Source organism: bacterium (assembly GCA_016708315.1).
In the GTDB taxonomy this organism is placed as follows: Bacteria; Zixibacteria; MSB-5A5; order CAIYYT01; family CAIYYT01; genus JADJGC01.
Genome location: JADJGC010000024.1, coordinates 1 through 57671 on the forward strand (window position 1 = coordinate 1; position 57671 = coordinate 57671).

Here is a 57671-nt window from a genome sequence, read left to right on the forward strand (position 1 = left end):
TCGTTGGCCTATGCTTGTTGATTTGGACGTGCGGAGATGACAAAGTAATCGCACCCCCGGAAGACACGACACAGCCTCTGAAATACCAAAGCGAATCGGAGTTGTTGGCAGTCTATACCTCCGGAACGCTGCGTCCACAGGAATGGCTCGTTCGCAAGATCGACCACGAACTTGACCTCATTCGCACCACTTGGTCCGACTCCGTTCCCGACGTGAATATAAAGTTCTTAAGTCCCTTCATGGGATCAGGTGTGACCATACGAGTGACTCCCCAGCTTCTCGAAGAACTGAAAGCCGGAACCAACCTGGAATGGAACGATCTAATTGCTGAGCTGGCATTGAATGTCCACTTCTACGATTGGAATTTCAATCCGCATTATATCGGACTAAGGCCGGCCAATATCATGCATCCAATCAGACTCGCCGAATACTTCGTTGATTTTCCCGGCGTTGAGTACATTCACGCTGGCGGAAATCTTCAGGGTTGGGAAGATTTCTATGCGCGCGTCCCTTCGGCTAGTGGAGCTAAGTATTACTTCAAAAACTGCACTTGCCCCGAACTGTGGCACGCTTACGCGTACATTGAAGTCGATAGTGACAGCGCGCACCTACTTGGTGTTCATTCCGAATGTTTCGAAAGCATGGTCAATTACCCGACTTGGGTTTCGTATGAGCGCTTCGAGGAGTTGATTGACAGTCTCGAGTCCGTCAAACCGGCTTGGGTTGACACTGCAAGAACTGCAGTATTCGGATTGGCCAACGGCGACTACTTTCAATGGTCGAAGAATTCGGGAAAGTAAACTAATACACTTTGCTCAATGTGCGTGCCTTCTTCCTCCGCCCGCCTCATCAATTACGCCTCCCCCTCACCGCCATCACAGCCAATGCAGCATTCAGAATAAAAATATACGCTGCGAACGTCGCATTCTCAAAGTTGAAGACCTGCACCGACAACAAACTTATCCCAAATCCGACCGCGCTAATACCATATCCAATCCAACTCTCGGATTGCGGATGTCGATACGACTTGATCAACGTCGGTATCGCCGCCAGCATATCAGCCAATAGCGAGAACAGCAGCGCCAAATTCGGATTGTCGGTAATCGCCCAGAGAATGATCCCGATGATCGCCGCCGCCATCAGGTAGTAATCGCGCGGATCACTTTTCCAATAAGCTTTCTTGTTGAAGAACGATGCCGCGACGATTAATAACGGCATGAAGCCCGCGACAAACGACGTCCACGAAATACTCGCAACGCCCTGCACCCTTTGCGCCACAAAGATGACCATCGGGAATATTCCCCACAACAGCCACGTGATGCGGTTGGGCTGGGCTTTGCCGACGATGGTATCGTACAAGTAGTACAATCCGCCAACCGAGCCGATGACAGCGCCGACAATCGCCCAATATTCCGGAAGCATGCGTCAATCACCGCAAACCACCAGCGACTGTCAAGACTTTAGTCCGTAGGTCGACTTCAGCTTTCTTGGTCCATATTTGACCTTGACAATTTTGACTAGGCTCTTAGCTTGAGGGTGGTACGGGCATCCCTGACATCTCAAGGTCGAGAATATTTTCGCCACCGATGCTATACTTAATTAGTACTTCGCTAACGTATTAGACCAAACCCTAACGCATACCGCTTAATTGGAGGTTGTATGTCTAAACGTGTCCCCAACCAAAGACACATCGGCGCGGGCGCTCTGGCAATACTTGCCGCCGCGTTTTTGTTTTGCACATATGCATCGGCGTCTCCACTCGACAGTCGCGGCGACCTCAATCTCAACGGACTTGCGAATGAGGTGTCCGATGCGATTCTCTTCTCCGACTTCTTCTTCGCTGGATTGGCGGCATTCACGACGGATGTCGACGCCCAGGTCGCCGCTTCCGACGTCAACGCCAATAACATGCCGCTTGAGTTTCGCGACCTCGTATATCTGGCCCGCATTGTCTATGGCGATGCAGTACCCTTTCCCAAGTTGCCCGCAGTCGACACATTGACAGCCCTTTTTACCCAGAATACTTTTTCCCAGTATGTGCGCGTCGAATCTCCGCACACGCTTGCCGGCGCAATTCTGGATTTCGACGGTGAGATCACCCCGGACTTCATGCCGGCCGCGCCTGATAACTTCTTCCACCTGACAATGAATCTCAGCGGCGGTACCCGGGTACTTGTGGCCAGCGGTCAGCCCGATCAAGCCTCGAACGGATATTGGTTCAGCTATACCGGCGAAGGCACCCTCGTTTCCGTGACAACGACGGATTTCGCGGACTCGCCGATCGATGCCCAGATTGCCTTTGAGACCGCACCCGCAAACTGCGGCGATTTCAACGCCGACGGCCATAGGAACATTAGCGACGCAGTGTCCTTGATTAATTACATTTTCGTCTTCGGACCGCCGCCTCTTGATGTCTACGCTGGCGACGTTGACTGCAACAGGATACTGACTGTAAGCGATGCAGTTTACTTGGTCCTCTATGTTTTTGCAGGCGGTCCTGCGCCCTGTACCAATTGCCCGTAGTCTATGATTAGTTCGTAGATCTTTGGTAGGACAGACATTCCTGTCTGTCATTGCGCCTCTTTCGCTCAGGTAGGACAGACATTCCTGTCTGTCATGCGCCACAATCAACCCTGTCCCAACGCAGCTCACTCCAGCGTCTTGTACACTTCGCAAATTTCAATTCCCCTCTTGAGAGGGGTGCCTTGAGCGCGCGATCCGCCGCGGCGGAGAGCGCGATCAAGGCGGGGGTGGCTGGGCGCGGGGGTGTCCCTCCCGCAACCTTCACCCCCTCATCGACTTTATTGTTGATTCTACTCCGCTTTGCGCTAACATATCTCTCAACAAGATTCTGCTCGATTCGAAACCGAGGACTAAATGAAAACCACTCCGCGACCAGTCATACTAATTCTCACCATAGCTTGCATCGCGACCATGTTTGCCGCCTGCGCCACAAAGAAGACGACTTCTACTCCTCTCGGTTCTGGTTCTGGCCAGAGTCTCAGACTCGGCACTGGCTCCGACTCCACCGGACAAAACTTCGGACTACTCGATCCGGATGCCACACGCAAGTCTGACTCGACAGGAGCTGTTGAGGTCGAAATGCGTCCAGTTCAACTTAAATCGCCTCTTCTAACCTATCCGGAAATTGCCCGCAAAGCTGGAATCGATGGTTCAGTCTGGGTCACGGTTCTGGTTGGAATTGATGGAGTAGCTCGAGCCACCCTAATCGAAAAGGATTCCGGAACACTTGTCGGTTTTGAAGATTCAGCGCGAGCCTGTGCCAAGGCATCACGATGGAAACCGGCGGAGAACCAAAGGTCGCCCCGTTGCGCTCTGGGTTACCTACGAGATAAAATTCCAGCTCGACGATCCTCAGTAGGACAGCGCTATCCGTTCCACTTCCTACTCACACCCGCTGCACGGCGCCGGTCCCGAAGCAAATATGAAACTCACCATGTACACAACATCTGAAATATCCATCTGCCCGCTGCAGTTGATATCGCCGCCCGCTGAATCCTGTGGTGCTGGTCCTGCCGCAAAAATGTAGTTCACCATATAGACCACATCCGAAATATCGACGCTCTGCGACCCGTTGCAGTCGCCGCAAACAGACCCGCCGATCTTTTCGAGAATCAGCAAGCCGTTGTAATTCGCGACATAAACATTATTCCCGGCAATCGCAACATCACGGGCTTGCGAGTTTGTTCCAAATGAGGCCGCCCAGACCGGCATCGCGGGATTGCTGATATCAACCACCCACAGACTATCCGTCTCACCGCCCAGATAAGCATAGTTGCCGTCAAGTTCCACTGTCCACAGCGGACCAACCATCGCAACTTGGCCAATGCGCGTCATCGCCCCCGGATTCTTGACATTGATAATCTCCAGCCCGCCATACCAGGTCGCAACGTATGCCAGCGTATCGCGCACAGCCACTGCCATCGCTTGTTTCGCCGTCGGGAAATTTCCTTCTTGGTGAATGCTTGCCGGACTACCAACATCATAAATCCGCAGTCCCCCGTTGTCGCAAGCCGCATAGACTATCGTATCAACTAAGTCAATTCCCCATGTCGTTCCCGGCGGGTCAAACATTCCCAAGTAGTTCGGCGCTTCTGGTAATGCCATGCTGTGAATGACAAAACCGGAATTCCCCATTGTCGCACATAGCAGCGTATCATCGATATCCAGTTTGTTCATATCTCCGCCGCCAAATATCTCGCCAACCGGCACAGGGGCTTCGGGATCCGATATATCGAACACATGGATCTTGTTCTGACGGTCATCTGCCGTGTAGGCATAATCTCCGCGCACTTCAACATCCGAAGCCGAGTATGATGTATGCTCACCTGCGAGAATCGGGTTGGTGGGATTCGAAATGTCAAGCACGTGCAGCCCCGTGTTCATGTTCGCAACGTAAGCATAGTTGCCCGAGACTGCGACATCCAGAACTACGTACCGTGATTGGTACTTGCCGACTACCGGCAGCGAAGGCAAATTATTGAGGTCGACTACCATCAACGAATCAGTATCGCAGAAGTACGCCGTATGATTTCTCACCAGCACATTGTAAATGTAAGGCGCATTCAATGTCGCGGTCAGCGTTAATGTCGGGGCCTGCGCAAGATTGATGACCTGCAGCGCACCCCAGTTTGCCATAACTGCAAAGCTATCGCAGAATGCAGCATCACAGATCACACCGTTTGCGTTCCAGCTTCCTGCCAATACCGGGTTCTGCAAATCGCTGATGTCGATGTAACGAAGCCCCTTCGACATCACAGCTTGTACCGCATAATCTCCGCGCAAATCGAAACAATATCCCTGATCCGTCGAGAGCAAACTGCCATACAACTGCGGGCTTGCAGGATTGCTGACATCAATAATCTGAAATCCGCCGTTCCAGGTCGCGACGTAAGCGTAACTGTCGCGTACTTTGACATCCATGCCAACGCGCGCGGAATCGCAGTGGCCAACTTCAAATATGTCGGCGGGATCGCTGACATCGAGTATTCGCAGCGCATGATCCCACTCATTGACATACGCCAAATCGTTCGACACTGCCGCAGCGTAAACTTGTCCGTCCGGATCAAAAAGACCGACCTGGTTCATGTGTGCTGGATCGGAAATGTCGACTATCCGAAGTCCTCCAGCACCGTCCGAGATATACGCCCGCCCACCGTCAACAACGATCTTTCTCCGATCCCCGCGCGGCAAATACACCTGCCCGACCGGCGTCGGCACCGTAGAATCGCTGATATCAAACGCCATCAATCCGAATGGACAGATAGCGTATCCATAGTTCCCTTGCAGATCCATATCGTTGAACTTTGTCCACAGCGTACTGCCCCGAAACTCAAGCGTTATCTCCTTTGAATTCTGCGCAGCAAGCGGATGCATTAGCGCCAAAACGCTCAGGATTACGGCAAGTCTGATAAGTGCTTTCACTGCCAACCTCGCGCCAAAATTGTTGTATTTGTGCTATTCTCTGCAGGAGTGCCCGTTCAATCGGATTCTTTCATCAAAAGACAAGAACCACAGTCACTTCGAAGACCATGCCCACCCCATTATTGACAAGTTACTACATATTCCATTTTTGTCAATAGTCGCCTTTTTTGCCAAAACCCCGACACCCAATCATTCCACCGTCAACTTCTACTCCCCTCTATCAAGAGGTGGGGGGTGGCGGAAGCGCAAACCCGATCCCCCTGGCAAGCCAAGAGGGGCCCGGTCGGAGGACGCGGGACGGGGGTGTGTCCGCCACGCCCGCGCAAGATTCCCCTCTCCCGTTTTGGGAGAGGGGTTAGGGGTGAGGGCAAAAATCTGTTGCTATCCACTCGACATTATTTTTCGCGCCAATAAGTGAAGGCACTGATGTTCGCTCAGAAGCGCCAGCTTTGCCGGCCCAACATGTGTTTGCAGTGAGTTCGCAACGGCCGTTGCGGTTTAACAATCTCGATCTCACTGCGAAAACTTGCAGGGGCGAGTCTGCAAAAGGTAGCCCCGGTTGCAGATGCAAATGGTCTCTAAAGTGAGCACCGGTTTCGGTGAATGGCCCTAGCTGTCCCGATTAACCCGGGTTATGCCGTAATTTTTGAAGAGAAAGAAGTCAATTTAGTAGACACTTAAACGAAACGAAATCTCGACCTGTTCAAACCCGTCACTCATTCTTCCGTACTAATTGGTAAACTGATACGATGTTTACAATTACATAGGAGGAATTAATGATTCGTAAAGCATCCGCCGTCTGGAAAGGCGATCTCAAAGCCGGCAAGGGCACAGTCTCGACCGAAACCGGCACCCTCAAAGACACGCAGTACTCGTTCACCTCGCGTTTTGAGTCCGGTATCGGCACCAATCCAGAAGAACTCGTCGGCGCCGCCCATGCCGGTTGTTTCTCAATGGCGCTTTCGGCTTGTCTTTCCGCCGCTGGATTTGTCCCCGATCAGATCTCAACAACCGCCAACGTCCACCTCGACAAAGTTGAAACCGGTTTCAAGATTACCCAGATCGAGCTTGTTACTGAAGCTCGCGTAGCAAACATTGACGAAGCCAAGTTTCAAGAAATCGCCGCCGGTACCAAAGTCGGCTGCCCGATTTCTCAGGCTCTCGCCTCAGTCGAAATCAAACTCACAGCAAAATTGATTAAGTAATTTCGCATCCGCCGTTCCCCTCTCCCGCCGCAGGCGGAAGAGGGGTCGGGGTGAGGGCAAAAAATTAACTTGACAAACTCGCACTCGAATGCCAACTTCGAATTGTCGATCTTAACCCGGTAACTTAAGTACATCTAAATTTAGTATAGGGCCTCATCATCGCCTCATTGTTAGCGTTTTAGACTTAATCCAATTCTCGAAGACACGGGAGGAATTGCTATGTCTAAGCGCGTTCTTACAAGAACATCGTCATTTCTAAACTCAGCCGCAGTATGCTCCGCTAAGGATCGCGTTACGTTACTGCTGCTATATCAGTCAGCAAAGCCGCTCAGTACCTTTAGTAGACTTACGGCGCTGGACTGGTGATTTTTTTGTTTCGGCTTTTCCGTCTAAGCTTTTTCGCCGGCGCAGACGCCGGCGCGAGCTGCGACTAGCCTCTTCGCAAATTGCCCGGTCCCGACTACACAACCGGGGCCGGGTGCTCGATATACCACAGTACGCTGTGGACCTATTTGGGAGACGACGCGACCAGGATTCGCGCAATTGGCAACTTGACAATCCACGATTTGAGGTTATCATTAGATACTGCTATCGAATGAACTAAGAGAAAACAGTACTTCAAAACATTCGATTGGAATCTTAGCCCGATCATATTGCTAACGTTTTAGACACTGCTTTAACCAAAACCCGTTGAGGAGGTTGTATGTCTAAACGTGTCCCAAATCCGAGACACACAGTCACTGCCGCGTTGGCGTTGCTAGCCTTCGCGCTCTTACTAAGCACTTTTGTGCCTTCTATCGCTCTTGCCGCGCGTCCGCTGGTTACCATCGAACGCACTAAAGATGTTATTCAGGGGCTGTACGAATATGTCGAGATCAATTTTGATCCGAGAGGCACGGGCACCGTATCTGCCGGATTTGACTTATTGATTGCATACGATGACGCTGCGCTCACACTCGAAAGCGTCTCGCAAGGGAGCCTGCTAACGAATTGCAGCTGGCAGTTCTTCGTCTATCGTTCGGGAGTGGAAGCTGGCTGCGAAGGCGATTGCCCTACCGGTCTTGTGCGAATCGTCGGACTCGGAGACTCGCCGACAGTCCCCGGAGAGCAGACCTGCAATCTCGGGGATAACGGAGCAGGGACGATTGCGGTTCTGAAATTTTACGTGAAGAACAATGCAGCATACGAGTGTATGCTCACACCTATCGAATTCTATTGGAATGATTGCGCCGACAACGGTTTTGCTTCTGAGACGGGCGCGACTTACCTCATTTCAGACACCGTATTCTCAGCCACCGATGACTTCAGCTATTATCCGATTCCGCCAACACTACATACTATCGAAGGTGCCCCGGCGAGTTGCATCACAGGTGGTTCGCCCAATCAGCCTACAAGAGAAATCAACTACCGTCATGGATACATCAACATCGTCTGTGCCGATAGCATCGACATGACCGGCGATCTTAACTTGAACGGAATTCAATACGAGATTGCTGATGCCGTTTTGTTCTCTGAGTACTTTCTTTACGGCCTTTCAGTATTCAATGAAGACCCCATATTTCGGCAGGCGCAGATCGGCGCAAGTGACGCTAATGATGATGGCAATGTCCTCGAGTTCCAGGACCTGACCTACCTCCTTCGAGTTATCGTCGGTGACGCGCTGCCATTTCCGAAGGAATCTCCCTCCGACACTGCTGTCGCTATCTTCACACAGAATACAGTCGCCAAGACTGTCCGCGCATCGTACCCGACCCAACTCGCCGGTGGTGCGTTCGCATTCATCGGAGAGATTGTGCCGACCTTCCTTCCTGGCGCACCCGGAAACTTCGTGCAGGACTATCATTACGAGAACGGCGTGACCCGCGTGTTGCTGTCAAGCTCCACTCCGCATAATTCACCCGACAGTCTCTGGTTCTCGTATACCGGCAATGGAACTCTAAGTTCGGTCCAAACCGCCGACTTTTTCGACACCAGAATCACGTCACAGATCGTCATTGAAGGCGCTCCCGCAATATGCGGTGATGTCAATGAGGATGGCTCTATCAACATCAGCGATATTGTCGCAATGATTGGCCACATCTTCGACATCTGGCCCGGACCATTTGACCCGGCACTCGCCGATGTCGACTGCTCCGGTCAGGTTACTATCTCCGACGCTGTCTATTTGTTGCAGTATGTCTTTTCCGGCGGCAGCGCGCCCTGCGCCAACTGCCCATAGTTTGAGTTGAAGTACTCATCCGCTCGGAGCATTACTCCGAGCGGATGAGATTCTCAGAGAGAGATTCTTACTCGATGTTACATACACAATTGGCGGAATAGCCGGTTGAGGAGGTTGTATGCTTGCTCCATTTGTCCGGTCGCGCACTCGCAGACATGACCGAACAATCGCATTGGCGTTGCTTGTTTTGCATTACTTTTCGTTTCAGCGTCATCGTTCGCCACGACCACCATTTCAATCCCGAAAACGCACAATACGCAACTTGGCGATACCGTCCTGATGCCCGTGCGGCTCGATCGCGATGAGGCTGGCCCTGAATTTGGTTCCTTCAAGTTGCAAATACATTACACGGCATTTCTCGTGGACTTAGTTTCCGTCGAACCAGGCGACATGGTCTCCGGTTGCGGTTGGGAGCAATTCGATTATCAGCTTAGCATGTTGAACGCTGATAGCTTAGGCATTATCACCATATCAGCAGTCGCCGATGTTGCAGGAATTCCCGGCACGCCCGGCTGTTACCTTGGCCCGGCACTTGGATCAATTGTCAATCTCAAGTTCCACGTCCCCAATGACGAATCGAATCAGTGTCAGGCCGCATTTGTCCGATTCTTTTGGCCTGACTGTGGTGACAACTCCTTCACAACTCGCGATGGTGATTCACTGTACGTCGCCGATGACGTTTATGGGTGGGACTATGTACTGCCCGTGCCGGCTACACTGTCAACATACGCCGGGTTACCAAACTCCTGTCTGTCCGGTCCCATCGAAGGAAAGACTCCATACCGTGCCATAACATACAAACCGGGATACATCGACATCACATGTGGTCCCGATCCTTTTGCTCGCGGCGATTTCAATTTGAATGGTATCCCATACGAAATTGCCGATGCTGTGCTTTACTGTGAGTATTTCATGCACGGACTCGCGGCTTTGGATCCAAATCCTCAAATACTCGAAATGCAAATCCAAGCCAGCGACGCCAACAACGACGGCACGACGCTCACCTTCCGAGACCTGACCTACCTTTTGCGCATAATAGTCGGAGATGCATTGCCATTTCCGGATCCGCATGTGGTCGATACTCTGTCCGCTACGTTTACCCAGGACTTCGACGCCAAAGTCATCAGTGTGGATTTCGCCGGCGACCTCTCTGGAGCATATCTCGAATTCACGGGCGACATCGTCCCGACATTTTTCCCGGCAGCTCCTGTCGACTTCTTCCAATGGTATTCATTCGATGGAGTAAAGACGCATGTGATGACCTTGTCCAGTACACCAAACCCGACTCCCGGCCCAATCTGGTTGACGTACACCGGTGAAGGCAACCTCGCCTTTGTCGGTACATCCGACTTCAACGACAACTACATCCAAGCCAATATTGCCTATCAAAACGCACCAACGCTTTGCGGCGATATCAACTTCGACAACACGACCAGTATCAGTGATGCAGTGTACTTGATTGGCTACATCTTCGCCGGAGGTCCTCCGCCTATTGACGAGGCTGATGCCGACGTCGACTGCAGTGGAATTGTCACCATTTCGGATGCCGTGTACTTAATCACATACGTCTTTGGCGGCGGCGCCGCGCCATGCCCAAAGCTGTCCCTTAGCAACCTCGGCTCCGTCAAATTCAACGGAGCCGTTGCCACAGATAAATCATAGCCCTGTAGACTCAAAGGAAAGTCCCTACAAGTGGACGAAATATGATGTCCATGCAACCTCTCAAACGGCGCACATCATGTAGTTAGAGCCCGCTTAACTTAGTCTTTGCCGGCGCTATCTGATCTTATCGTTCTCAACGCTAATCGCACGGCCAACGGTTTCGATCGGCCAAGGCTACTCATACTGGGAATACTCAATATCAAGTAGATATCAACTACAACCCGGACTTCTCCGGCCTTCGGTCAATGGCGTTTCAACTGACGATTGAGTACGATGAAACTTTGTTCAAACTCGACACGATTAAGGCGGGTCGCCTACTAACGGACTGCAATTGGGAAATATTCACATACCACCCAGGCGCAACGAATTGCGCTGGCGAATGTCCACCCGGGCTCGTCACTATAACTGCGATTCGGTCGTGGGTCTTCACACTCGATCCCGCATGCGATCTTGGATTGTCCGGCTCCGGCACCATTGCAATGCTGGTGTTTACTCCAATCAGCCCGAACGTATCGGCTTGCTCCTCTTACCCACTTCGTTTCTACTGGGAAAGTTGCGGCGACAATTTGTTTACAAATGTCTACGGAAACCTCTTCTACGCCGATACTGTGTTCAGAAGTACCGGTGCAAACGACTTCTATCCAGTACCCGCAACGTTGCACACGAATCAAGGTCGACCCGGACTCTGCGGCGCAGACAACAGTTTGAGTTGGCGGGCAGTTAACTACCGCGAAGGCGGGATCGAGACCATTTGCGGGGACCCGCCCCCTCCCGACTATGGAGACTTAAATCTCAACGGTTTGACATTCGAAGTCGCCGATGCAGATCTTTTTGCGAGCTACTTTCTTCACGGCCTCTCGGTTTTCAGCACAATTCCGTCTCAGCGCCAGCAACAAATGATCAACAGTAATGTCAACCACAATGGGCTCTACCTCGAGTATCGTGACCTGATCTACATTCTGCGAGCCATCGCAGGCGATGTCGTGCCGTTCAACGATATCTTCCCCGCCGACACGATGACGGCAGTGTTCACGCACAACACGAGTTCCAAATCTATCCGCGTTGATTCGCGCGCGCCGCTTGCAGGTGCTTACCTGACATTCGCAGGCGAAATCACTCCAACATTTCTTCCCACTGCACCGGGCAACGTCTATCAGAGCTGGTCGTTTGAGAACGGCGTAACCAAAATCTTGCTCGCGGGATCGGAAGCAGATCAAGCGCCCGGCGAGCCTTGGTTTACTTACAGCGGTGAGGGCACGCTTCTGACCGCAGAAACCACCGACCTCGACAACTCTCGCGTTTACACCCAACGCAGGACAGAGCTCGATCCGGTTGCATGCGGCGACGCAAATCGTGATCTCAATCTCAATATCTCAGATATCGTTGTGATGATTTGGGCGATATTCGCCGAGTGGCAAGGAACGATTGACTTGGAAGCCGCCGACGCAAACTGCGACGGCTTCTTGACAGTCGCGGATGCCGTTTATCTATTCAGTTATCTATACAGCGGCGGAACCGCGCCTTGCGCTGCTTGTCCGTAGTCTGACTTACAGCAGGTCTGTCCGATAAACCAATCGGACGGATCTACTTCTTGCTCGAATCTTTGGCTGTCATCAACCCCAGCCTTTTACCCTGCTCGCTATCAGAGATCAACTGCGCAAGTCGCCTCGCTCTTGTCTCTTCCTTCTTGGCACTCATCACCCAATAGCTTGAAGTCCGCTGATACCAAGGGGCTTGATCTGAATAATACTTCCAAGCCTTCTTGTTCTTTTTGAATTCCTCGATGTACATCTCCGACATGGTGCGCTGTTCCTGTTCATAAGAATAGTCGCGTCGCCGCAAGGAATTCGCCTCGAACATTTTCTTCCCCGCCGGTTGAATTAAACCCTCTTCAAGCAGTTCGCCGTATCGCTTGATATTCACCTTGCTCCAGTTGCTCGTCGATTTGCGCGGTGTGAAGCGGATCTTGTAGCTGTCGCCGTCGATACTCTTGCGTATGCCGTCGATCCAACCGAAGCAGAGCGCCTGATCGACCGATTCCTTCCAAGTGATACTTGGCTTGCCGGTGCCAACTTTATAGAACCCTACCCACAGTTCGGCGACCTTGGTGTGGTTGCTCTTAAGCCAGCGCCGAAACTCTGCTGGGTTCTTGAAGAATTTTGGACTGTCGGTCACTTACTGCTCCGCTCAACCTTCACCCAATTATTTCTTCGCCTTGAACCGCGCCAACACCGCGACATCGCTGTTGATTGTCAGCACTTCATCTTTGATAGTGTAGGTCAATGCCTGATCCAGCGCTTCGAAAAGCGCCATCTCAATATCGGTGCCGGAAGGACACGCCATTTTCGTAGCCGCCATGTGACCAAATATTAGCGTGTCGGCGTTGACTGCAAAACTTCCCGTCATACGATTGCAACCGCCGTAACCGGAGACCTTGCTTCCTTCGGCAGTCAACTGAATGTGAACCGGCTGTCGTGAAGAATCCGCGACAGTTTCCATACCGCGCAGTTCAGTCAAGATCCACATCGTACCGTAAAGAATGTCGCTTTCCGTTAGCGGCGCATAACTGGCGACATGCGTGAGGTCATAATTTAATTGCGAGTCGATTTCTTTCCCCGAGCGGTCAAGCAACCGCAACGAGTGCGCCGATGTGATCGCAAGAATCGGTCCTTCGCCCGAAGCCGGTCTCAAGGTGATCTTTCCCGCCGCCGCTGTCCAAGTACCGTTTTCGAGGAATACGTTCTTCCCTTCTGCCGCCTTGCCCAAGTATTCGCGACGCTCGACATAGCTGCTGTCGGCGCGAAGGTCCAATGTCAACGTGATTCCCTCGCAATCAGCACACGGGATCGTACCGCTGAATATCGCCGGAAGCGAAAGTTGTTCCGTTGCCGCCGACAGTCCTTGCGTCGCCGGCTCACTCTGTGGTTCACTCTTCTTGGCACAGCCGGCAAGCAAGGTCATTGCCGCAAGCATTGTCGATACGAATATTCTCAATGTCATTTGTAGCCTCCGTAATCTGTGAGAAATAGTTGACCTGATACTTTTTCATCCTTGATTGCCAATTTCTAATCAATCGGTATCATCATTACCGACGCCTCGAAACTTGCGACCAATTCCGCACCTGTCGACAACTCCAGCACGTTGCCGATGACGCGATAGTTGGTCACCCGCGACAGCGCCGCGATGATTTCACTTTCGATCTCCATCATTCCGGGACAGAACACCTTGGTAGCGCCGATTTGAGCGAAAACCAGAGTCCCGTCGTTGATACGATAGCTGCTCATGATCCGGTTACATCCGGTATAGCCGATGAGCCGGCTCCCTTCAGCAATTAACTCTATATAAATCGGACGCATTCCCGGTTCGACGAAAAGACTACGGCCATTTACGCCGGTGAGATACCAGGTTGTTTCTACCAACGCGGCGTTAGTTGGGATTCCTTGTCCCGCCTGGCCAATCTCCTGAGTTGTAATCTCATCGACCTCCGCTGAGTCTTCAACAACTTCCTCATAATAAGTCGATTCTTCCGGCACAGTGCGAGTGTATCCGAAGCATCCGCCGACGACCATTGTAAGTCCGGCGATGCCAAGTAGCTTGACGAGCGATTTCATTCATTGCCTCCAGTCTTCTGACATTGTAGAATAAGCTGTCGATTGCCGACCAACAAGGACATCCTTAGATTGGACACCGGTCCGATACTGAAACCTTCTGTGGCCGCAATCGTATCTGTAATCTGTTACCAATTTTTTGAAAGGACCCAATAGTGTATACAGCCTCCAATTCGAAACGATCTCTGCGTGATGTAGCCCTAATTCTGCCAGTGTTAATCGCGATCTTTGCAGCGGTAAGTCCCCTGCTGGCGCAGGAAGACACCACCATCACCGCAACCGAGCAGATGCGCAATGATGCAATCGCCATGATGCCGCTGGTGAAAAGCGATTTCGCCAAGGTGTTCCTTCAGTCAATGATGGAACTCCCCGCGATTGAAGGCAAGCGCATCATATATCGCAATCGCGAAACGCGCGGCGCCATGACCGAGGCTGAATTCATCGCATCGGGTCTCGACACAACCTCCGGTTTTGTCAGACGTGAATACGGCGAGGACTTCTACTATTTCACGGGATATGGAACACCGGTGGCCGTTGCGCGCGCATATGATCTGCTCGGGCAAGCCGGACTCAAATCCGCCGATGGTTTGAAACTGGTTGATTTTGGATTCGGATCTATCGGTCAACTGCGCGGGCTGGCTTCGCTTGGTGCTGATGCGACCGGCATTGAAGTCGAAGCCGTTTTCAAATCGCTCTACTCCCAGCCGACCGACACCGGTACGATTGCGCGCTGTAAAGTTGCCGGCAAAGGGAAACCCGGACACCTGCGCGCCTTCTACGGATTCTTCCCGACCGACTCACTGATTAATGCGCAACTCGGAAGTGGTTTCGATGTATTCTTCTCGAAGAACACGCTCAAGAACGGTTACGTCCATCCTGAACGCGAGGTCGACCCGAAGATGCTTGTCCATCTCGGCGTCGATGATTCCACCTATGTCAAGCGCGTCTACGACTTGCTCAAGCCGGGCGGATACTTTATGATCTACAACTTGCACCCGAAGTACACCGGCCCTGAGGCAGAAAAGTATATACCGTGGTCCGATGGCCGTTCGCCATTCAAGAAAGAGCTATTCGAACAAATCGGTTTTGAAGTGCTGGCATTTGACATCGTCGACACTCCGGCGGCGCATGAGATGGCGAAAGCTTTCGGTTGGGATAAGGACATGGATCTTGCCAATGATTTGTTCGCGATGTATACGCTGGCAAGAAAGAAGTAAACCGAATCTACGCCGGTTTGCGACAATGAAGACGCGCTGATGACCTACTGGACCGGGCCGAAGTAGCGATCGAGCCAAGCAAGGACTTCCTTGATATGCTCATTTCGCGGCACCGAATGACCGAGCGGATAACTGATGTATTTCTTGTATTCCGGCGGCGTGCCAAGCAGGTCGAACATTGGTTTCTGTGAGGTCTCTGCCGGAAAGAAGAAATCCAGCTCGCCGTTGAGCATCAAAGTCGGCTGAGTTACGCGCGAGACATAGTTGATCTGATCGGCTTCCGGCAGGCTGCGCTGAAACACCATGCCGGCAACATAGAGGATGACCAGGTTGATCCGCTTCTCGATAGCGGGCATGATCGCTCCCATCGCACCGCCCCAACTGATACCATAGTAGGCAAGCTTGCACAGGTCGATATCGTTGCGCGTTTCGAGATAGTCAATCGAGCGCGCGAGATCTTTACCCCACATTATCACATGATCGCGATAGAACGCAGTCGGTTCGGGATAGTCCGAATTGAGTTCATCGCCGCGTTGATAAGTCCCTTTGTAAATCGGCAGCAGTAATGCGCGACCGCTCTTGACAATAAACTCGGAGCGCCTCAGCTCGGACGGGCCGACAGTTGTGCTGTGAATAGCGAGCGACCCGGGAAAGAGAACCACTGTTTGCAGCGGGTTCGTGAGTTTCGGCGGGAGATAAAGATAGGCGATCATCTGCTCGCCGCCATAAGCGGCTGCAAAATGAATCGTCTGACGAATGCCAACGTTGGTTGGTTCTTCGGCGACAATTTCCGCATTCAACGGCGTCGGGTCGTAGTGGAATTGTCTCAGGAAGAAATTGAAAACCTCATCCGGAACCGGCTTCTCCACCCGGAAATCACGAAACGGTAACTCGATTTGTCGCTCAAGATTATGGCGATTCGTTTCCGTCTCAAGCGGTCGAATACAGCGGAATCCGTTGGTCGCATTTCTATTGAAAGCGCTGATTGCAAAGGCATCGGTAAACGCATACTCCGCATCGTTCCAACCGCCGCCGAGTATAAACCTGTCGCCACGGCGATTGCATTCATTGAGCGCCCATTCGGGCACATTACCGGCAAGATCGTGTACCCCAAAACGATTGATACTCGCGGTCGTGCCTACCGGAACCGGCCCTTTGTCCGAGAAGTTGGCAAGTGGAATCATATGCGAGCTGGCAACTGTGAACGCAACTCGATTCCAATGGAATATCGTCGGCAGTTCCTTGCCCGCCCAAGCAGCGTAGGCATTCGCTTCGAACCAGCTCACACCTGTCACTGGATAGTTGTCCTCGCCATGCGGATACTCGCCCATCTCCCACTTCGCAGGACCGGGTTGCCCGATGGTGTCGACAAAGCGCGCCATGGCTTCTTCCCAAGAAAGTGTCCGATCGCCGTCATTGAACGGATGCCGCCAAAAATCGCGATTTCGATATCCACCCGCATCCACGAATTCCTTGTACATGCGATTAGTCACTGGATGGCGGTCCATCAAGAACGCGACCGTCGGCTCGGAAGTCAGATGGTCGAGTCCCGGCATAAAGAGATTGAATTTGCCCGCCGGTACGCGTTCCATTTCATCAGGAATCTCTCCCGGCTTGGATAGTAGATAGTGCCACATCGGAATTGCTGAATCGGTTGCGCCGGCGGTGCCAAGTTCATAGATCCAGAGAACATCTTCGGAACAGCGGTAGTCTGCTAACTCGACACGGAGTTGAGTGATGCCGCGCGGAAATCTCAGGTCAACCAATGGCGTCGTGCCCAGCCGAACCCAATGAGTTGACGACTTGCCGTAGTATCGCGCAGAGACCAGCGCACCCGGCGGGTCGGAGGTAATCGAAATCTTGCGGGTGAAGTCTTGCCACAGTTGCTCAAGCTTGGGATTGTCCGGTTCGAACTTTCGGATTTCGCACGCGAGCAGGAATGCGTCCCACGCTTCGGGCCCTTCATCAAGTGTCTGAATCGTTTCAATGATGCGCATCAGCTGCGGCAGTGCTTCATCTCTTACCCAATTGCGGAGCTGCGACAATTCAGCAGCCAGGTCAGCAGCGCTTTGATGACGCAAGTCGGGATCCTTTTCGACACATCGACGAATGATCTGTTCGAGCGGCTTTGGAACGAACTCAGCAAGATCGGTGATCTGATTCGGATCAAACTTGAGAATCGAGCTGAGGACAGCGGAAGTGTTCGCGCCGTCAAATAGCCTTCTGCCGGTAGCCATCTCGAAGAGGACACAGCCAAGCGCGAAAATATCCGTTCGCGCATCAACAGCTTTGCCGTCAATCTGCTCGGGCGCCATGTATTGAATCGTGCCAACAATTGCCCCGACGGTCGTGAGCGGCACAACAGCAGTCTTGGTTTCGTCCGACAACGGGGCATCAACAGTGGTGGTGGGACGCGCCAATCCGAAATCGAGCAACTTCACGCCGGAGTCGGCGATCATCACATTGCCGGGTTTCAAGTCGCGATGAATGATTCCCGCGGAGTGAGCCTGCACAAGCGCATCAACGATTTGAGTCGCGACTTTCAGTAATTCGTTCACTGCCAGCGGACCCCGCTCGACTCTGCCGGCGAGTGTTTCACCTTGCAGGTACTCAAAGACGAGATAGTCGCCGCCGTCAAAATGCCCGATATCGTAGAGCGTGCAAATATTCGGATGATTGAGTTGCGAGATGGTTCGGGCCTCCCGTTCGAAGCGCGCACGGATATCGGCGGAGGACGCCAAATGCGGCGGCAGGACCTTGATCGCAACGTCACGGCCGAGGCGCGTATCGACCGCGCGGTAGACTTCACCCATTCCACCGGCGCCTAGCTTGCCGACGATCGAGTAGTGATCGATCTGTGATCCGGAATCGAACTTGCGTTGATGAGGGTTGCTATCTGGTGCTTCGTTCGTTGACATCTTATGCAGTACGATACAGAGTGATGCTGCTGTTTATGAACTTGAAGAGCTAATCATCCATTCCAATCTTCTTGAGAAATACCGGCCAGCGCGGATCAGAGTGGAGCGACTTCAAGAACGGCTGCGTTTTTGTCAACGGGATGCCTGAATCGCGGATGTCATAAGCCCTTTCGAGCCATTCAAAGGCCTTGTCAACTTCGTCTCGGTAAGCGCAAGGACATGACAATCTGGAAGGCCCACTTTTCGCCTTCATTCTTAAGCAGGCCAGATGGAGATCCGACTCTTCTTGTCTGCCGAGCGCAAAAGCCACCATCGCAAGGCCGCAATAGCGAAATCCGGCAGTTTCTTTTTCCACAAGCTTGCATGCCTCTTCAAACTTGCCTTCAACCAAAGCAGAATAGCCTAGTGCCAGATGGAGCGCTGTCATATCCGGACTCAACTCCAGAGCACGAAGCAATGTTTCCCGGGCCTCGCTATGCCTGCCGGCACAACCGAATATGCGGCCCAGCTCACGGCAGGCAGTCGGATTTAAGGGATCCAGTTCAACCGCAGCCTTCCCAAGCGTGATTGCGCGGTCGAAATTTCCGAAGATGAACTCGCAGGACGCCAGACAACTCGTAATCGTGCTGTCACTGGGCGCCAATTCGTGCGCTCGTCGAATCTCGGCTATGCTTTCTTTGACCTTCAGTTCTAAGCGCCAAGACAAAATGTAGCATAGCCAAATGAGCCTCGGGCAGTTGGTCGTCGAGCGCGAGCGCCCTGTCGGCAGCCGCCCTGGCCAATGGGATGCTCTTGATCATATTCGCCATGTCCATACGCCACACGGTATCCATAGACAAAGCTGAGACCTGCCCAGGCACGGGCATTATCCGGATCAATCGCAATGGCCTGCCTATATAGCTCAACAGCCACTGTCCAGGCTCTCTTTCGTCATCTGCAGATGCGATTGTTGTGCGCGGAGAATCAACGAATAACTTTCAGGGTTGATTCGTCTTTTTCGACTTCGATGCCAACAAGAGTGACATGCATTGCTTTGGAAACAGCGCCGGCAATCTCGTCCTGCACCGCGAAAATGTCGTCGAGTACGCGGTCGTATGTCTCCGACCAGAGATGAAATCCGTCAGCAACATTTACCAACTGCGCCGTAATGCGCGCCCGATTGCCCGCCTTGCGGACACTGCCCTCAAGAATCGTTCCGACGCCCAGTTTTTGCCCGATACTGCGCAGGTCTTCGTGTTTGCCTTTGAACGCAAACGACGAAGTACGTCCAGTGACTTTCAGTTCGGGATTTTTAGCGAGCACATTCAGCAATTCTTCGGTCAGACCATCCGAGAAATATTCGTTCTCGGGATCGGCGCTCATGTTGGCGAATGGCAACACGGCGATCGAAGGCTTGGCCGTCGTGACGCGTGCGGTGGCGCTGTGTTCGCCCGGTTCGACAAGCCGCGACAATGTGCGAAGATCGGCTACCAAGTCGGCGGCCGATTGATAGCGTTCTGCAGGTTGTTTTGCCAGACACTTGGATACTATGCGCTGTAGTTCCGGCGGTACTTCGGACTTATATCGCGCCAGCGGTTCCGGCGGTTCGTTAATGATCTTGTTCATGGTGGCAACGTCATTGTCCATTTTGAACGGCGTGCGCCCGGCAATCAGTTCATACATCACGATGCCCAGCGAAAACAGATCGGATCGCTGATCGGCTTCGAGCCCTCTTGCCTGCTCGGGCGACATGTACGCCACGGTACCGAGAGTCGAACCGGCTTTCGTCAACATCTCGCTGCCTTTGATGCTTGCCAGGCCGAAGTCGAGAATCTTTGGACGCAGTTCCTTGTCGAGGATGATATTCGCCGATTTGATATCGCGATGGATCACGCCGACACTGTGAGCTTTGCCGAGACCTTCGGCAATCGGCAGAACGAGCTTGATCACATCCGCGGCAGTTAACTGCTCGTCGCGGGAGTGGTGTTGAAGTGTCTTGCCGTCGATGTATTGCATCGCGAAGTAGGGCCTGCCCTCCCATTCGCCGACCTCGTGAATCGTGATGACATTGGGATGATCGAGTTTTGCTACCGATTGTGCCTCGCGGGTGAAGCGAGAGCGGACATCGGCATCCTGAGCGACGTGCGACGGCAGGAATTTCAGCGCGACTCGTCGTTCGAGTTTGGTGTCTTCGGCGAGGAACACTTCGCCCATGCCGCCGGCGCCGATCTTCTCGACGATGCGGTAGTGATTGACCATGCCGCCCGGTGCAAGTGCGGCAACATTGATTCTGGTCTTGTCGGGAATCTCTTCGCTCAAACTTCTATCACCAACATCTACGACTTTACAGGGTTCTTAACTCTACGAACACCACTATGATAGCAGTCTGTCGTCAAATCGGCAATATAATTGAAGGGATTGTGCCCCTTGGCTCGGTTTTTCGGCATCTATTGTAGAGCGACACAGTCCGCTATCTGGCTTTGCCGGGCACAAAAAAATAAGTCGGGTTCCTCGATGGGAACCCGACCTTGGATTCGAAGGCGTTGACAATTTTCAATTCAGTCGTCAGAATTGAAATAACAGACCAAGATTGATTGAATAGAAATCCGATTCGGCGCCCTCCAGTACAGCGTCCGGCAGTTCCTTAAACTTATAGTCAAGGAACACGTAACGAACATCGCCGAAGATCCTGACAGTGGGTGAAGCCGGTATTTCAAGACCTGCTACCAAGTGCCAACCGAACTCCTGCGAGGTTTCGTCGTCGATCCCGATGTCGTTGTAGGCATCAGAATAATCGAACGTCGTATTGTACCAGCCTGCTCCAACGCCTCCATAGATGATGGGAAGAGGGTAGAGCAATCCAGTCGCCGTTATCGGCCAATCTCGGACCGTCAACGCATTCGATCCGAATTTTGCCTGGCGGTAACCGATATCGCCTTCGATTGCGAGAACGGGCGCCAGTTTGAGGCGCAGAGTTGCGCCGCCAAGATAGTTTGCATCTTCAGCATCCTGGGACTTCTGAATTCCCAGATGCGGTCCGAAGTAGGCGCCGGATTGTGCCGTCAGCGAAAGCGGCAACATCAGCATCAGCGCCACAATTATTGTCATATTGGTTTTCGTATTCATGCTCGTCTCCTATTGTTACGAGTGTGTCTGCGGGCTTTGACCCGCGACTGAGTACGTCCCAGTTGTGTTGGACTGTGTACTGCTCGGACCTGCGGAGTGGACTTTCAGCAAATCCATCGTCGGACGAAACAAGTAAAAGGGCGTGTCGGCTTGATTGATATGATCAGCGGCGGTTCTTAGTCGCCGTGAATTGTTTGACTGTCAGTTTAACAATCGAAGGTTGCAAAAGGTTTGATCAAAATGCAGAAAAATTCAGATTGATATACATCATAGGTCTATGTTGTTGATTGGTGGTTTGTTAATCGTCAAAGAACAAAAACGATCATGCGGGCAAAGCCCAGTCCTCGACTTGTTTGTTAGTTGCAAGGACAGCTATCACGGTGCAATTGCGCCTTACTTGGATAGATTCCGAGTATCCCATCGTGCTCTTCAACTGCAGCTCGCACGCACGACTTGAGCAGTATTGTGGAGTAGACTGCCAAAAAGAACAAGAAAAATGAGAACGCGAAAGAGAATATAGAGTCTGGAAACGGAAATGGCTGTTTGAGATGTGACTTCGGGTCATGAATTCCCGTCAACACAACCAGCCCGTAAACCTATCGAACCCCACACCAGTTCAAAGTTCTTCCAAAAGTGAACGGACCCACGCGGAAAGATAATCGGTTTGCCTATGTCTTGCCCAACCGATCACAACTGACTCACCCCAGCAGAGGTGATAAAGCCAAGGCCTGAATTTGCATACAAACACTCCAGTCTAAGCTACAAACCTCCCTCATCGGAATCTTGATCACCTTCGCCGCGAAGTCGATCGCTTCATCGTAGCCCGCATCGACATGGCGCATCAGTGCCGGGGTCACCACCGCCGTGATGGATGCTCACCCACCACCCGAAGAGCCCGAAGCCGTATTCAACATCGCATTGAGCAGCGGCCAGTCGGCGATGCAATCGGAGCCGTCCTTCATGGCTTCGGTCTCACGATTTGGTGAGGCGACTGACCCGCAATCAAGATGATCGCGGCCAATGACAATCGGCGCTGAAAGTTTGCCCTTTTTGACGAGGTCATTGATGATGAGGCCGAACTTGGCGCGTTCGCCATAGCCGAGCCAGCAGATTCGCGAAGGCAGTCCCTGGAACGCAACACGTTTGGATGCCAAGTCACTCCAACGCACAAGCGCCGCATTACCTGAGAACTCGCGCTTGATCACTTCATCTGTGACGGCGATATCTTTGGGATCACCTGACAGTGCCGCCCAGCGGAACGGGCCTTTGCCTTCGCAAAAGAGCGGACGAATATAGGCGGGCACGAATCCGGGAAATGCGAAAGCGTTCTTGAGACCGTGCGCCAGCGCCTGACCGCGCAGATTGTTGCCGTAGTCGAAAACGATAGCGCCCTTGGTCTGCATGTCGATCATAGCCTGCGTGTGAACGACCATCGCATCCATCGCGCGTCTGATGTATTCCTTCGGGTTCTTGGAGCGAAGCGCGACAGCTTCGGCGAGTGTCATGCCGTTGGGGACATAGCCATTAAGCTCGTCGTGCGCCGAGGTCTGGTCGGTGACGATATCGGGGATGATGCCGCGTCTGATCAACTCGGGATGCGTGTCGGCGCAGTTGCCGACCAGCCCGATCGAGAGCGGCTGTTTATTGGCGCAGGCGTCTTTGACCCACGCGAGTGCCTCGTCGAGCGAGGAAGTTTTCTTGTCGAGATAGCGCGTTTCGATACGGCGGTCGATGCGATGCTCATCGACATCGACACAGAGGATGACGGCGTTGTTCATCGTCGCGGCCAGCGGCTGGGCGCCGCCCATACCGCCGACGCCGCCGGTGAGGATGAATTTGCCCGACAGGTCGCCGTTGAAATGCTTGTTCGCGCACGCTGCAAAGGTCTCGTAAGTGCCTTGCAGAATTCCCTGTGTGCCGATATAAATCCACGAGCCGGCGGTCATCTGACCGTACATGATCAAGCCGAGTTTTTCGAGTTCGCGGAATTTGTCCCAGTTTGCCCAGTGCGGAACGATGTTGGAATTGGCGATCAGCACGCGCGGCGCATACTCGTGAGTGCGGAAGATGCCAACCGGCTTGCCCGATTGCACGAGTAGTGTTTCGTCATTTTCCAGCGACTTGAGGCTGCGCACAATGGCGTGATAACTTTCCCAATTGCGTGCGGCTTTGCCCGAACCGCCATAGACAACGAGATTGGCGGGGTCTTCGGCGACATTGGGATCGAGATTGTTATTGAGCATCCGCAGTGCGGCTTCCTGATGCCAGCCCTTGCACTGAAGCGGCGCGTGGAGACTATTTCGTAATGCGATTTTTTCCATGAACATCCTCCGAAACAAACAAGTTAGGCATTTGCATCAGTGGAGTCAAGGGCGGCTGTGAGCAGTGCGAATCAGGACAAATGGCGAAACAGATCGGAAATTTTTTGATTGCTTCCCTACCGCTAATCAAGTAATATCATCGCTCAGGCTGATTTGCCAATGTAGGCTTGAGCAAAACAACACATTACTTACCAGAATAGGACTTTTTGGAATTCATTCGGAGGAAAGAAATGAATCTGTCAGAGACTTTCATCAGCAAGCAAAATGAACTGCGCGGCGCCGAACTCAAGGGATTCATGCAGCCGGGAAACAGCAATCAACTACTTCTGCTATTTGAAAAAGACGGCAAGTTGATGGCTTTGAATATCACCGAACACCGCAACGGCGACAACTCAGGCATCGACACTGAACTTGACTATTACGAGATGCTGGGCTAAGCAGCTATAAATGCAGAACTCGCCTTGCCCCTTATCTCTCTTTTTTCCGGAGAGTGATATGGGTGAGGGGCTTCGTTACTTCCTCTTCGCCATTCCCAATATCAGTCCCAGCACAACCGACCAAAGCGCGGCCAGGCCGATTTGCCAGTCGCCCGGCAAACTAAACGTCAGTGTATGCGCGGGAATCCAGAACCAGAGCAACGTCCATAGGGCAGTACTCATCCCTTTAAAATTCCATTCGGACAAAATCAGATTGTCTTCGACGCGATGGAAGAACATCATCTGCGGGCCGAAGAATACATTCGTCAATACTGAAACCGCAAACGCCCAGCCGATGCCGGTCGCGAGAAATTGCGGCAGCAGTTGATGTTCAATCAATGCAGAAGTGAATCCCTTCATGCCGGTGAAGCCGTATTTGATTACGATCCCCAGCAGTGCCCATGCTGCGATTTTGGCGAAGATTTGCCAAAGGTGATCACAGGGCAACCCGATTTTCTTGTTTCGAAGACTGTACGAAAGTGCTTCGCCGAGTGTGCCGAGAATGCCGAATTGAATCGCCGCGGAGAGCAGCGGATTGGCGCGGACAAAGTCGAGATATGCTTGCATCACGATGGTCTATGCTTTCGCCCAATGGGCAACGGCAAAATCCAGTCTACGACGGCGAAGTCAGACGCGTCGGTGTTTGCGCGCCGAGCGCCATCACATTGCCGATCGTATCGAAAAACGCGTCGGCAAGAGTTTTCACATCGGCTTTGATATCGTCGTTGATCTTGAGTGTGCTTCCGCCGACGATGCCGATCTCTGCAAGCGGCACATTCATCGACGCCGCCAATTGAATCAGACTTCCCTTGCGCTCGGGAGCGATACTCAGGATCACGCGCGACTGCGATTCGCCGAAGTAGAGCGCGTCCTTGCGCAGATCGGATTTGACGGTAACCGTCGCGCCGATGAGTTTCTCGCGGTCGGCGATGCACGATTCGGCAACAGCTACTGCCAAACCGCCTTCGGAGATGTCGTGCGCGGACTTGACGAGACCGTTGCGGATGGCTTCGAGAATGAACGACTGCAGCTGCTTTTCGAAGACCATATCGAGTTCCGGTGCATTGCCGGTTACTTGATTGTGCTCGACCTTGAGATACTCGGAGCCGCCGAGTTCGTTCTTGGTCGATCCGGCGAGGAAAATCAAATCGCCTGCGTTCTTGAAGTTATTTGTCGTGATGTGATTCAAGTCGTCGATGATGCCCAACATTCCGATGGTCGGTGTCGGATAGACAGCGCGTTCGGGGTCTTCATTATAGAATGACACGTTGCCGCCGGTGACCGGTGTGTCGAACACGCGGCAGGCCTCACCCATGCCCTTGAGGCACTCGGCAAACATGTAATACATTTCCGGTTTGTAGGGATTGCCAAAATTGAGGCAGTTTGTAATTGCGACGGGACGCGCTCCGGAGCAGGCGACGTTGCGCGCTGATTCGGCGACTGCGATTTGTCCGCCCAAACGCGGATTGAGATAGCAGTAGCGTGCATTGCAGTCGGTCGAGACAGCGATGCCTTTGTCGCTGTGGCGGATGCGCAATACAGCGGCATCGGAGCCGGGACCTACAACGGTGTTGGTGCGCACCATCGAATCGTATTGCTCGAACACCCAGCGTTTGGAAGCGATATTGTGCGAGCCAATCAAGTGCTGAAGAACGGCGGAGTAGTCTTTCGGCTGGGGCAGTTTGCTGAAATCGTGGCTCTGTGCTTCGTCGAGATAAGCAGGCCGCTTCTGTTCGCGCGTATACACCGGCGCGCCGCCGCCGAGCACAAGGCACTCGGAAGGAATATCGGCGACGACTTTGCCGCCCATTGTAACAACCATATTCTTGCTGTCGGTGACCTGGCCGATTTCGATGCAGTTGAGATCCCACTTGTTGAAGATCGCGCGGATCAGATCTTCATTGCCCTTCTTGCCGACAACGAGCATGCGCTCTTGCGACTCCGAAAGCATAATCTCATACGCCGACATGTGATCTTCACGAACAGGAACGAGGTCGAGATTGATTTCGATGCCGCTGTTTCCTTTGGCGGACATTTCGGAACTGCAACAGGTCAAGCCGGCGGCGCCCATATCCTGAACGCCGATGATCAAATCTTCCTTGATGATTTCGAGAGTGGCTTCGAGCAGAAGTTTTTCCGTAAACGGATCGCCGATTTGTACTGACGGGCGCTTTGATTCTGACTTGGAGGAAATTTCTTCTGATGCAAAAGTCGCGCCGTGAATGCCGTCGCGTCCTGTCGACGAGCCGACGATGAACACGGGATTACCCGCGCCCTTGGCGGTCGCCGAGGCCATGCGGTCCTTACGGCAGATACCGACCGCCATCGCGTTGATCAGCGGATTGGCATAGTAACAGTCTTCGAAATAGACTTCGCCGCCGACTGTCGGCACACCGAAGGAGTTGCCGTAGTCGCCGATGCCCTTGACTGCGCCATTGAACAAGTAGCGCGAGCGGGCTTCAGAGAGTTGTCCGAAGCGAAGCGAATTCAGTGCTGCAATCGGACGTGCACCCATACAGAAGACATCGCGCAGAATTCCACCGACACCGGTCGCGGCGCCCTGATAGGGTTCGACTGCGGACGGGTGGTTGTGCGATTCGATTTTGAACACGACGGCAAGGTCGTTGCCGAGATCGACAGCGCCGGCGTTTTCCTCGCCGGCTTCGGTGAGAAGCGCCTTGCCGGAGCGCGGCAGGGTCTTGAGTAATGCGATAGAATTCTTGTATGAGCAGTGTTCGGACCACATGACCGAGAAGATCCCTAACTCGGTGAATGATGGTTCGCGACCCAGGATTTGCTTGATCTTGTCGTATTCGTCCGGCAACAGGCCGTGGTCAGCGACTAATTGTGGGGTGATTTTCGGTTCCGCCATTGATCCTCCGTCACGGAAAGAGCGGAATGATACGACTCTTTGGAGGAAAATCAACGGGAAAAGTAGGGAAAGAACGCTTGAAGTCGGGTGCGAATTCGTTCGGGCACTGAAGTTTGGGAATAAAAATGCCGGGAGACCCAATTAGTTACTAACCGATACACGGTTTAGGTTGATCCTGCTCATCCATTGGGCAAGATCCCGAGAGTAATTACGGTGTGCTCCTCGCTACCACAGTGGGTGCATCTGGAGCCGACCAGGCCGGGGATATCCGGTCTAAATATTTGGGTCTCCCGGTCGCAATTATTATACGTATGAGCTAAATCAGTGGGAAGCACTATTTTAGCATCCGAAAAAAATAGTTAGGAAGGGCTTGATTTTCTCATCAGAATCCGTATTATAAAAGTCTAAACTTTTCGGAGGTATGGAAATTGTCGAGAGCTTGTGATATTTGCGGTAAGGGTCCCCAGTTTGGGCACAGTGTTTCGCACGCCCACAACCTGACCAAACGCCGCTTCAATCCGAATCTTCGCAACGTCCGCGCCCGTCACGAGGGCAAGGTTACGAATATTCGCGTCTGCACCCGCTGCATCAAAGCCGGTAAAGTCGTCAAAGTCTACTAATTCGCCGCAGTCGAAATCGTAATCGATTTCGACTCTGCCGGCTAATTCCCTTTCATATTTAATACTGAGTCGATCAAGTCGGCGTATTTGTGTTTGTGTCCGGGTTTGGGTTTATCTGCCACTTCTGCAGATAGAAGCGCCCTCACCTCCCGATAGAATCGGGATCGTTGACCTACCCTTCTCAAATACAGGGAGAGGGAGACCTGGCGCAGCTACTTCCTGACATTGCAAAGTGGTATTGAATTGTTGTCTCGTGCCGGGCGTTGCCGCCACCCCTCTCCCAAAGGGGAGGGGATTCGAGTGCCAGTAGTTGTTTCCCTCTCCCGCTGGGGGATTAGAGGGCGTCTATCATCTCATAAAGTATTCGAAAAGGTAGAAGGTCTCTATCTGTGCCAGTACTTCGGCATTAGTGAAGAGGGGAAATTCGAGGACTGAGCCAGTAGTTGTTTCCCTCTCCCGCCGGGAGAGGGATTAAGGGTGAGGGCGTTTCAGATTGAGCGTGGTGGCGTTTCCACGCCAGAGCGAACTGCAAAAAACATCCCCCGCCTCTTGCGAGACGGGGGCGAAACGTGCAAAACCCAAGTTGTCGTGGTAGGGTCGGTTAACTTGACATCTTTTTTTCCAACGAACTGTCAGGAGCACAAGGCTCCTGACCTACTTAGCTACAAGTCTATCTCATGCGATTGCGCAGGAAGGCTGGGATTTCCAGGTCCTCCTGGTCGACTTCGTCCGAGCCGTTCGTGATGAATTCTTCGCTTTTCATTTCGCCTTCGGCGCCGACAATGTGCGGCACGGTGGCGCGCTCAAGCGTTTTTTCGAACAGGTCGATTGGTTCAGTCACGCGATCGACGCGCTCGAAACGTTCAACCATTTCACGCTTGGCGTTACCAAATCCGGTAGCGATAACCGTGACGCGAATTTCGTCCTCAAGCGTCGGGTCGATCACTGCGCCGAAGATGATGTTGGCATCGGAGCCGGCTGCGTCATAGATGACGGTAGTGGCTTCGTTGACTTCGTAGAGCGTCATATCAGGTGAACCGGTGACGTTCATCAGCAGGCCCTTGGCGCCGGAGATAATCACATCTTCAAGGAGAGGCGAGTTGATTGCCATGCGCGCGGCGTTTGCGGCTTTGTTCTCGCCACAGCCATAGCCGGAGCCCATCATCGCATCGCCCATTTCCATCATGACAGTGCGGACATCGGCAAAATCGCAATTGATCAGGCCGGGGATGGTGATGAGGTCGGAAATACCGCGAGTGGCGCGAAGCAGTACATCGTCGGCCATCATGAAGGCTTCGGTAAGTCTGGTCGACGGATCGACGATTTGAAGCAAGCGCTGGTTCGGAATCACAATCAGCGTATCAACGCGCGATTTGAGTTCTTCGATACCGGCAAGGGCGCGATTGATGCGTTTGCGGCCCTCGAATTCGAACGGCTTGGTGACAATAGCGACAGTGAGAGCGCCAATTTCGCGGGCGATTTCAGCGACGGTCGGAGCCGCGCCGGTGCCGGTGCCGCCGCCCATCCCGGCGGTCACGAACACCAGGTCAGCGCCGTCGAGCAATTTGGCAAAGGCTTCGCGGTCTTCCTCGATAGCCTGCTTGCCGACTTCGGGGCGAGCGCCGGCGCCGAGGCCGCGGGTGATGTTTCTGCCGATCTGCATGCGATGCTCGGCTTTGGAAAATTCGAGCGCCTGCGAGTCGGTGTTGACGGAGATGAACTCCACGCCGTTGAGCTTCTGGTCGATCATGCGGTTGACGGCGTTGCCTCCTGCCCCGCCGACGCCGACTACCTTGATCTTCGCGTAGTTGGCGAATTCTGATGCAAAATCAAACGTCATATTTCTACCTCGTCCTTGGGTTTTCCTACCTAAAAGTTGAACAACGAATTGAACACTTTTTCCAGTCTATTGAATGCGCGGTTGAACATTCCCGCTTCCCGGCTGCCTTTGTCGGGATGGTCGATGCCGTAGCGGACCAGTCCAAAGGCGGTCGAGTACATTGGATTTGTCACGATGTGCGACATGCCGCCGAATCCGCGCGGTGTGCCGACACGCACCGGCAGATCGAAAACTTGTTCGGCCAACACGTCGATGCCGCGCAGCATGGAGCCGCCGCCGGTCAGCACGATGCCGCCTGCGACTGACTGATAGAAGTTGGTGCGCTTGAGTTCGAGCAGTACCATTTTGAAGATTTCTTCGACGCGCGGCTGGATGATGCTGGCCACGACGCCAAGCGACACATCACGGGGCGGACGCTCGCCGATACTGGGGATGGAAATCATCTCTTCAGTATTCACGAGGCTCATCATCGCAGCGCCGAAGTCAAGCTTGATTTGTTCGGCGGTGTCAATCGGTGTGCGCAGGCCAATCGCCAAGTCGTTGGTGATATTGCGGCCACCGAGACCGATGACGGCGGTGTGGCGAATCGACGAATCGGTGAAGAGCGCTATATCGGTTGTTCCGCCGCCGAGATCGATCAGCACGGTGCCGAGATCCTTTTCGTCTTCGTGCAAAACGCAGAGCGAGGACGCCAGCGGCTGGAGGACCAGGTCGCGGACTTCATAGCCCGCGCGCTTGATTGATTTGTAGATATTTTGCGCCGAGGTGGTGGCGCCGGTGACGATGTGGACTTCGGCCTCGAGACGCACGCCGGACATTCCGGTCGGGTCTTTGATGCCGCCCTGATCGTCGACGATATATTCCTGCGGCAGTACGTGGATAACCTCGCGGTCGCCCGGAATGGCAAACGACTTTGCCGCTTCAATCACTCGGCTCACATCATATTCCGAAATCTCGTTGTCGGAACGGCTGACGGCGATGACGCCGCGCGAGTTGATGCTCTTGATGTGGTCGCCGGCGATACCGGCATAGACTGACTTGATTTCGAGACCCGCCATCTCTTCGGCTGAAGCGATAGCGCGCTGGATCGAACCGATAGTTTTTTCCAAGTTGATGACGACGCCTTTTTTCAGTCCTTCGGACGGCGCCGTACCGACTCCGATGATTTCGTCTTCCGCGTCATTCGACCGCCGGCAGACAAGGGCACAGATCTTGGTCGTGCCGATGTCCAACCCACAGACAACTCTCTCAGATCCCATTGTTCACCTCTCTATCCATAGAAACTCTAGATTTCAGCACAGCGAGATCAACCATCCGCAGGTCGATATCCAGACCGGGATTCTTGTTGCTCTCGAGTATTTTTTCAATCCGTTGAATTTTCGAATCAAATTCGCCCAAACCGAGATGGACGACTATTGAGCCCGGCTCGATGATCAGTTTGAGTTCGCCGTTTTCGATGACGATCTCGGAAAGCGTGTCATAGGAGCGCGGGTATCGTGTTTTGACTGTTTCAATAAATGTTATCGCGGAACGCAAAGCGGCATCGTCAATGATGCTGAAGCAAACCGGCGATTTGATATTGACGCCGCGAATGATCGGCAGCTGCAGTCCCTGATCGTTGAGACTGGCCGGAAGCAGTTCGCAGCGCTTGGTGATGCCGTAAAGTTGGTTGAGATAGACATATCCGACCGGGCTCTTCTCGGTCACCGTGACAGTAATCTTGCCATAGTAGTCGGGACGGACTGAAGCCGTCGCTATGAAGTTGTGCTTCATCACGCTATTGAGAATGCCCTTCATCTCGACGTTGAGCAAGTTGTCGCCAACCGTGACGGGAATGTCGGCGGCAGTGAGTTTGTCGGAGCCGATGATTTCGACATAGGTGACCTTAACAACGGAATACTTCTTCGCGGCGAATCCGGCGCCAAGCACAAGCAGCGAAAAGAAGAAGAGATATGTCGCGATCCGCTTGCTCATTTGCCGATCGCCTCCAGAATCTTGGGTGCGGTTTTGTAAATATCGCCGGCGCCGACGGTGAAAACGACATCACCGGGCTGGGCATATTTTGCGACGATCGACGGGATCTGCGCGACGTCATCGACGTATTGCACGTTCTTGTGACCAAAGCGAGATGAGGCATCACTGATAAGACGCGACGTTACGCCTTCAATCGGTTTCTCGCGGGCCGGATAAATCTTGGCGACGATCAGCATATCAGAGGTGAGCAGCGCCTTTGCGAATTCTTCGTAGAAGTCCTGCGTGCGGCTGAAGAGATGCGGCTGGAACACGACAATGATGCGGTTCTTGAATGCAATGCGTGCTGCCTGCAATGTGACATCGACCTCGGTCGGATGATGACCATAGTCGTCGTAGACCTTGATGCCATTTTGCTCGCCGATGAGATCGAAACGGCGATTGACGCCTTTGAAGCACTCCAGCGCTTTCTTAATCGTGGCAAACGGTATGTCGTTTTCAAGTGCGACGGAAATCGCAGCAAGCGCGTTCTTGACATTGAAAATGCCGGGCTTGGGGAGGGCAATGTTTCCGAGGAGCTTGCCCTGATGATAGAGATCGAATGTTGTGGTGGTGCCGATCTGGTGAACATTGTCGGCGCGAGTATCGGCCTGGCCTTTGAGTCCGAAGGTGCGGATCGGGCGAATCAGGTCAGGGATCAAGCTGACGAGATTCGATTCGTCAAGACAAAGGTGAATCGTGCCATAGAACGGGACCTTATTGGCGAACTGCGTGAATGCAACTTTGATTTCGTCGAGATCCTTGTAGTAGTCAAGATGGTCGGCTTCGAGTGTCGTTAGGACTGCTATCGAAGGCGTCAATGTCAGGAACGAACGATCGTATTCGTCGGCTTCGGCGATGAGCAACTCTCCCTTACCGAGCTTGACGGTAGTTTCGAACGAAATCACGCGACCGCCGACCATGACAGTCGGGTCCATGCCGGCTTCGACGAAGATGTGGCCGAGCATCGAGGTCGTGGTGGTTTTGCCGTGGGTGCCGGCGATGCCGATGCCGAATTTCAGGCGCATCAATTCGCCGAGCATTTCAGCGCGGCGGATGATCGGAATCTTGCGGCGGCGGGCTTCGATGATTTCCGGATTGTCCTCGTGGACAGCGGAGGAAATCACAACGCAGTCGGCGCTGTTGACATTGGCGGTGGCGTGGCCTTCATAGACTTTGATGCCGATCGCTTCAAGGTGATCGGTGACTTCGGTCTTGCTCAAATCACTGCCGGTGACAATGTATTCCTGATTATGTAAAACTTCGGCAAGGCCGCACATACCTATGCCGCCGATGCCGACAAAATGCAATTTCTTTATCTTACCGAACTTCATCTCCACCCCATGTATTCGAACATTCTTTGCACAATCGCTTCGGCGGCACCCTTGCGGCCGAGTGAACCTGACGCCATTCCCATCGCCAACAATTTTGAGTCATCGTTTATAAGCTGTGCAATGAAACTCGCAAGATTTAAGTCGCTCAATTGTGAATCTTTTATCAAAATCGCAGCGCCGGCTTCGACAAGCGTCTCGGCATTCTTAGTTTGATGGTCGTCGGTCGCTTGCGGATATGGAACGACGACGCATGGTTTGCCGGCGGCAGTGACTTCTGCGAGTGTCAATGCTCCAGCACGACAGAGAATCAGATCAGCGACGGCGTATGCAGCGGGCATGTCTTGAATGAACGGCGTTGCCAAACCGGCGTTTCCGGAAGATTGGAACGCGGAGATTGACTCTGGATGATTGCCGCATTGCCAGAAGATTTGGAGGTTGTTTTGGCGAGCCAGTTCCGGAAGTGATTGGGCAATCTTGGAGTTGATCGACGCGGCGCCCTGACTTCCGCCCAGTATTAATAGGGTCTTCTTATTGGCTTCGAGTCCGAAACTGGCGAGTGCCTCTTCCCTGTCGACTTCGCCGATGCGAGTGTTGACGGGATTACCGCTGAGGATGCACTTCTCGCGGAAGCCGATGCGAGCGGCGGCTTGGTCGTAGGCGATGAAAATCAGGTCAGCGAAGCGGGCAAGCTTGAGAGTCGCGACGCCGGCAAAGGAATTCTGCTCCTGAATAAACGCGGTGCGATTGGTGAGCTTGGCGCCGAGGACTGCCGGGAATGACAGATATCCGCCGGTACCGACGACGACGTCGGGATTGAATTTGATAATCTTGGCAATGGCCTGCAAGATGCCGACGGCGAGTATCGGGAAGAACATCAGATTGCCCATCATACTGCCGCGCTTGAGACCGCGGACATTGATTTTGCTCATGCCGTAGCCGCGCGAGCCGATTAGTTTCATCTCTAACTCACGTCCCGTAACAAAAAAGCGGACCTCGCACTCGCTGCCCAAACGGCGCTGGAATTCCTGCGCAATTGCAAAGGCTGGAAACAAGTGCCCGCCGGTACCGCCGCCTGCAAACATGATGCGTCTCACCCGATCCTCGATTTGAACAGTTGCGGAGTTTCCACGGCGTAGCGGCTGATATTCAGTAGAATGCCAATGGCCGCACAGGTGATTAGCATAGACGAGCCGCCATAGCTTAAGAATGGCAATGGCAGACCGGTTGCCGGAATCATTGCCGTTGCGACCATGAGGTTGGTCATTGCCTGACAGAACACGACCAGCGTGATGCCGATTGCGAGATAAAATCCGGGCAGATCGGGCGAATGGATGGCGATCTTGACGCCGCGCCAAACGAGTATGCCGATTAGAATCAATACCAAGGTTGCGACAATGAAACCGCCCTCTTCAGCGAGTGTCGCAAAGACAAAGTCGGTGTGTGGCGCTGGGAGATAGAATAGCTTGGCACTGCCTTGGCCGAGACCTTTGCCGAAGAGTCCGCCGGAGCCGATTGCCAATATCGACTGCTTGACCTGATAGCTTGCCAGTAGCGGATCGGAGACGGATTCGAGGTAGGTATCGACACGGGCGCGCTTGTAACCAATTACGTAGACCATCAGGAACGACACCGAGGCCATGCCGCCGACAAGTATCGCAAGGAGTCTCTTGCGGACACCGGCGATAAAGAGCAGGATGAACGTCGAGGACGCGAGCACCAGTACGGTTCCGAGATTCGGTTGAAGCAGAATCAATCCGAAGCCAACCATGATGACCGGCAGGAGCGGGAAGATGACCGAGCTGATCTGGGTGATCTTCTCGCGCTTGGCGGCGAGCATCGCGGCGAGGAAAATAATGAGCGAGAATTTGAATACTTCCGAAGGTTGGAAGCCGAAAAATCCAAAACTGATCCAGCGCTTGGCGCCATTGATTTCGCGGGTGAACAACACGACGACGAGAAGTACCATCGAAATGATTAGCAGCGGCCAGGCGAGTTTGCAGAGGGCGCGGTAGTTGACACGCATGGCGATAAACAAAGCGGCGACGCTCAAACCCAGCCAGATCAACTGACGTTGGAAGAAGAACGTGTCGCTGCCGTAGCGCGAATCGGCAAACATGGCGGAAGCCGAATAGACAACGACGGTGCCGATCAGGAGCAGAAGGCCGACGACAATTATCAACAACTTGTCGACATCACGTGGACGATTCATCATCCCCTGCCTCCTTCGAGTGCACGTACGGCTTCCTTGAATTTTTCGCCGCGATCTTCGAAGTCGCGGAATTGGTCAAACGAAGCGCATGCCGGAGAGAGCATCACGACATCGCCCTGAACCGCGTGGTTGGATGCCATTTCCACGGCAGTGTAGATGTTTCCGGCGCGTTCCATTTTGACGACTCCGGAAAGTTGGGCGGCGATTTTTTCGGTCGCTTCGCCGATGAGGATGATTTCTTTCACGCGTCCAGCCATCAACGGAGCAAGTCTTGTGAAGTCGCCGGCTTTGTCGCGCCCGCCCATGATGACAATGAGTGGGCGGTCGAATGACTGAAGGGCGACGTAGACGGAATCGACGTTGGTGGCTTTGGAGTCGTTGATGTAACGCACGCCGTTGATTTCGGCGACATATTCGATGCGGTGCTCTATTCCCTTGAAGGATTTGAGACCGCGGGCGATGTCTGAAGGATCGAGACCGAGTACCAATGTCATGGCCGCGGCGGCGGCGCAGTTGGCGACATTGTGCGGACCGGGCACGCCCAATTCATTGGTGCGGCAGATCGTCCCTGACCTGCCTTCCAATGCGTAAACAAGTTCGCCATCCTTGACGAACACGCCTTCAGCGACACTGCGCTTGGTGGAAAAATGAATGATCTTGGGAGTACCCCAGAGCTTGGCGGCAGCCAGTATCTCGTCATCGGCGTTTAGCACGAGGTAATCGTTCTCATCCTGCGCGTCGGCAATGCGGTATTTGGCCTCGGCATATTTCTCCAGAAGCTTGTAACGATCAAGATGATCGGGCGTGATGTTGAGAATTGCTGCGACTTTTGGCTTGAAAGTCTCGATGCGCTCGAGTTGGAAGCTGGAGACCTCGACAACCGCATAGTCGCGATCAGAGAGGACGACGACATCATGCGCGAATGGAGAGCCGATATTGCCGGTGGCGACGGCTTTCTTGCCGGCGACATTGAGGATGTGCGCAGTCAGCGCGGTTGTGGTCGATTTACCGTTGGTGCCGGTAATTGCGGCAATAGTAGCCGGGCAAAGCCAGGAGGTGACCTCAATCTCGGAGAATACCGGCAAGTGACGTCGTTCGATTTCCTGCATAAACGGCGCAGTGGCGGGAATTCCCGGCGAGACGATGAAAAAGTCGACCTCGCGCATGGCGCGTTCGGTGTGGCCGCCGACTTCGTAGGAAATACCCTGGTCTTCGAGAGTGCGGATTTCGGTTTCGACTCTCTCGGCTGATTTCATTTCAGAAACAAAGGGAATAGCGCCGTACTTGCGCACGAGTTGGGCAACGGCCGTTCCTGACCGCGCCATACCGAGTATGGAAATTCGTCTGTCCTTCACAAGATCAATTCTCATCGTCACCGGATTTTGAAGGTTGACAAGGCCAATAGCGCGCAGAGCACACCGACAATCCAGAATCGGACGACGACTTTGCTCTCGTGCCAACCGCTAAGTTCGAAGTGATGATGGAGGGGAGCCATTTTGAATATCCGCTTTCCCCGCAATTTGAAAGAGGATACCTGGAGTATGACCGATAAAGTTTCAGCCACAAAGACTCCCCCAACTATCACCAACAGAATTTCTTTTTTCAAGAGAATGGCGAGCGCGCCGAGAATTCCACCCAATGCCAATGCGCCGGTGTCGCCCATGAAGACCTGCGCGGGATGGGAATTGTACCAAAGGAAGCCAAGCCCTGCTCCAATGGCGGCGGCGCAATAGACTGTCAATTCACCCGAGCCGGGTAAGTATGCTATATCAAGATATTCCGAGAAGTCGGTTCGGCCGGTGATGTATGCCATGCCGGCGAAAGCGACGAAGCAGATCGCCGTCAGACCGATTGCAAGGCCATCAAGGCCATCGGTCAGATTGACGGCATTCGAAAAACCGGTGATTATGACGATTACGAACGGGATGTAGAGCCAGACCGGGAAATCGAGGAAGTAATTCTTAAAGAACGGAATATCGGTTTCAAGGTTGAATAACGGCGTCGGCGGATAGAAATAGAGCAACAAGCCAAGCACGGCGCCAAGTGCGATCTGACCGATGAGTTTCTTGCGCCCAACAAGACCCTTCTTCTGATGCTTGATGGCTTTGAGATAGTCGTCCATGAAGCCAATCGCGCCGAGCCAGACAGTAACAATCAGCATGTAAATCACGAAGCGATTTGAAAGGTCGGCCCAAAGCAAGGTCGGAATGACGATAGCGGCGAGGATGATGAGGCCGCCCATCGTCGGGGTGCCTTCTTTGACCAGATGCGTTTGCGGGCCGTCAGTGCGAATGCTCTCTTTGACCTGGCGATTCTTCAGCATACGAATCAACGCCGGGCCGAGGATGAGGCTGATGAACAACGCCGTGATCGTCGCAGCGGCGCTGCGGAAAGTGATATAGCGGAAGAGATTGAAGAAGTTGATGTGATCCACGAGCGGATAGAGCAATAGATACAACATCAGTTTCTTCTCCCCATTGTCGCTTTAAGACCCTGTTCGACGAGTTCGAGTTTGATACCGCGAGAGGCTTTGAGGAGAAGGAGGTCGCCTGATTGCAGATAGTTTGCCAGAAGTTCGACGGCGGCGCTGTGGTCGGAAGCGATGTGTATATTGGCTGAGTCGAGACCGGCTTTGATTGCGGCATCTCGAACTACAGTCGAAAACGATCCAAGCAGAACCAAGAAATCAATTTTGGAAGCGGCAATCTTGCGGCCGAGTTCGGCGTGGTACTCTTCTGCCTTATCGCCGAGTTCGAGCATATCTCCGAAGACGACGACTTTGCGACCGGGGACTTTCATCGAAGCGACGGTGTCGAGGGCGCCTTTGGCAGAGACCGGATTCGAGTTGTAGGCGTCGTTGATGATCGTGACACCCAAGTGGTCCTCGGCAGTCATGCGATTGCCGGTTGGAACGAATGTCTCGATACCGGATTTGACCTGCGCATACGGCACGTCCATAAGTTTGGCGACCGAAATTGCGGCGAGGCAATTGGAGACGTGATGGAGTCCCAGCACCGGCATGGTGATGTCGTCGCCGTGGTAAATCAGATGCGCGCGTCCGGCGCCATTCATGCGAACATCGTCGGGATGGACATCGTATTCGGGAGATGTGCCGTACGTTAACTTGTTGATCTTATAGCGATATGAGCGCGAGCGAATTTGCGGATCGTCCATATTCAGCACGACCCAATCGGTGGTGCGGCAATCCTGCAGCATCTCGAACTTCGCTTCGGCGACGGCATCGATGGTCTTGAGGGTTTCCAGATGTCCCGGGCCGATGTTGAGAATTACGCGGATATCGGGGGCGAACAATTCAACGAGGCGCTTGATCTCGCCCGGTGTCGACATCGCGAATTCGAATACGGCGACCACGCAGTCGCGAGTGAACTCGAAGATCGAAAGCGGCACACCAAATTGATTGTTCAGATTGCCGCGCGTCGCACAGGTGCGGTACTTCGCAGAAAGCAGATTCACGACCAGCGACTTGGTAGTGGTCTTGCCATTGGTGCCGGTGATGGCGATCTTGCGCGGAGCAATGAGATTCAGATAGAACTTTGCCAGCAGTTGCATTGCATCGAGTGTGTCATCGACGGCAACTACGACGGCGCCGCCGAGTTTTGCGAATTCTGCATAACGCGATTTGGCGACGACGATGATCTTGTTGCCATTGGCGACTGCATCGCGAGCGAAGTCGTGGCCGTCGAATCTCTCGCCTTTGATGCAGAAGAAGATCCCACCCGATGATTTGGCGCGACTGTCGATGGAAACGCCGGTAAATGGCGTATCGAGGTTTTCCGGTATGTTGACTTCGAAGTTGCCGAATGATGGCGTGAATTCTCTGAGCATTCCGCTGATCATGCGTTCAGTCCCTTCAAGGCTTCTTCAATGACTTCGCGATCATCGAAATGAATCTTGGTCGTGCCGAGTATCTGATAGTTTTCATGTCCCTTGCCGGCTACGACGAGCAAGTCATTCTCGCGGCAGAGAGCGACGGCAGCGGCGATGGCTTTGCGGCGATCTGGTTCGATGACAGTCAATTTCTGACCGACGAGGCCGGGCTTGATGTCTTCGATGATCTTAAGCGGATCTTCAGTGCGAGGATTGTCGGAAGTGACAATCACGACATCGGCGGCGCTGGAAGCGGCTTTGCCCATCAGCGGACGTTTGCCGCGGTCGCGGTCGCCGCCGCAACCGAAGAGCACCATCAGGCGTCCCTTGCAGATTTGGCGAGCGGTTTCGAGAATTTTGGTCAATGCATCGGGCGTGTGCGCGTAGTCGATCAAAACTGTGAACGGTTGGCCAATGGAGACTTTTTGAGCGCGTCCGTGAACGTGGCTGCGTGAACTCAATCCTTTGGCAATCAGCGATGGTTCGATTCCACTGGCGACGGCACAGGCAGCCGCGCAAAGAGCGTTTTCGATATTGAAGCGGCCAAGCAACTGCAAATGCACGTGCTCGTTGCCAAGCGGTGTGATCAGCGTGAAGCTTGATCCGTCAGTTGACATGACCAAATCTTCGAGACGCACATCGGCGCTTGGGTCGCTGACGGAGAAAGTCAGATACGACGAGCGGACGCGGCGCATCAGGAAGTCGTAGCTCGGATCATCAAGGTTGAGCACCGCCCATTTGTCTTTGCCTTCAACGAGATCGAGGATATGCGCTTTGGCATCGCGGTAGTTCTCGAGAGTCTTGTGATAGTCGAAATGATCCTGCGTGATGTTACTGATCGCGACGACTTGAAACGCGAGCTCTTCGACGCGATACATGGAAAGGGCGTGCGAAGACACCTCGGCGGCGACGTAGCGAACACCCTCGTTGACCATGATAGTCAACAGGCGTTCGAGTTCGAGCGGGCCGGGAGTCGTGTTGAGTGCTTCAAACGAATGTTTGGCGGTGTAATAGCCAAGTGTGCCGATGACGCCAACGGGGCTGGTACGCTGTTCGAAGATTGATTTCAGCAACCAGGTGATTGTGGTTTTGCCGTTGGTTCCGGTGACGCCGATCAGTTTGAGTTTGCGGCTCGGGTGATCGTAATAGCGCGCGGCAATTTTGGCAATTGCGCGGCGAATATCGCCGACACGGGCGTGGCACTTGACCTTGGTCTGCAGATCGCCGGGCGACACAACTGCTGTAGCGCCGCGAGTGACAGCATCGCTGATGTATTTTTCGCCATCGTCGGCGAATCCGGGAATGGCGACGAAGACGTCGTTGGCTTCCACCAGGCGACTGTCGACTTCAACTTTGTTGATTTCGAAATCGGGGTCGCCATCAAAGACGACGCCGTCGATTCCCTGCACCAGTTCCCTGAATTTCACAACAGCTTCCATTCCCTAATCCACATTGCAGATTAACCGCAGGCTGCGGGTTGAAGCCAGACTATCGGGCGCAATTTCAATGACCTGCTTGACAAACCCCGAGCCTTCGACATCGAAATTGAATCCCCACTCGCGAACTTGCGCGACGGCGCTGCGTACGGACATGCCGATCAGTTCGGCATACTTGCCGACGCTGTCGGGTTCGGCGTTAGTCAATTGGACGATGAGACGTTCGCCCTCCATCAGGATGCTGCCCGCCTTGGGCACCTGACGGGCGATGATGTCGCCGGAGTTGAGGATGGTGACGTCGAGAGCAATCGTATCGAGAATCTCTTGAACAGTCGAAAGGGTGTGTCCTTCCAGTTCCGGGACGCGAATTTCACGCGGCGCAGACTTCGCGGCTTGTTCGGCGAAGAGTTCCGGCTCAGTGAGTTTTTCTTTGGTGGAGACGCGTTCGGCGATGCGGCGGAAGATGCGTCCCGAAGTCATACCGGCGTAATGAATCGGTTGTGGGTCGTCGAGGACGATCACGCCGACAGCGATGGGTTCATCAGCAGGAAAATGACCGGCAAAGGTCGAGATGTAGCTATTCTGGTAGTAGCCGCCGGTTTCGAGATTAACTTTTTGCGCAGTGCCTGTCTTGCCTGCAAACGTAACGACTTTGGACTTACTGTACTTGGCAGTACCAGTATCGACGACGGCTTTCATGAACTGCTTGAGGGTTTCGCAAGTTTCTGCCGAGAGCAATGTGCGAATCTTGGTTGGTGTGTGCTGTTGCACGATTTCGCCGGTCGGCGAGGTAATTTTTTGAATGATGTACGGTTGATAGAGCGCACCTTCGGACGAAACGACGCTAAAGGCAGAGGCCAATTGAAGAGCAGTGACACCAATGCCGTGCCCCATGGCAAACTGCGAAGTGAAGAAGTCGGACCATTTGTTGGGTTCGCGCATCAAGCCGGGCATTTCGCCGGGCATGTCGATGCCGGAACGCATTCCGAATCCGAAATACTTGGCGTACTTGTACATCATCTTGTTGCCGAGTTTGCAGGCGACTCGGGCTGTACCGATGTTGGACGAGAATGCGAAGATGTTGCGCACTGACATGTCGCCGTGCTTCTTGTCGTCGTGAATCCATTTGCCGGAAAACTGGGCTTTGCCGTTGCCGCAGTGGAATTCGTCGTTCGGCTTGGAGCTTCCCTCTTCTAGTGCGGCGGCAATGGCAATCAGTTTGAAAACCGAGCCGGGTTCGAATACATCAGCAATGGCTTCGTTCTTTTGGGATGCGGCACTCTTGGAGTAGGGATAGTAAGAAGCCATGGCGAGGATGGCGCCGTCGCTGGGTTTGATGAAGACGGCGATTCCGGATTGAGCGGAGAAAGTGTCGACGCCGTTCTTTAATTCTTGTTCGACGATTGCCTGCCAGTCGAGGTCGATGGTAAGTTGGACATCATTGCCGTTGCGGGGATCAACTAAGTCTTTGCTGGCAACGCGGTAGATCTTGCCGACGGCGTCGCGTTCGACACGGGTTTTTCCGGGTGTGCCGTTAAGGACGTCATTGAGTGCATATTCGAGTCCGGAAATTCCCTGATTTTCCGTGTCGACTGTGCCGAGCAAGTCGCGGCCAAGGGTCTCGCGCGGGTAGTTGCGCTTCATTTCGCGTTGGGAGAACAAGCCGGGCAGTTTGCGGGCTTCAAGAGCTTCGGCTTTCTCGCCGTCAAGACGACGGCAGAGCCAAGTGAAGCTTTCGACGCGGCCTTTGAGTTTGGTGCGCAGATCGTTACGCGAAACGTTCATATATGGCGCCACGACATTGGCGATTTCCAATGCGGCGGCTTCGTCGGGTGGATAGGCGAAAAATGACTTAGTTGGGGCGTTGCTTGCGAGAGTGCGACCTTCAGTATCAAGAATTCTGCCGCGCTGTGCCGGGACTTCGATTTCGCCGCGGCTCTGATTGTTGGCGATGGTGCTGTATTGGGCGCCGTTGACAATTTGGATATTGATCAAGCGCGCCACGATGGCAAGCCAGACAAACGAAACTGCGATGATCAGGGCGTAAACACGGCCACGTGAAATGAAGAATCCCTGCGAGTTCATTTGCCGGTTTTGCCCGATCCCTTTTTCTTCGTGGTTGGTTTCTTCGCTGCCGGTTTTGATTTCTTAGAGCCAGTAGAGGACTTGGCTGCGGACTTGGAGGTGGACTTCTTGGTATTCGATTTAGGCTTGACAGCGGCGGCTTTTTCCTTTTTCACGGGGACAGACGTAGCCAGCAGTTTTGCCGAGTCGGCAGGGGCAGTCGCAACATGGGGAACTACTACCGATGCAAACTGGGCTTCGCGCAGGGGCAGCATCGCCAGTTGATTACGCGCGATCGATTCGATGTTCTCTATCGAAGAAAGAAACTCAACTTCGTTCTGGAGCGACTGAATGCGTTCCTTGAGTAGGCCGACTCGCAGTTTGCGTTGGGAGTGCTCATCGGCAAGTTGGAGCGTGTAGACTCTTTGCCAGACGAACATGTAAGCAAAGAGAAGCGCGAGCGCCAACAGACCGAAAGACGCCAGCGCCACGTGACGGCGTTGTCTTTTCTTCTGCTCTTTTTGTTCAGTCCAGCTTGTTTTTTGCATAGTAAATATTGTGAGGCGGTCAGCCAGTCCTTGGCCGACCACCCCACGTCCTCAAGAGGTTCCCAGCTTCGCAGCCGCACGCAACCTTGCGCTCCGAGAGCGCTGATTTCTTGATATTTCCGCTTCGCCCGGCATAATCGCCTTGCGAGTGATTCTCCGAAGTAGAGGTTTCTTGCCGCAAACGCATACCGGAACGCGTGGCGGACAGATGCAGGGATTTTCCTGCGCGACCATGAACTGTTTGACAGCACGGTCTTCGAGGGAGTGGAAACTAATTACCGCCAGAACGCCGTCGACACGCAGGTAGTCCACGATTTTCGGCAGAACGGTGTTGAGCTGTTCGAGCTCGTCGTTGACCCAGATGCGCAAGGCTTGCCAGATTTGCGAAAGCCCTTGTTTCGTTTTCTCGCGCTTGAGATACGGTGTCACCACAGAGACAAGGTCGGCTACAGTAGCAAGTTGTCCGGCATCGGCCGCGGAAATGATGGCTTCTGCGATGCGATGGGCACGATCTACCTCGCCGTATTCGCGCAAAATCTGCGTAAGCTCATTCACTGAAACCTGCGAGAGCTTGGTTGACAACGACTGGCCTGAAGATTTGTCAAAGCGCAAATCGAGGGCATCGTTCGATACCTGATGTGCAAAGCCCCGGTTTGAATGTTCGAGTTGGTCCGACGACAGACCAAGATCCAACAGCGCGAAATCAACTTTCCCCTTGTCGGCCTCGCCCAAGTGCAGATCAAAATTCGCATAGGAATCATGCACCAGGCGCAGTTGATTGTTATATGCTTTGAGACGTTGATTGGTTCTCGCCAATGCGTCAACATCCCTGTCGAAGCCGATCACTTGCGCTGCCTCTCCCAATAGTTTTAGAATTGCTTCTGTATGTCCGCCGCTACCGACGGTAAAATCCACCACTAATCTTGCGCCGTGTGGCACCAAGGACAGTACTTCGTCCACGAGGACGGGAGCATGCGTCGGGCTATTTGCGTTTTCCGAACAGATTCTCGACAACCTCTTCCACAGTCATCGGGAATGACTGATCGTAGGCCTTGTAACGCTGTTCGTTCCAAAGCTCGATTCGTTCGCGCACGCCCAGAATCAGAACTTGTTTATCGATTCCGGCATAATCCAAGAGATGCTTGGGAATCGTGATGCGTCCTTGTGAGTCCGGTATGCCTTCTGCCGAGTTCGAATAGAGGAAGCGTTTGAGATGGCGTTCCTGCTTGGAATCCATCGCCGATTCAGGAGCAAGTTTTTCGGTAAATTTGCGAAATTCGGCGTCGGAATAAAGATCCAGACAACCGTCGACATTGAAAGTCACAAAGAACTTGTCAGAACCCTGGGCGGCAGCAATCGCTCGATACTTCGCGGGAATGGCGATTCTGCCTTTCCCGTCGACAGCGACGGTCTGTTTTCCAGTGTAATCTAACAAAAGCGACCCTCCGAAACCGAAACTTCCCCAATATTCCCCTCGACTCACCAAAAGTATTGTCAAACACCCCACTTGTCAAGCAAAAAACCCCATCTAACCCGCGAAAATTCTCAGTAATTGCAAACCTCCCACAGGTATGGGGCTTACACCACTCTCGGCGACATGAGAAGTGGTTCAGGTTGCGACACTTGTAACGACTTGAAAATTCCGAACGGCTAAGGTATTGCTTTACAAGGTGATGCGGGAGGCGACTTGACAGAAGCCAATCGGCACGGACTTTGCCTTAATAAGGGCGGCAGAAGTCAAGTAAATGGCGGGAGAAATGAAGAAGATCGTAATAATCTCTATAACATTATGCCTTTTAATGCTTTGCAGCATTTATGACGGCGAAGGTGCTTTGCGCGAAAAAGTCGGTTTTGAGATCAATTCGGTCAGCCTCACGACGGACCAGACAGGCACCACGATCGAACTCAATACTGTTGATAATCAACAAGTTACGACGACAGGCGGGCTCCCCGTTCTGATTCGTCGTTATCTGGTGAAAAATGGGGAATTTGACTCGGTTAAGGCGGTGACTTCACTCAAAGAGACTATTGCTGAGAATCTCACACTAAAAGTCGAGCCGGATGTGGCGACATTTGCCGGTGATCTTGGGCGTGATAAAACATTCTACGTTAATGAGTTAGAGCGATTTTCCGAAAAATATACTCCGACATCAAGCGCATTCGTGATCGACAATAGCCGCGACGGCGACAAGCAGATTGTCACGATTGGAATCCGGCCTTTGGATTTTGATGCAATGGCGGGGACTTTGACAGGATACTCGGACATCGCGCTGGAATTCTTCGGCTCAGCAGATTTGAGCATGGAGCAGATCAGCGAATCCGAATCTCAAAACACTCCCCTGCTCAATCGCTCGTCGGCGGGATTTGCTTCCACTAGTGGAGTAGTTGATTACTTGATAGTCACGCGCGGTGATTTTGTCGAAGCGTTTTCTGAATTGGTGCAGTGGAAAACGGCAAAGGGATTGAACGTCGAAGTAGCGCTCATCAGTGATATCATTGCCGGAAATTCCGGACTTGATGATGCCGAGAAATTGCGCAATTACTTGATCAGCAGATACTCCAGTGGGTTGAAGTACGTGCTTCTGGGCGGCGACGAGACGGTGGTTCCGATTCGTTATGCGTACCACGCAAATAGTTCAACACAGCCGCCGCTTGATCTGATGAATATCTGTGATTTGTATTACGGAGATGTCAACGGCAATTGGGATGCTGATGGCGACGGCGTGTATGGTGAGCCCTCGCAGGACCAGCCGGATCTCTATGCCGAACTCTTGGTGGGCAGATTGCCGTTCCGCAATGCGACTCAGGTTGAAAGCTATGTAAACAAGTTAATCGCATACGAGCAGAATCCGGGAGCGGGAGATTACGATTATCTCAACCGGGCACTGTTCATTTCTGCGGATCAGATGCGCGACTATCAGGGAGTTGGACAGCATAGCCTGCTTGCAGGATCATACCCGAGTCACGTCACCAGCGATATCAGCGATGTTGTAGAAGCTCCGACCGGTGATGCCGCCAATCCGGCGACGCCGCTGGCGCCGAGCGCGATTCAGACAATGTCTCAGGGCTGGGGAATGATGACGCTTCTGATTCATGGAGTCAGCGACGGATGGGTACTGCGTTCGCACGAGTACAACGAATGGCCAAAGCAATTCTTGTTCACCGCAGCGGGCACTGACGGCGATCACGGATTCCTGCCAAATCTCGCTTCCAATGGCAAGCCGGGTGTTATCTATTCGATCGGTTGCGACAACGCGGCTTTCGATATGGATGCGCCACCGTTTGGTGTGACGAATCCTTGCGTAGCTGAATCGTTCCTGGCAAAAGCAAACGGCGGTGCGGTATGTTTTGTCGGATATTCGCGCTGGGGATGGGTAGCGAGTTCGTGGAAGTTGGAGGAGGCTTTCATCGACTACGTCTACAACACGAATAACAACGGCGCGGAAGCAGTGCGCTATTCCAAGACGTTGTTCCCCTATTATCGCGATCTGTGCTACGGGCTTAACTATTTCGGCGATCCTGAAATGGATATCTGGACCAATATCCCTCAGGAACTGCAGATCACGCGCAACAAGATTAAGCAGACCGGCGAGATCGTAATCGCGGTTGAAGTGAGCGACGGTTCGTCAGCGGTTGCTGATGCGATGGTAACGATAACGAAGAACGGCGAGATTATCGGCCAGGAACTTAGCGCAAGTGACGGATATGCGAATATCGCGGTTGATTTCACTCTGGCTGATGAGTTTGTCGTGATTGTTTACAAGGCCGGTTACGCGGTTGAGGCGGCAGTGCTGGTGCCGGAAATCGTGCTTGATGCCGACGATGAAACCGGAAGTACACTTCCGGAAGTGTTTGCGTTGTACCAAAATTTCCCGAATCCATTCAACCCGGTGACGACGTTGCGGTTTGATGTGCCGACATCGACGCGCGTAGTGGTGGAAGTCTACAACGTGCTGGGGCAGTTGATCAATGTAATTGCGGACAATTACGTTGGCCCGGGCACGCATGAAGTCGAATGGAGCGGGGTGGACTTTGCAGGACGTGCGGTAAGTTCGGGTGTGTATTTTGCGCGAATGAGTTCGCCGGGATTTTCGCACGCGATCAAGATGTCGCTGCTAAAATGATTGGCCGGAGAATTTTCGATAGGCCGTTCGAATCGTTGCTCCAAGACCGAGAATGATTGCAGCCAAGGGCCGCAGGAGTACTTTGGCTCCCAGCAGTTCGTGCTTCGCAAGGTAACGGTAGAAGCCGCAATGAGAATCCCAAATCAGCCATGTTCCCTCTTGCCGGGTCGAGCCGCCAACTAAGTGGTGCGCTTTCGCTTCCGGTACAAATCTGATCTCCAGGCCGTCATCCGCAATTCGCTTACAGTAGTCGACATCCGAAAAGAAGATAAAGAACTTCTCGTCCAGCGGACCGAGCCGAGTGATCACATCACGTTTGAGCATGAGCGCGGAGGCCATCGGTTGTTGGACAACGCCAGCCGTGTTGTGGTCAAAGTAGCGATTGCGCCAATGGCCAAGTGTGACATTGCGTGGAAACAGCATTGACAACAGAGCGGCATCGTAGACGAGTGTCGAAAACGTCGGGAAATTGCGGACACTATGCTGAATGCTGCCGTTGTGGTTGAGCAATTGCGGCGCTGATGCTGCAACGGTCGTACTGGCATCCAGCGCGGCCAGAAGCTTGGCAGTACAGTCGGCAATTAATCGGACATCCGGATTGAGAAGGAATATTACATCGCCGGTCGCAGCAGCAATTGCTTGATTGGTTCCTCGCGTGTATCCGGTGTTTTGTTGATTGAGAATGTATCGGACGTTGCGGTTTCCGACGAGCTCGGCGCAATTTTCAGCGGGGCTGTTGTCGACGATGATGACTTCCCTTTCGAAGTCGCCCTGTTGTGCGTCGATGGAATCGAGCAGTGCGGCGATTGTCGCTTTCGAGCGATAGGCGACGATGAGATAGGAGACTTTGGTCATTCGTGGATTTCTTTCAGGCGATCGGCGAGTCGCGCAAAGGTGGCTGTCCATTCAAAGTCAGCATAGTGGCCATTGTTGCGGAGCCCGCGGAATCGATCCGGAGACTCGAACACTGATTTCAGCGCCTCAGTCAGTTGCGAACCGTCGTCGACAATCCAGACACCGGGGAATTGGCGCTCTTCGAGAATTTCGCGGGCGGCGTTTCCCTTTGGCAGGACGGCAATCAAGGGCGGCTCGGCACGCAGCAACTCCCAAAGTTTGGAAGGGACGACGAATGATGTGTCGTGGTCCTGCGTAAGCGCGACAATGTTCACTGCGGTGCGGCGAATTGCGGCGACGGCATCCGGGTGAGGCAAATAGCCGGTGCTGTGAAATCTGTCTGTCAGACCTGCGGCAGTAAGTGTGTCATCAAGAGTCGGCAGATCGAGATGACCGATGTGACGCAGACTGAAATTTGTCTGCGATTCGCTGCGAGCAAAGTCGCCGAGCCATTGCGCTACACGATCAAAGCCAATCAGGTAGTTCAGTGTGCCATAGATGCCGATGATGTTTGATTCGAGTGGACTGGTTGTGGTGAAATCTGCTTCTGAATAACCGTTGGGGAGGAACATAGATTTTGCTGTTGCATCATACTTGTCAGCATAGAAGCGAGTCGTGTTGGGCGAAGTCGCAGTCACGAGCGCGGCTTTGCCGATGATATGTTCAATCAGATTTTCGGCACGGTTTTGAGACTCGGCGTTGTCGCTTTGAAATGGCAGCGACGACCAGATGTCGCGGAAGTCGGCAATCCAGGTTACATTATCAGACTCGGCACATTCCAACCCGACCAAATGCGAAGAGATCGGCGGCGAGGTTGTAATAAGCAGTGTCCGGGTGTCGGGCTGAATCAGCTTTGCGACAGCTTTGGTGGCGCCGGGAGCGAAGCCGATTTTGGAATCGGGAAACATCGACGAAGCGATGGCGCTTTTCGTCTTGCCTCCCAGGAGTTTCTTGAGCGAAAACATCGGCATGAAATGCTGGATGCGCGCCGGATCGGTCGAGCCGACGCGGATGACTTGGACGCGCGGATCGATTTGCGATTCCATGACCTTATCATGTGCGGGATAAGAGATCGGCTTGACGGAGACGACGAAGACTTCGTCACCGCGCGAGGCAAAGAAATTCGCCAATGCGACGGGGCGCGCGGTACCCGCCAATCCCAAGGGCGGGAAATAGTAGCTAACGATGAGGACGCGCATGTTCTACCGCGTAATCGTCGATCAAACGCTTGAAGGTGTAATCGGCGAGTTTCATTTGCTGTTCGCGAATGCCTTTGGACTCGAGGGCCGGAGCATAGCGAGCGTGGGCTTCGACGCGTGCATCAAGCGTTGCACCGAGTTTGATTTTTGATGCCAACACGACGGCATCGCTGATGGGAAAGAAGTGGCGGTCATCGTTGAGCCATTCGCGATTGCCGGGAATGTCGGTGACTATCGGATAGAGTTTCTGCGACATGGCTTCGAGCAGCGAGACCGATGCTGAATCGGATTTCGCGGTCGAGATGTAGATGTCGTGTGAGCGATAGAGATTGAAAAGTTGTTCGTCGTTGCAGTAACCGGTGAAGGTGACGATATCGTCGAGCCCCAGTTCGCGCGACAAACTGCGCAGTTGCTGTTCGAGTGATCCGCCGCCGGAGATCGTCAATACGAAGTTCAGTCCTTCAGTTTTCAGAATCTGTGCGGCGCGAAGCAACGTTGGAATGTCATACAAAGGTTCGTGCCGACGAGTACTAAGGATTCGCAACGGTTTGGAATCAGTCAATTCGCGGGCGAGTCCGCTTTCGTGCCACGATTTTCGCACACCGAAACTGACGACGAGATGTCGCGGTACGCGATGGATATTGAAGGTTTCAGCGACCATCATCTGCGAATCCATCACGACGAGGTCGGCGCGCTTGAGGACATATTCACTGCGTTTGCGGCGGAGATATCCGCTTGTGCCGGTCAGCAACAGGTCAGAACCCCAGAGCGTGATCACCAAGGGATGGGCATTGACAGCGGCGGCGGCAAGACCGTAGGTCGGCAGAAAGTGGGCGTTGATGATGTTGGGCTTGAATTCGGCGATCAGTTTTTCGATTTGATCGGCCAAAGTCAGATAGCGCAGCGGTCCCCGTCTCCAGCGCGGCACAAGGCGAGTGCCGGTGAAACTATCGGTGAAGTCGCAGGAAGCAGTCATGACTTCCCAGCCCATCTTCTCAAACGAGTTGTGCCACCGCATTAAATGCGGAGCGATTGCCTCCCCGAGGAAGAGTATTTTCAACGGATCCTCGTCATGAAGTCGATGAATCTCTTGAGCTGTGTGCGGCGGACGTACTCGGTGTAAGGATGCTCAATGGCGCCCCAGGCCTCTTTGAATCGTCGTAGTCCCTTATCGAGCGGCGGTGTTGCACCGAGATTGAGACGCTGCAAGCCGGCGTCGCGGAACTGATTGATCATTGAATCAAGGAGAAGAAAGTTTGCTCCGGCGTCAAGGCCATCTTGCGACGAAAAACCATCAAAGTAAAAAGCATCGGTGGTCGTCGCGAAATAGATGTGAACGCAATGCAATGCCGAGCCATTTTTCGCGGCGATTGCTTTGATTCCGCTGTCGCGATTGTCCGACTTCGCCAGCAGATACTCGTAACAAGTTTGCGGAAAACGTCGGACTTCGCCGGTACGCTTCTGGTGAAGCTGCAATAGCGCTAGGTAGGCGGCGCTGTCTGAAGAGGTCAGTTGCACGACCTGTAGATTCTGATCTTGAGCCTTTTTGATGTTGCGGCGGGTGTTTTCCGAATATTCGGAAGAAGTCGTGGCCAAGTCTATGATATGCGTTGCCAAGCGGTTGCGATAGTAGTTGTCGGGATATTCAATCGAAGGGGTGATTTGGAATTGAACGATGTTTTCCTGCAAGTAGCGGCGGCCGCACAGCCATGTTGTGAGTGCAGAGACGTCATCGGCTGTGCCTTCGCCGAGAATACCGCCATAACCGCCATACGGCATCGAGAAGAATATCTTGCCGGCGGCGGTGGCTTTTTCCAAACCAATTAGTGACGTGTTTCCTGAGGTGACACAAATCCCGTTCCAGCCGAGCGATTTCTGCCACATGTCGAGCAATGCGGGCAGCAGGAATACCGATGTTGGTCCAATCGGTGTTGGTAGCTCAAGCTCGTGATGAGAATTGATCAGTTGACGAACAACAACTGACATTGGATTTATCGCCTGATTACGAGAATTTTGCCGGTATGATGAGTGCCGTCTTCGGCGCTGAGTTCCCAGATGTAAACGCCGGAGGCAACGAATTCGCCGGCATGATTGCGGCCATCCCAGCCGGCGCTGACAGTAGTTTCCCGGACAAGATCTGCCGCAACCGTGTAGATGCGGACATCACCGCGTTGATCAATCTGGAACTGAAGTTGATCGGTGAAAGCCGTGCCGATGCGGAAGGGATTGGGGTAGGCGAATACTCCGATGTCCCCGCCCTGATTGCCGGGAGTGTAGTCGAGGATGCTCAGTCCGCCATTGGTGAAGATCAGGAGTTTGTTGGAAGCTTCGTCATAAACCAGCTTTTCGATGTCGTTGGAAACCAAATCGGAATTGACAGTCGTGAAAGCGACCGGATCGGCCCCGTTGGCGGCCAAGCAGAGCTAATCCTTCGGAAGTGCCAACCCAGATATTGTTGCGCGAATCGGCGACTATTGATGTGATATTGGAGCCGATGCCGGGAGCGATTTCAGTCGGGAAAAAGAAATCGATACCCTCGTCGAACTTCGCGAGACCTTGATTTGTGCCAACCCACAGCACGTTGTCGCGGTCGTATGCCATTGCGGTTACAATATCGGACGGCAGGCGACGACTGCGGCTGAAATAGGCGAGTTGATCGTCGGCGTGGTTTTCAGGAGAGATTCCGTAACGCAGGAACGCAACGCCCTGGTCATCGACACCGACTGCGGCGGTGCCGTTGCCGGCGGCTACGACCTGATTGTTGCCGCTGACGAATCCATCGGCGGCATCAAAGTGCTCCCATGTCGAATCGCTGGGGTCGAACATCACGAGCGGTCGAACGGGATTTGCCTGAAAAAGCGAGAACCAGATTCGCCCGGACGGGTCCTGATAGACCGAATTGACAACCACAAAAGCGGCATCTTGCGCAACACCGATTAAGTGAGAGTTACTGTTGTTGAACTGCTGGATAGCGCCATTTGACTTCACACGAAAGACGCCGCGGCCGAAGGTTGGAATCCATAAGTCACCGTTTGAAGCAACGAGCGCTGAGAGTTTCTCCGACGTGGTCACTGTCGTGTATTCCCAATCGCCATCGACGAATACTGACAGGTCGTCCGTGCGCGAAACGACAAGCAGACGGCCATCGGAATCGTAGCCGCCTCCGACCAAGGTATTACTGCTTGGGCCGGGAGCAGGCATTTTGACTGCAGAATTCAATGTGAGAATTTTGTGAACACCATCAGCTACGGTGCCGAAGTACCAGTCGCCGGAGTAAGCAAACGAGTTTAGCCCGGCGTTGAGTTCGGCGGGTAGTTGATAAATTATCCACTCAAACGGTGAGATGCGAAATACCTGCCGCCCGCCTTCGGTGACAACAAGTGCATAGAGCGAAGTCGCTGGTTCGTCACCAAGTGAAAGATCGAGAATTTGCATCGCGGCAAAATTTTCTACGGGAGTGAGTGACGTCTCTCCATCCCAGACGTAGAGACCGCTGTTGGTGCCGACATAGAGCAAACCATTGAATGCACCGAAGCAGGTGACCTTGATATCCTCGAAGATCGGAACACCCAGTTCAATCGTCGTCCACTCGGCCGGATCGAGCAGGAATTCGTTGTCGATGTCGCCAATCGCGACGCCTTCGTTAGTACCCGCGAAAATCTTGCCATCAAAGACGTGGACCGTATTGACAGCAGATTCGGTGAGGAAATTGCCGAGCGTGCGGTAAGTTTCTTTGACCTCGCCGCCATTGCGGACGCGGTCGTACTTGATGATTCCGACGCTGGATGCAATCCAGAGGAAGTCACCGCTGGTGTCGGCAGAGTTGAGCGACAGGAGTCCGCCGTCGCGCGAGCGCAATTGCGTTGAATTAAATGACTGCGATGACAGATTCAAGCGACTGAGGATGCCGTCGGCAGAACCGAAGTATGCCTCGTTGTCGCCGGCAAAAGCAGCAAAGTTAATCTTGATGCTGCCAAGGCCATCACTATTGAGATAGGTCGTTACCTCCCCGTTTGAGGGAGCGATGCGAACTACACCGCCGGTTGTTGTTGCCCAGACAAAGCCGCCAAAGGAACTGAGCGAAGTGACTTCGTCCTTGTTGGTGTGATTCTCCCATTGGTAAACCTGCGCAAAAACGCACGGGACAGAAAACAGAATCAGTATGAGTGTGGCAATAACAGGTCTAAACATAGCGCTTTCTTGTAACAGCAAGAATTATACCCCCGAGAATGGTCATCGCAAGGCAAATCTTTGCAAGGACAGCGCCGTGGCGACGGAATAACGTATCGCCCATCGGCGGGCCGATTTTGCCGGTGAGATAAGTGCGACCGCCGAGTTGGGTTTTGGCAACGACGCGGCCATAGGGATCGAAGATGCCGCAGATTCCGGTATTCGCGGCGCGGACGATCCAGACGCGATTTTCGACGGCGCGAAACACGGGAATATAGAAATGCTGGTAGGGTCCGGCCGTCTCGCCAAACCAATCGTCGTTGGTAATGACGGTGAGAAACTCGGCGCCCTTGTTGACCATTTCGCGGACAAACTCCGGGTAGACGACCTCGAAGCAGATTAATGTTCCGAACTTGCGGCCATGCGACTCAAAAGTGACGATACTGTCGCCCGGGTGAAAGTCGGAGATATCGAGCGCGAGGCGCTCTTTGACGAACTCGCGGAACTTGGCGATAGCGGTGATCTTCTCGGCATAAGGCATGTGCTCGCCAAAAGGGACAAGCTGAAGCTTGTTGTGCGGTGTCGGGAGCATGCCCTTGTCTGGTGAGAAGAAGAACGCTGAGTTATAGTACTTGCGCACACCCTCCGGTGAGCGCGTCATATAGAGCGCGCCGGTCATGATATCGACGTTTTCGCGACGGGCGATTGATTCGATCCAGGAGATGTAGGGACGCTCAAGATTCAAATACATCGGCGCTGCGCTTTCGGGCCAAATCAACAATTGCGCGGAATCGGCAGCTTGGGCGCTTAGTTCATCATAAGCGACGAAGTTGTGATCAGCCTTGCCGTTTTGCCATTTCTCATTGACTGGAATGTTGCCTTGTAATGCCGCCACAGAGAAGTCAGGCTCGAGCGGGTGTATGCGAGTCACGCCCCAGATGTAGGCTCCGCTGTAAAGCACGATTGCGGTGATAAAGAGAACGCTCGAGAGAATCATCCGTCGAAGGTTGGCATACGCGAAGTAGAGGATCAATCCAATGATGCAGACGAAGAAAGTCACGACGGCATCGCCATTCAGTTCAGCAAGTTGGATGATCGCAATGTTTGATGCCTGAGTGTAGGAGATGTTCTGCCACGGGAACGAAACCTGCGTCAGCGAGCGCGAGTATTCCATCGCGACCCACAGTATTGGCAGTGACCAAAGACCGGCACGGCCGTAGCGCTTTGTGGCTTCACCTGCAAGACCGCCAATAACGGCGTAATACAGCGAATGGAGCAGGACCATCAGGATGACACCGACGACATTGACATAGACGACCCAATAGAGCGTCAGTACTGCCGTGATGACACCAAAAACGTAGCCGCTGCGGAAGCCTTCTTTGAATCCGAGTCCGCGAATCGAAGCGGCAAAAATCGGCACAAAAAAGTAAGAGAGAATCCAGAACGGCAATGGCTCAAATGCTAAACTGAAGAAGAGGGCAGAGATTATAAGAACAACGGTTCTTTGAGGGAGCTTAAATCGCATTCAGACTTCTATACGGCACCAAGCGGCGATTTGGAAGAGCCGCTTTTCATTTCAATTCGACGCCGCGTTTGCCTTTGACGATTTCGCCCAATACGAAGGCTTTGGATCGTTGAGCCAGCAGGATGCGAATTGCAGCTTCGGCGTCCTTCTTGCCGACAACGATCATCAGACCGATGCCCATGTTGAAGGCGTCAAACATGTCGTCCTCGTCGATGCCACCGCTGCGTTGCATGTAAGCAAACAATGGCGGAATCTGCCAGCACGAGAGATCGATGCGGGCGCGACAATTGTTGGGGAGGACGCGCACGAGATTTCCGGGAATACCGCCGCCGGTGATGTGCGCCATGCCGTGGACAGCAACTTCGGAGCGGAGTTTTGTTACCGGTTTCAGGTAGCTGCGATGGACGGCCATTAGCGCTTCAGCAACGGTGCACTTCAACTCCGGAATTGTGTCGCCCGGTTTCATGTTGAGTGTCTCGAAGAACAATTTGCGAGCGAGTGAGTAGCCGTTGGTGTGGAGGCCGCTTGATTCAAGTCCGATGATCAAATCGCCCGGTTTGATTTTGGTGCCGTCGACGATGTGTTTGCGATCGACGACGCCGACAATGAATCCGGCGAGATCGTACTCGTTTTCCTGATAGAAGCCCGGCATTTCGGCAGTCTCGCCGCCGATCAAGGAACAGCCGTTTTGCTTGCAGGCAGTCGCCATACCGGAAACGACTTCGGCGACGACGCCGGGACTGAGTTTGCCGGTGGCAAAATAGTCGAGGAAGTAAAGCGGACGCGCACCCATGACAAGGATGTCGTTGGTGCAGTGGTTGACGAGGTCCTGCCCTACTGTGTCGTGTTTGCCGGTCATGAAGGCAAGTTTGAGTTTGGTGCCGACGCCATCGGCGGAAGAAACCAGCACCGGGCTTTTCATGCCCGCGAATTTGCCGTCGTAAAGCCCGCCAAAACCGCCGATCCCGTTGAGCACGGACTTGGTGTAGGTCTTGCGGACGAGTTTCTTGATGCGGGCGGTAGCTTCGTCGCCGGAGGCGATATCGACGCCGGCTTCTTTGTATGATAATCCTTTAGAACTCACTGTAATTTGTATCCGTTAATATCCAATTCAAATTTCATTTTCAGTTGATTTGCCGCGTTGCGACACATGACCATACGAGTCAGGAAGATTTCGAAATAGTCCATCACCGAGGCGACAGTGTCGTCAATCGTGATTTCAAGGGTAATCGTTTGGCGGTCGACATCGACACGCAAGAATGACGACTTGGCGGCATAGTTGACGCGGTCGTGAATGTCGGTTCCGATCTGGTCAAGGTTACGGACACGCGAGGAATGCACGTCAGACTTGTCGGCCAAAATCACGGCGGCGGCAATGTCGGAAATCGGCATGGTCTCCATGTCGTCGTGGTTGCCGATGGCGGCGGCGACATCGAGCGCTTCCTCGGCAGGCATGCCGAGATTGTGAAGCAGCGTGTAGGCGGCAATAGCACCAGATTGGGCGTGGAACTGCCGATTAATAGCGTTGCCAATATCGTGTAGATAAGCGGCAATCGCACCCAGATGACAGACGCGGTCGGGTCGGCCAAGACGTTCGAGCACATTGTAGGCGATTTTGGAAACGAGCTTACAGTGGCGCAAACCGTGCTCAGTGTAGCCCTGCTTGCCGAGGTAGTAGTCCGCCTTGATGATCCAGGCAGTGACTTCCTCGGAGTGCATTACTTTGTCGATTGTGACCAATCGGTCTCCGGTCGAGACTTTGTCCATGTTAGCATCCTTCATCTGTAGGTGTTGGAAGTTACTGACAACAAGCGAGTTGTCAAGTCCGATTCTTATTACATCATATCGACCGGATCGACATCGACGATTACGTGGACGTTTCGATTGTTCTGCAACTCCTTGGCGTTCACTATCTCATCAAGAATCGGCGTGACACGGCGGACACTGCGCGTTTTGAGAAGCAGATGGAATCGGAAGAACTCGCGGAGTTTCATAATGGGAGCCGGGATCGGACCCTGAATCGAACAAAGTTTGTTGAGCGACTTGGCGAGTTGTTCTCCAAGTGACTCGGCGACGGTTTGGGCCATGCTGGCGTCTTTTGATTCGATGGCAATCAGCACCAAATGAGTAAACGGCGGGAAGCGGAGTTCTTCGCGTTCGGTGATTTCGGACTCGTAGAAGCTCTTGAAATCGTGACCGGCGGCGAGCGCGATTGTGGCATCGGTGGGGTGAAGTGTCTGCAGGATCACCTTGCCCGGGAAATTGTGGCGCCCTGCCCTGCCGGATACCTGAGTCAATAGTTGGAAGGCGCGTTCGCGGGCACGAAAGTCGGGGAGTTCCAAAGTCGTGTCGGCTGTTATGATGCCGACCAAGGCAACATCGGGAAAATCGAAGCCCTTGGAGATCATCTGGGTACCCAAGAGCATCTTCGCAGCGCCGGAACGGAACTTCATGTAAATTTCGCGGAAGCTGCCCTGTTTTCGCGTTGAATCGAGGTCCATTCGAAGGACGGGAATTTCAGGCAGTCGGCGGCGAAGTTCTTCTTCCATCTTCTCGGTCCCGATGCCGCGATACAAGAAGAGATTACTTTGACAAGACGGGCATTTGTCGGGATACGGTTCGTGGTGCCCGCAGAGGTGACACATCAGTCGATTACGACCCTTGTGAAAGACCAGTGCGACCGCACAATTTTTGCATTCGATTTTCTTGCCGCAACTGTAGCAATGCACTGATGGCGCAAAACCGCGTCGGTTGAGCAGAAGC

At 53.4% G+C, this 57671-nt stretch carries 47 protein-coding genes and 1 pseudogene (1 of these 48 running past the window's edge); 11 read left to right on the forward strand and 37 right to left on the reverse strand.

The genetic code is table 11. The features are described 5' to 3' along the window. The first annotated feature begins 104 nt into the window (after positions 1-104). Positions 105-800: a hypothetical protein gene (locus tag IPH59_16185; protein ID MBK7093224.1), complete on the forward strand. Its 696-nt coding sequence runs from the start codon at positions 105-107 to the stop codon at positions 798-800. A gap of 49 nt (positions 801-849) precedes the next feature. On the opposite strand, the gene IPH59_16190 is transcribed toward IPH59_16185, so the two are convergent. Beyond that, positions 850-1422: a hypothetical protein gene (locus IPH59_16190; protein ID MBK7093225.1), complete on the reverse strand. Its 573-nt coding sequence runs from the start codon at positions 1420-1422 to the stop codon at positions 850-852. Between the two features lie 237 nt (positions 1423-1659). On the opposite strand from IPH59_16190, the gene IPH59_16195 reads away from it, so the two are divergent. Beyond that, positions 1660-2523: a hypothetical protein gene (locus IPH59_16195; GenBank protein MBK7093226.1), complete on the forward strand. Its 864-nt coding sequence runs from the start codon at positions 1660-1662 to the stop codon at positions 2521-2523. Between the two features lie 354 nt (positions 2524-2877). After that, positions 2878-3474, forward strand: a complete 597-nt coding sequence (locus tag IPH59_16200; GenBank protein MBK7093227.1) for an energy transducer TonB — start codon at positions 2878-2880, stop codon at positions 3472-3474. Here IPH59_16200 and IPH59_16205 read toward each other — a convergent pair. Then, a complete protein-coding gene (locus tag IPH59_16205; GenBank protein ID MBK7093228.1) occupies positions 3406-5445 on the reverse strand; it encodes a hypothetical protein in 2040 nt (679 codons plus the stop codon). The genes IPH59_16200 and IPH59_16205 overlap by 69 nt on opposite strands. Positions 5446-6221: 776 nt before the next feature. Here IPH59_16205 and IPH59_16210 point away from each other — a divergent pair. The 4 genes from IPH59_16210 (at position 6222) to IPH59_16225 (ending at position 12071) form a co-directional block, all read left to right on the forward strand. Next, a complete protein-coding gene (locus IPH59_16210; GenBank protein MBK7093229.1) occupies positions 6222-6650 on the forward strand; it encodes an OsmC family protein in 429 nt (142 codons plus the stop codon). Between the two features lie 703 nt (positions 6651-7353). Next, complete coding sequence (locus tag IPH59_16215; GenBank protein ID MBK7093230.1) at positions 7354-8868, forward strand: dockerin type I repeat-containing protein; 1515 nt, start codon at positions 7354-7356, stop codon at positions 8866-8868. Positions 8869-9147: 279 nt separating this feature from the next. Then, the gene (locus IPH59_16220) at positions 9148-10530 is read left to right on the forward strand and encodes a dockerin type I repeat-containing protein (GenBank protein MBK7093231.1); all 1383 of its coding nucleotides are present in this window, start codon (positions 9148-9150) and stop codon (positions 10528-10530) included. A gap of 245 nt (positions 10531-10775) precedes the next feature. Continuing rightward, positions 10776-12071 carry a hypothetical protein gene (locus IPH59_16225; protein MBK7093232.1) on the forward strand — a complete coding sequence of 432 codons (1296 nt, stop codon included), beginning with the start codon at positions 10776-10778 and terminating at the stop codon, positions 12069-12071. Between the two features lie 43 nt (positions 12072-12114). Here IPH59_16225 and IPH59_16230 read toward each other — a convergent pair whose 3' ends face one another. The 3 genes from IPH59_16230 to IPH59_16240 form a co-directional block, all read right to left on the reverse strand. Then, complete coding sequence (locus tag IPH59_16230; protein MBK7093233.1) at positions 12115-12705, reverse strand: YdeI/OmpD-associated family protein; 591 nt, start codon at positions 12703-12705, stop codon at positions 12115-12117. A 27-nt stretch (positions 12706-12732) separates the two neighbouring features. Further along, complete coding sequence (locus IPH59_16235) at positions 12733-13530, reverse strand: META domain-containing protein (protein MBK7093234.1); 798 nt, start codon at positions 13528-13530, stop codon at positions 12733-12735. A gap of 65 nt (positions 13531-13595) precedes the next feature. Then, positions 13596-14141: an META domain-containing protein gene (locus tag IPH59_16240; protein ID MBK7093235.1), complete on the reverse strand. Its 546-nt coding sequence runs from the start codon at positions 14139-14141 to the stop codon at positions 13596-13598. 209 nt (positions 14142-14350) lie between these two features. On the opposite strand from IPH59_16240, the gene IPH59_16245 reads away from it, so the two are divergent. Next, a complete protein-coding gene (locus tag IPH59_16245; GenBank protein ID MBK7093236.1) occupies positions 14351-15355 on the forward strand; it encodes a hypothetical protein in 1005 nt (334 codons plus the stop codon). Positions 15356-15399: 44 nt separating this feature from the next. Here the strand turns inward: IPH59_16245 and IPH59_16250 are convergent, their stop codons facing one another. The 6 genes and pseudogenes from IPH59_16250 to hutU all read right to left on the reverse strand — a co-directional run bounded on the left by IPH59_16250 (position 15400) and on the right by hutU (position 23699). After that, positions 15400-18273 (reverse strand): protein kinase, encoded by a 2874-nt coding sequence (locus tag IPH59_16250; protein ID MBK7093237.1) that lies wholly within the window; start codon positions 18271-18273, stop codon positions 15400-15402. Positions 18274-18322: 49 nt separating this feature from the next. Then, positions 18323-18979 (reverse strand): tetratricopeptide repeat protein, encoded by a 657-nt coding sequence (locus IPH59_16255; GenBank protein MBK7093238.1) that lies wholly within the window; start codon positions 18977-18979, stop codon positions 18323-18325. Further along, positions 18964-19185, reverse strand: a complete 222-nt coding sequence (locus IPH59_16260; GenBank protein MBK7093239.1) for a tetratricopeptide repeat protein — start codon at positions 19183-19185, stop codon at positions 18964-18966. The genes IPH59_16255 and IPH59_16260 overlap by 16 nt, the downstream gene beginning before the upstream one ends. A gap of 51 nt (positions 19186-19236) precedes the next feature. Then, positions 19237-20571 (reverse strand): protein kinase, encoded by a 1335-nt coding sequence (locus IPH59_16265; GenBank protein ID MBK7093240.1) that lies wholly within the window; start codon positions 20569-20571, stop codon positions 19237-19239. A 246-nt stretch (positions 20572-20817) separates the two neighbouring features. Continuing rightward, the gene (locus tag IPH59_16270; GenBank protein ID MBK7093241.1) at positions 20818-21378 is read right to left on the reverse strand and encodes a porin family protein; all 561 of its coding nucleotides are present in this window, start codon (positions 21376-21378) and stop codon (positions 20818-20820) included. A 698-nt stretch (positions 21379-22076) separates the two neighbouring features. Beyond that, positions 22077-23699 (reverse strand): annotated as a pseudogene (hutU, locus tag IPH59_16275) (urocanate hydratase). A 230-nt stretch (positions 23700-23929) separates the two neighbouring features. On the opposite strand from hutU, the gene IPH59_16280 reads away from it, so the two are divergent. Then, complete coding sequence (locus tag IPH59_16280) at positions 23930-24136, forward strand: hypothetical protein (protein ID MBK7093242.1); 207 nt, start codon at positions 23930-23932, stop codon at positions 24134-24136. A gap of 75 nt (positions 24137-24211) precedes the next feature. On the opposite strand, the gene IPH59_16285 is transcribed toward IPH59_16280, so the two are convergent. Then, positions 24212-24742, reverse strand: coding sequence for a hypothetical protein (locus IPH59_16285; GenBank protein ID MBK7093243.1), 531 nt, complete (start codon positions 24740-24742; stop codon positions 24212-24214). Positions 24743-24788: 46 nt separating this feature from the next. After that, on the reverse strand, positions 24789-27047 hold the full coding sequence (purL, locus tag IPH59_16290) for a phosphoribosylformylglycinamidine synthase subunit PurL (GenBank protein MBK7093244.1): 2259 nt from the start codon (positions 27045-27047) through the stop codon (positions 24789-24791). A gap of 428 nt (positions 27048-27475) precedes the next feature. Between purL and IPH59_16295 the strand changes: the two genes are divergently transcribed. Next, positions 27476-27667, forward strand: coding sequence for a 50S ribosomal protein L28 (locus tag IPH59_16295; GenBank protein MBK7093245.1), 192 nt, complete (start codon positions 27476-27478; stop codon positions 27665-27667). Positions 27668-28337: 670 nt separating this feature from the next. On the opposite strand, the gene ftsZ is transcribed toward IPH59_16295, so the two are convergent. The 14 genes from ftsZ to mraZ are packed head-to-tail and all read right to left on the reverse strand — an operon-like array spanning position 28338 to position 44431. Beyond that, complete coding sequence (gene ftsZ / locus IPH59_16300; GenBank protein ID MBK7093246.1) at positions 28338-29507, reverse strand: cell division protein FtsZ; 1170 nt, start codon at positions 29505-29507, stop codon at positions 28338-28340. Between the two features lie 29 nt (positions 29508-29536). Then, on the reverse strand, positions 29537-30766 hold the full coding sequence (gene ftsA / locus IPH59_16305; protein ID MBK7093247.1) for a cell division protein FtsA: 1230 nt from the start codon (positions 30764-30766) through the stop codon (positions 29537-29539). Then, positions 30756-31481, reverse strand: coding sequence for a hypothetical protein (locus IPH59_16310; GenBank protein ID MBK7093248.1), 726 nt, complete (start codon positions 31479-31481; stop codon positions 30756-30758). The genes ftsA and IPH59_16310 overlap by 11 nt, the downstream gene beginning before the upstream one ends. Beyond that, positions 31478-32851 (reverse strand): UDP-N-acetylmuramate--L-alanine ligase, encoded by a 1374-nt coding sequence (locus IPH59_16315; protein ID MBK7093249.1) that lies wholly within the window; start codon positions 32849-32851, stop codon positions 31478-31480. The genes IPH59_16310 and IPH59_16315 overlap by 4 nt, the downstream gene beginning before the upstream one ends. Then, positions 32848-33945, reverse strand: coding sequence for an undecaprenyldiphospho-muramoylpentapeptide beta-N-acetylglucosaminyltransferase (murG, locus tag IPH59_16320; GenBank protein ID MBK7093250.1), 1098 nt, complete (start codon positions 33943-33945; stop codon positions 32848-32850). The genes IPH59_16315 and murG overlap by 4 nt, the downstream gene beginning before the upstream one ends. Further along, positions 33942-35063 carry a putative lipid II flippase FtsW gene (gene ftsW, locus IPH59_16325; GenBank protein MBK7093251.1) on the reverse strand — a complete coding sequence of 374 codons (1122 nt, stop codon included), beginning with the start codon at positions 35061-35063 and terminating at the stop codon, positions 33942-33944. Before ftsW ends, murG begins: the two co-directional genes overlap by 4 nt. Further along, positions 35060-36415, reverse strand: a complete 1356-nt coding sequence (locus IPH59_16330; GenBank protein ID MBK7093252.1) for a UDP-N-acetylmuramoyl-L-alanine--D-glutamate ligase — start codon at positions 36413-36415, stop codon at positions 35060-35062. Before IPH59_16330 ends, ftsW begins: the two co-directional genes overlap by 4 nt. A gap of 17 nt (positions 36416-36432) precedes the next feature. Beyond that, positions 36433-37521, reverse strand: coding sequence for a phospho-N-acetylmuramoyl-pentapeptide-transferase (locus tag IPH59_16335; GenBank protein ID MBK7093253.1), 1089 nt, complete (start codon positions 37519-37521; stop codon positions 36433-36435). Next, the gene (murF, locus tag IPH59_16340) at positions 37521-38918 is read right to left on the reverse strand and encodes a UDP-N-acetylmuramoyl-tripeptide--D-alanyl-D-alanine ligase (GenBank protein MBK7093254.1); all 1398 of its coding nucleotides are present in this window, start codon (positions 38916-38918) and stop codon (positions 37521-37523) included. The genes IPH59_16335 and murF overlap by 1 nt, the downstream gene beginning before the upstream one ends. After that, the gene (locus tag IPH59_16345; protein MBK7093255.1) at positions 38915-40387 is read right to left on the reverse strand and encodes a UDP-N-acetylmuramoyl-L-alanyl-D-glutamate--2,6-diaminopimelate ligase; all 1473 of its coding nucleotides are present in this window, start codon (positions 40385-40387) and stop codon (positions 38915-38917) included. The genes murF and IPH59_16345 overlap by 4 nt, the downstream gene beginning before the upstream one ends. Positions 40388-40390: 3 nt before the next feature. Continuing rightward, positions 40391-42469, reverse strand: a complete 2079-nt coding sequence (locus IPH59_16350; protein MBK7093256.1) for a hypothetical protein — start codon at positions 42467-42469, stop codon at positions 40391-40393. After that, entirely contained in the window at positions 42466-42996 is a 531-nt protein-coding gene (locus IPH59_16355; GenBank protein ID MBK7093257.1) for a hypothetical protein, read from the reverse strand. The genes IPH59_16350 and IPH59_16355 overlap by 4 nt, the downstream gene beginning before the upstream one ends. Positions 42997-43047: 51 nt before the next feature. Further along, entirely contained in the window at positions 43048-44010 is a 963-nt protein-coding gene (gene rsmH, locus IPH59_16360; protein ID MBK7093258.1) for a 16S rRNA (cytosine(1402)-N(4))-methyltransferase RsmH, read from the reverse strand. Beyond that, entirely contained in the window at positions 43979-44431 is a 453-nt protein-coding gene (gene mraZ / locus IPH59_16365) for a division/cell wall cluster transcriptional repressor MraZ (GenBank protein MBK7093259.1), read from the reverse strand. Before mraZ ends, rsmH begins: the two co-directional genes overlap by 32 nt. A 322-nt stretch (positions 44432-44753) precedes the next feature. Between mraZ and IPH59_16370 the strand changes: the two genes are divergently transcribed. After that, positions 44754-47120, forward strand: coding sequence for a T9SS type A sorting domain-containing protein (locus tag IPH59_16370; GenBank protein ID MBK7093260.1), 2367 nt, complete (start codon positions 44754-44756; stop codon positions 47118-47120). On the opposite strand, the gene IPH59_16375 is transcribed toward IPH59_16370, so the two are convergent. The 10 genes from IPH59_16375 to priA form a co-directional block, all read right to left on the reverse strand. Next, complete coding sequence (locus tag IPH59_16375) at positions 47112-47975, reverse strand: glycosyltransferase family 2 protein (protein ID MBK7093261.1); 864 nt, start codon at positions 47973-47975, stop codon at positions 47112-47114. The genes IPH59_16370 and IPH59_16375 overlap by 9 nt on opposite strands. Next, a complete protein-coding gene (locus IPH59_16380) occupies positions 47972-49213 on the reverse strand; it encodes a hypothetical protein (GenBank protein ID MBK7093262.1) in 1242 nt (413 codons plus the stop codon). The genes IPH59_16375 and IPH59_16380 overlap by 4 nt, the downstream gene beginning before the upstream one ends. Continuing rightward, positions 49194-50273, reverse strand: a complete 1080-nt coding sequence (locus IPH59_16385; GenBank protein ID MBK7093263.1) for a glycosyltransferase family 4 protein — start codon at positions 50271-50273, stop codon at positions 49194-49196. Before IPH59_16385 ends, IPH59_16380 begins: the two co-directional genes overlap by 20 nt. After that, entirely contained in the window at positions 50270-51199 is a 930-nt protein-coding gene (locus IPH59_16390) for a GNAT family N-acetyltransferase (protein MBK7093264.1), read from the reverse strand. The genes IPH59_16385 and IPH59_16390 overlap by 4 nt, the downstream gene beginning before the upstream one ends. 5 nt (positions 51200-51204) lie before the next feature. Beyond that, on the reverse strand, positions 51205-51630 hold the full coding sequence (locus tag IPH59_16395; GenBank protein ID MBK7093265.1) for a hypothetical protein: 426 nt from the start codon (positions 51628-51630) through the stop codon (positions 51205-51207). Further along, positions 51545-53404: a hypothetical protein gene (locus tag IPH59_16400; protein ID MBK7093266.1), complete on the reverse strand. Its 1860-nt coding sequence runs from the start codon at positions 53402-53404 to the stop codon at positions 51545-51547. Before IPH59_16400 ends, IPH59_16395 begins: the two co-directional genes overlap by 86 nt. After that, entirely contained in the window at positions 53397-54908 is a 1512-nt protein-coding gene (gene lnt, locus IPH59_16405) for an apolipoprotein N-acyltransferase (protein MBK7093267.1), read from the reverse strand. The genes IPH59_16400 and lnt overlap by 8 nt, the downstream gene beginning before the upstream one ends. Before the next feature lie 46 nt (positions 54909-54954). Beyond that, a complete protein-coding gene (locus IPH59_16410; protein MBK7093268.1) occupies positions 54955-55992 on the reverse strand; it encodes a phosphoribosylformylglycinamidine cyclo-ligase in 1038 nt (345 codons plus the stop codon). Next, positions 55989-56675: an HD domain-containing protein gene (locus IPH59_16415; protein MBK7093269.1), complete on the reverse strand. Its 687-nt coding sequence runs from the start codon at positions 56673-56675 to the stop codon at positions 55989-55991. Before IPH59_16415 ends, IPH59_16410 begins: the two co-directional genes overlap by 4 nt. A gap of 68 nt (positions 56676-56743) precedes the next feature. Next, positions 56744-57671 carry the 3' portion of a primosomal protein N' gene (gene priA / locus IPH59_16420; GenBank protein ID MBK7093270.1) on the reverse strand. The gene runs 1472 nt beyond the window's last position, so only the last 928 of its 2400 coding nucleotides appear in the window; the start codon falls outside the window, past its right edge; it ends in the stop codon at positions 56744-56746.

Bases quoted from the DNA above. Each gene is read 5' to 3' on its own strand.
- IPH59_16190 (MBK7093225.1), bottom strand. From the start codon at position 1,422: ATGCTTCCGGAATATTGGGCGATTGTCGGCGCTGTCATCGGCTCGGTT.
- IPH59_16195 (MBK7093226.1), top strand. From the start codon at position 1,660: ATGTCTAAACGTGTCCCCAACCAAAGACACATCGGCGCGGGCGCTCTG.
- IPH59_16200 (MBK7093227.1), top strand. From the start codon at position 2,878: ATGAAAACCACTCCGCGACCAGTCATACTAATTCTCACCATAGCTTGC.
- IPH59_16210 (MBK7093229.1), top strand. From the start codon at position 6,222: ATGATTCGTAAAGCATCCGCCGTCTGGAAAGGCGATCTCAAAGCCGGC.
- IPH59_16215 (MBK7093230.1), top strand. From the start codon at position 7,354: ATGTCTAAACGTGTCCCAAATCCGAGACACACAGTCACTGCCGCGTTG.
- IPH59_16220 (MBK7093231.1), top strand. From the start codon at position 9,148: ATGCCCGTGCGGCTCGATCGCGATGAGGCTGGCCCTGAATTTGGTTCC.
- IPH59_16225 (MBK7093232.1), top strand. From the start codon at position 10,776: ATGGCGTTTCAACTGACGATTGAGTACGATGAAACTTTGTTCAAACTC.
- IPH59_16235 (MBK7093234.1), bottom strand. From the start codon at position 13,530: ATGACATTGAGAATATTCGTATCGACAATGCTTGCGGCAATGACCTTG.
- IPH59_16240 (MBK7093235.1), bottom strand. From the start codon at position 14,141: ATGAAATCGCTCGTCAAGCTACTTGGCATCGCCGGACTTACAATGGTC.
- IPH59_16250 (MBK7093237.1), bottom strand. From the start codon at position 18,273: ATGTCAACGAACGAAGCACCAGATAGCAACCCTCATCAACGCAAGTTC.
- IPH59_16270 (MBK7093241.1), bottom strand. From the start codon at position 21,378: ATGAATACGAAAACCAATATGACAATAATTGTGGCGCTGATGCTGATG.
- IPH59_16280 (MBK7093242.1), top strand. From the start codon at position 23,930: ATGAATCTGTCAGAGACTTTCATCAGCAAGCAAAATGAACTGCGCGGC.
- IPH59_16285 (MBK7093243.1), bottom strand. From the start codon at position 24,742: ATGCAAGCATATCTCGACTTTGTCCGCGCCAATCCGCTGCTCTCCGCG.
- purL (MBK7093244.1), bottom strand. From the start codon at position 27,047: ATGGCGGAACCGAAAATCACCCCACAATTAGTCGCTGACCACGGCCTG.
- ftsZ (MBK7093246.1), bottom strand. From the start codon at position 29,507: ATGACGTTTGATTTTGCATCAGAATTCGCCAACTACGCGAAGATCAAG.
- ftsA (MBK7093247.1), bottom strand. From the start codon at position 30,766: ATGGGATCTGAGAGAGTTGTCTGTGGGTTGGACATCGGCACGACCAAG.
- IPH59_16310 (MBK7093248.1), bottom strand. From the start codon at position 31,481: ATGAGCAAGCGGATCGCGACATATCTCTTCTTCTTTTCGCTGCTTGTG.
- IPH59_16315 (MBK7093249.1), bottom strand. From the start codon at position 32,851: ATGAAGTTCGGTAAGATAAAGAAATTGCATTTTGTCGGCATCGGCGGC.
- ftsW (MBK7093251.1), bottom strand. From the start codon at position 35,063: ATGATGAATCGTCCACGTGATGTCGACAAGTTGTTGATAATTGTCGTC.
- IPH59_16335 (MBK7093253.1), bottom strand. From the start codon at position 37,521: ATGTTGTATCTATTGCTCTATCCGCTCGTGGATCACATCAACTTCTTC.
- murF (MBK7093254.1), bottom strand. From the start codon at position 38,918: ATGATCAGCGGAATGCTCAGAGAATTCACGCCATCATTCGGCAACTTC.
- IPH59_16345 (MBK7093255.1), bottom strand. From the start codon at position 40,387: ATGGAAGCTGTTGTGAAATTCAGGGAACTGGTGCAGGGAATCGACGGC.
- IPH59_16350 (MBK7093256.1), bottom strand. From the start codon at position 42,469: ATGAACTCGCAGGGATTCTTCATTTCACGTGGCCGTGTTTACGCCCTG.
- IPH59_16355 (MBK7093257.1), bottom strand. From the start codon at position 42,996: ATGCAAAAAACAAGCTGGACTGAACAAAAAGAGCAGAAGAAAAGACAA.
- IPH59_16370 (MBK7093260.1), top strand. From the start codon at position 44,754: ATGAAGAAGATCGTAATAATCTCTATAACATTATGCCTTTTAATGCTT.
- IPH59_16375 (MBK7093261.1), bottom strand. From the start codon at position 47,975: ATGACCAAAGTCTCCTATCTCATCGTCGCCTATCGCTCGAAAGCGACA.
- IPH59_16380 (MBK7093262.1), bottom strand. From the start codon at position 49,213: ATGCGCGTCCTCATCGTTAGCTACTATTTCCCGCCCTTGGGATTGGCG.
- IPH59_16390 (MBK7093264.1), bottom strand. From the start codon at position 51,199: ATGTCAGTTGTTGTTCGTCAACTGATCAATTCTCATCACGAGCTTGAG.
- IPH59_16400 (MBK7093266.1), bottom strand. From the start codon at position 53,404: ATGTTTAGACCTGTTATTGCCACACTCATACTGATTCTGTTTTCTGTC.
- lnt (MBK7093267.1), bottom strand. From the start codon at position 54,908: ATGCGATTTAAGCTCCCTCAAAGAACCGTTGTTCTTATAATCTCTGCC.
- IPH59_16415 (MBK7093269.1), bottom strand. From the start codon at position 56,675: ATGGACAAAGTCTCGACCGGAGACCGATTGGTCACAATCGACAAAGTA.